The following is a 57,388-nucleotide window of genomic DNA, read 5'->3' on the forward strand; positions in this document are numbered from 1 at the left end:
ATAATATGAGAGAAGCAATACATTTAGGATGTGAGAAGTGTACTCGTCGTAACTATCACACTACTAAAAACAAAAAAACTCATACTGAAAAATTTTCAGTAAAAAAATATTGCAAATTTTGTCGTGAACACACTGTTCATAAAGAGATGAAACTGTAGTATAGTTGCAATTTAAGCTCAAGTCTTTTGACTTAGCTTTGTTGTTAAAATCTAGGCGTGTAGCTCCAATGGTTAGAGCATCGGATTCCAAATCCGAGTGATGGGAGTTCGAGTCTCTCCACGCCTGCCACATTAATTATTGTAAAGCTTTAGAGCTTTATTTATAATTAATGACGATTAGGAAAGTTAAATGAATTTAGGTACACATATTAGAAATGCAAAACTGGAACTAAGTAAAGTTATTTTTCCTACTAAAGGTCAAGTTAAACAAGCTTATATTTCAGTTGTAATCGTTGTAACTGTAATTGCTGCTTTTTTAGCTTTAATTGATTTAGTTATGTCATCAATTATGTCGGCAATTTTAGGATAAGGGGTGGCAATGGAGAACAAGAAAAGTAATCATCAGTGGTACTCTATACAAACATACGGGAATGAAAAAACCGTTCGTTTGGCAATTCTAAATATGATACAAGAGATGGGCTTGCAGGAGGTTATAACAGATGTTATAGTCCCGACGGAAGATGTTATTGAAGTAAAAGAGGGTAAGAAAAAAATATCTGAGAGATCACTTTATTCAGGGTATGTATTTGCAAGAATAGATTTAAACACTGAAGTTCAGCATCTTATCCAGTCAATACCTAAAGTTTCAGGATTTATCGGTGAGGCAAACAAACCTACGCCGTTAAGCGAACACGATATTAACGTAATTTTAGATCGTGTTTCTAATCGTGCAGCACCTAAGCCGAAAGTATTTTTCGATAACGGTGAAACTGTTCGTATAACAGAGGGACCTTTTGCAAACTTTACGGCAACGGTAGATGAGTATGATTTAGAGCATGGAACTCTAAAACTTAATGTTTCAATTTTTGGTAGAGCGACTCCGGTCGATATCTCTTACACACAAGTTGAAAAAATAATTTAAATCAAAAAAAGGAAAAAACATGGCAAAAAAAGTTATGGGTTATATCAAACTACAAATTGAAGCCGGTAAAGCAACACCTGCTCCACCGGTAGGACCAGCTTTAGGACAACGTGGTGTTAACATCATGGAATTTACTAAATCATTCAATGAAAAAACAAAAGATAAAATGGGGTTCAAAGTTCCTGTTGTAATTACTGTATATACTGATAAAAGTTTTACTTTTATTGTTAAGCAGCCACCCGCATCAGCTCTGCTAATGCATGCTGCAGGACTTAAAGGCGGTTCAAGTAATCCACTTAAAAATAAAGTTGCAAAGATTACTCGTGCGCAGTTAATGGAAATTGTAGATAGAAAAATTGAAGACTTAAATACTTCTGATAGAGAAGCTGCAGCAAGTACAATTGCTGGTTCTGCTCGTTCAATCGGTATTGAGATTATAGATTAATATCTCATTCAAATATCATCGACCACAATGATATAAAATTTTGTGGCAGAATTTCATAGGAGAATTTGATTATGAGCAAAAGATATAAACAACTAATAGAAAAAATTGATGTTACAAAAGCGTACAGCGTTGAAGAAGCATCGGTTTTAGTAAAGAATTTAGTAAGTGCAAAATTTGACGAAACAGTTGAAATCGCACTTAACTTAAATGTAGATCCAAGACATGCAGACCAAATGATTCGCGGTGCAATCGTTCTTCCTCACGGTACAGGTAAAACTGTTCGTGTTGCAGTTTTTGCTAAGGGTGTTAAAGCTGATGAAGCTAAAGCGGCAGGTGCAGATATTGTTGGTACTGATGATTTAGTACAACAAATTAAAGACGGTATATTTAATTTTGATATAGTTGTTGCTGCACCGGATTGTATGGGTCTTGTCGGTCAAATAGGTCGTATTTTAGGACCAAAAGGTATGATGCCTAACCCTAAAACAGGAACTGTAACTCCAGATGTTGCAACTGCAGTTAAAAATGTTAAGGGCGGTCAAGTTAATTTCCGTGTTGATAAAAAAGGAAATATTCATGCCGGTATAGGTAAGGCAAGTTTTGATGCAGATAAAATAGCTGAGAACATGATTTCTTTTGTTAAAGCTATCAACAAGCATAAGCCTGCAACAGCTAAAGGTCGTTATATTAAAAATAGCGCACTTAGCTTAACAATGAGCCCTGCTATCAAGCTCGACATTATGCAATTAGCAGAAATGAAATAATTTAGTAATTTTTAGTGCTTTATTCGTAAAGCACTATCAAGTTACTACTTTGGTAACTGCATTTTATGGACTGAAGATAATAGGCGCGAAAGCTTAATCTCCTATTTGAAGTGTTGTCTGGAAAGGAGATATTCTATGACAAAAACACAAAAAGCTGAAATTATTGAAGTACTTTCAAATGAATTTAAAGATGCTCAAACTGTAATTTTCTGTGATTACAAAGGTTTGAGTGTTTCTAATCTTGAGGGTTTAAGAAAAATTGCTCGTGCTAAAGATGCAAAGGTTCAAGTTGTTAAAAATACTTTAGCAACAATAGCATTACGCAATGCCGGACTCGAAGGTGTTAAAGTAAAAGACACTAATATTTTAGTATGGGGAGCTGATTCTGTTGCTACTTCTAAAGTAGTTGCTGATTTTGCTAAAGATAATGAGAAATTTGTAATTAAGTCTGCTTATGTTGATCGTGAGCCTGCTGATGCTGCTAGAGTTGACGCATTTGCTAAGCTTCCTGGTCGTGAAGAGCTTCTTGCTATGCTTGCTGCTACTTGGATGGCACCGGTTACATGTTTCACAATCGGACTTGACGCATTAAGACAAAAAAGAGAAGAAGCTTAATACTCCATTAGGAGAGTTGAGCTTTAGCGTAGATAACGGAATTTTTCAATATCGTTATAAATAAAAAAATAAATAAAATTAAGGAGCTATATCATGGCTATAACTAAAGAAGATGTATTAGAGTTTATTTCAGGACTTTCTGTATTAGAACTTTCTGAATTAGTAAAACAGTTCGAAGAAAAATTTGGTGTTTCTGCACAACCGGTTGCTGTAGCTGGCGGAGCTGTAGCTGCAGTTGCTGTTGAAGAGCAAACAGAATTCAATGTTGTTATTCTTGATGCTGGTGATAAGAAAATCAATGTTATTAAAGTTGTTCGTGCTCTTACAGGTTTAGGTCTAAAAGAAGCTAAAGATGCAACAGAAAATGTACCTTCAACAATTAAAGAGGGTGTAGATAAAGAAACAGCTATGGATGCTAAAAAGCAACTTGAAGAAGCTGGTGCAAAAGTAGAAGTTAAATAATTTCTGCTTTAGAATCGTGATGCAAAAAAATTAATTTTTCGGCATCACGATTCGCATTTTCGGGCGCTTTTAAGAATGGATAGCAATCCTTTCTTGAAAGTGCCCTTATGTCGTTTATAAGCACTGTAAAAAAGCTCTGACTTTTGAGCTACAAATCATCTAGGGACGCCTAGACACGATAAACTTAATCTTAATGATTGGGTATTAATAACAACTCACCGAGGTAGCCTATGTTAAACACTTTATATTCCGGAAATCGTCTTCGTGTAGACTTCTCTAAAACTCCTCAACAGATAGAAGTACCTAACTTACTACAATTACAGCAAAGTTCATATAGCAAATTTTTAATGCTTGATGAAAAAGACAGATCACAAAGTGGCGTAGAAACGGTATTTCAATCAGTTTTTCCTATTCACGATACTCAGAACAGACTTACCGTCGAGTATATCGGTAGTGAAGTCGGCAAACCAAAATATACGGTTCGAGAGTGTATGGAGCGCGGTCTCACTTATGCAGTTAGCTTAAGAATGAAAACTCGTCTTATTCTTTGGGATAGAGATGAAAATACAAAAGAAAAATTAGGCGTTAAAGATATTAAAGAGCAGAGTATATTTGTTCGTGATATTCCACTGATGACTGATAGAACATCATTTATAATTAACGGCGTTGAGAGAGTTGTTGTAAATCAACTTCATCGTTCTCCGGGTGTAATCTTTAAAGAAGAAGAGTCAACAACTTCGGGAAATAAACTTATTTATACCGGTCAAATTATCCCTGATCGCGGTTCTTGGTTATACTTTGAGTATGACCCTAAAGATATTTTATATATGAGAATCAACAAGCGCCGTAAAGTACCGGTTACAATTATGTTCCGCGCTCTTGGCTACTCTAAGCAGGATATTTTAAAACTTTTCTATCCGATTCAAAATATTAACATTATTGATAATAAGTTCTTAATGTCATTTAATCCAAGTGACTATTCTGCAAGATTGACATATGATCTTGTTGATAAAGACGGTAAAGTTCTTCTTGCTTCAGGGAAGAGACTCTCACCTAAAAAAGCACAAAAATTTATCGAAGACGGTCTTAAAGAGGTTGAATATCCTCTCGAAGTTCTTATTGACCGTTATTTAGCTAAGCCGATAGTTGATCCTCAGACAGGTGAGATTCTTTTTGATGCTATGACTCGTATTGATGAGACAAAGCTTAAGAAAATGGCTGAAATAGGTGTTACAACTTTTAATATTGCAAACGATTTGGCTGATGGTGTAGATAGTTCAATTATTAATGCATTTAATGCTGATGTCGATTCGCTTAAATTGTTAAAACAGACTGAAGATATTGAAGATGAAAACGATTTGTCTGCTATTCGTATCTATAAGGTTATGAGACCGGGTGAGCCTGTAACTAAAGAAGCGGCAAAAGTATTTGTTAATCAACTCTTTTTTGATCCTGAAAGATACGACTTGACAAAAGTGGGTCGTATGAAAATGAATCATAAGCTTGGGCTTAATATTCCTGAATATGTAACTGTTCTAACTCATGAAGACATTATAGAATCCGTAAAATATGTAATTAAAGTTAAAAACGGCTTAGGTCATATTGATGATAGAGATCACTTGGGTAATCGCCGTATTCGTTCAATCGGTGAGCTTTTAGGTAATGAATTACATAACGGTCTTATTAAAATGCAAAAAGCGATTCGCGATAAACTCTCAACTATGAGCGGACCGATGAATGAGCTTATGCCTCATGATTTGATCAACTCAAAGATGATTACTTCAACAATTATGGAGTTTTTCTCGGGCGGACAACTTTCACAATTTATGGATCAAACGAATCCACTTTCGGAAGTTACGCATAAACGCCGTTTATCGGCTTTAGGTGAGGGCGGTTTAGTTAAAGAGCGTGCAGGTTTTGAAGTGCGTGACGTTCACCCTACTCATTATGGTAGAATTTGTCCGATTGAGACTCCTGAGGGTCAAAACATCGGTCTTATCAATACCCTTGCAACTTACTCAAAAGTAAATGAGCATGGATTTATTGAAGCTCCTTATAAAGTGATGAAAGACGGAAAAATCCTTAATGAAGTTGTGTATCTGACGGCAACTCAAGAAGAGGGTAAAAAAATTGCGGCTGCGTCAAATAAGCTTGATGAAAACGGTCAATTTGTAGATAAAATGGTTGTAACGAGAATGGACGGTGAAATATTACACCGTCTTGCTACCGAGTGCGAATATGCCGATTTATCTTCTCATATGGTTGTCGGCGTTGCAGCTTCTCTTATTCCGTTTTTGGAACATGATGATGCTAACCGTGCGCTTATGGGTTCAAACATGCAGCGTCAAGCGGTACCTCTCTTAAAACCTGATGCTCCGATGGTCGGAACGGGTGTTGAGAAGCTTGTTGCTCGTGACTCATGGGAATGTGTTAAAGCTAAGAGATCCGGTATTGTAGAAAAAGTAGACGGAAAACATATCTATATTATGGGCGATGATGAGGGAGATATCTATATAGATTACTATCCTCTGCAAAAAAATCTTCGCACGAATCAAAATACCTCTTTCGCGCAAAAACCGATTGTTAAAATCGGTCAAAGAGTTGAAGTAGGTCAAATAATCGCAGACGGTCCGAATATGGATCAGGGTGAGTTGGCACTCGGTGTTAATGCTATGGTTGCTTTCATGCCTTGGAACGGTTACAACTTTGAGGATGCTATTGTAATTTCTGAGAGATTAATTCGTAAAGATGCATTTACGTCTGTTCATATTTATGAAAAAGAGGCTGAAGCAAGAGAGCTGAAGCACGGTGTTGAAGAGATTACTCGTGATATCCCGAATGTAAGAGACGATGAACTTGCTCACTTAGATGAGAGCGGTATCGTAAAAATAGGTACAAATGTAAAAGGCGGGATGATTTTAGTCGGTAAAGTATCTCCAAAAGGTGAAGTTAAGCCTACTCCGGAAGAGAGACTTCTTCGTGCAATTTTTGGAGAAAAAGCGGGACATGTTATCAATAAATCTCTCTACTGTCCTCCAAGCATGGAAGGTGTAGTCGTCGATGTCAAAATTTTTACTAAAAAAGGTTATGACAAAGATGCTCGTGCACTTGAACTTGAAAAAGAGGAGCGCGATTATTTAGAGCGCGAGCACTATGATAGACTTCTTATGATTGACAAAGAGGAGATGCTAAGAGTTACTAAACTTCTTACAAAAGAACCTCTTATTGCTGATATTAAAATCGGTAATACAAACTATAAAGTCGGTGATTTGATTGATGCGAAAGATTTGGTTGAAGTAAATCGCTTTGCAATGAACGCAATCATAAAATCATTTAGTGAAGAGATTCAATCTGAGTACAATAAGACTAAAAACTATTTTCAAAAAGAGAAAAGACTTTTCCGTGATGAGCATGAAGAGAAACTTAATATTTTAGAAAAAGACGATATTTTGCCAAACGGCGTCGTTAAGTATGTAAAAGTTTACATTGCAACAAAACGACAGCTAAAAGTCGGTGATAAAATGGCAGGACGCCATGGAAATAAAGGTATCGTTTCTATAATCGTTCCTGAAGTCGATATGCCGTATATGGAAGACGGAAGAAGCGTAGATGTTTGTTTAAATCCGCTTGGTGTTCCGTCTCGTATGAATATCGGACAAATTTTAGAGATGCATTTAGGTATGGCAGGCCGTGAGCTTGGAAATCAAATCTTAGAAGAGTTTAACTCTAAGCAAAAAGATTTTATTCAAAACATTCGTGCAAAAATGATTGAAATTGCTGATGTTGCAGGTTTGATGAATGCCGCGCAAGTTATAGGCAAAATGGATGATGAGAAACTTTTAGGCTATGCTCGCGATTGGTCAAAAGGTATTAAATTTGCAACGCCGATTTTTGAGGGTGTAAATGCAAAAGAGTTTGAAAAGCTTTTTGAATTAGCTAAAATGGATACAGACGGTAAAACCGTACTTTATAACGGTTTAACTGGTGAGAAAATAAAAGAGCGTGTAAATGTCGGTTATATGTATATTCTTAAACTTCACCATTTAGTTGATGAAAAAATACACGCGCGCTCAACCGGACCATACTCTCTAGTTACTCAACAACCAGTCGGCGGTAAAGCGTTATTCGGTGGTCAGAGATTTGGTGAGATGGAAGTTTGGGCTCTTGAAGCTTATGGAGCGAGTGCTGTTCTTAAAGAGATGTTAACTATCAAATCCGATGATGTTGATGGGCGTGTTCGTGCTTACAAAGCAATTACAAAAGGTGAGTTAGTACCGGAATCTGGTATACCGGAGACGCTGTTTGTATTAACTAAAGAGTTACAATCGTTAGCTCTTGATGTAGAAATTTTTGACGAGGTTGAAGATAATGAGTAAATTAATTCCTATTGAAGTGACTGAAGAAAAAAGACCGACTGACATAAAGCAGCTGCAGTTTCGTTTAGCTTCTCCTGAGAAAGTTTTGTCTTGGAGTCACGGTGAAGTAAAAAAACCTGAGACTATCAATTACCGTACGCTTAAGCCTGAGCGCGACGGTCTTTTTTGTGCAAAGATTTTCGGTCCTGTAAGAGATTATGAGTGTCTTTGCGGCAAATACAAAAAGATGCGTTATAAAGGTGTCGTGTGCGAAAAGTGCGGCGTTGAAGTTACAAGCACTAAAGTTCGCCGTATCCGTATGGGTCACATTGAACTAGTAACGCCTGTTGCGCATATTTGGTATGTTAGTTCATTACCTTCAAGAATAGGTACTCTTTTAGGTATCAAAATGAAAGATCTTGAGCGCGTACTTTATTATGAAGCGTACATTGTTGAGAGCGGCGGTGAGGCATACTATGATGCTGAAGCGAAAACACCTGTTTTAAAGTATGATGTTTTAAATGAAGAGCAGTACCGTACTTTAGCTCAAAGATTCGGTGAGCTTGGCTTTAAAGCTCGTATGGGCGGAGAAGTTGTTCGCGATTTACTTGACTCTATCGATTTAGTTGATCTCTTTACTGCGCTAAAAGATGAGATAGAACTTACAAAAAGCGAAGCAAAAACAAAAACTATCGCAAAAAGACTTAAAGTTATTGAGTCGTTTTTAAATTCAGGAAATAATCCTGCATGGATGATGTTAACGGTTCTGCCTGTACTTCCACCTGATTTGAGACCTTTAGTCTCTTTAGACGGCGGTAAATTTGCAGTTTCTGATGTTAATGACCTTTATCGTCGTGTTATTAACCGTAACCAAAGACTTAAACGACTAGTAGAGCTAGAAGCTCCGGAAATCATTGTTAGAAATGAAAAAAGAATGCTTCAAGAGTCTGTTGATGCCTTATTTGACAACGGTCGTCGTGCTAATGCAGTAAAAGGTGCAAATAAACGTCCGCTTAAATCTTTAAGCGAGATTATCAAGGGTAAACAAGGTCGTTTTAGACAAAATTTACTCGGTAAGCGCGTTGACTTTTCAGGTCGTTCGGTAATCGTCGTAGGTCCGTCTCTATCAATGGATCAGTGTGGATTGCCTAAAAAAATGGCATTAGAGCTATTTAAGCCTCATTTGATTGCAAAACTAGAAGATAAGGGTTATGCAACAACGGTTAAAGCCGCTAAAAAAATGATTGAAGATAAAACAAACGAGGTTTGGGAGTGTCTTGCAGAGATAGTTGACGGTTATCCGGTTTTACTAAACCGTGCGCCGACACTTCACAAACTCTCGATTCAAGCGTTTCATCCAAAATTAATTGACGGTAAAGCGATTCAGCTTCATCCATTAGTTTGTGCTGCATTCAATGCCGACTTTGACGGTGACCAGATGGCTGTGCATATACCTTTAAGTTCAGCTGCTATCGCTGAAGCTAAGGTTCTTATGCTTGCTTCTATGAATATCCTTCTTCCTGCGTCAGGTAAAGCGATAGCTACACCGTCACAGGATATGGTTCTTGGAATTTACTATATAACTTTAGAAAAAAATAGCGTAAAAGGCTCAAATAAACTTTTTGCTAATGTTGATGAAGTGAGAATTGCTATTGAGAATGATGCTTTAGATATACATGCAAAAGTCAGAACTAGAGATGATGGAAGAATTATCCACACTACTGCCGGTCGTATGCTTTTAAAAGCTATTTTACCTGATTTTGTTCCTTCAGAACTTTGGAATAGAGTTATGAAGAAAAAAGCTATCAATGAACTTGTAGATTATGTTCAAAAACATGGCGGTATCGGTATAACTGCAGGATTCTTGGACAGACTTAAAAATCTAGGTTTTAAACATGCAACCGAGTCGGGCGTATCTATCTCAATCGATGATATAAAGATTCCAAGTACAAAAGAGGCTAAAATAGCCGAATCTAAAAACAGAGTTTTTGAGATTCAAAAACAGTATGAAGCGGGTCTTTTAACTGAACAAGAGAGATATAATAAAATTATCGATGTTTGGACAGATACGAACAATACTTTGGCAACTCAGATGATGGATCTGGTTCAAACGGATAAAGCAGGCTTTAACTCTATCCATATGATGGCAGATTCAGGTGCCCGCGGTTCGGCAGCTCAAATTCGTCAGCTTGCAGGTATGAGGGGTCTTATGGCTAAGCCAAGCGGTGAGATTATTGAAACTCCGATTATCTCTAACTTTAAAGAGGGACTTAATGTAATTGAGTACTTTATTTCAACTCACGGTGCTAGAAAAGGTCTTGCCGATACTGCACTTAAAACAGCGAATGCAGGATATTTGACTCGTAAACTAGTAGATGTTGCTCAAAATGTTAAAATCGTCGAGCATGACTGTCATACTCACGAGGGTATAGAGATATCTGACATTAGTGATCAAAATACTCTAATCGAATCTCTCGAAGATAGATTAAACGGTAGAGTTTTAGCAGATGATGTAATTGACCCAATCAGCAATGAGATACTTTTTGCCGAGGGAACTTTAATTGATGAAGTAAGCGCAAAAGTAATTGCAGAAGCCGGAATTAAAACCGCATATATCAGAACGCCGACTACATGTAAGAGTGAAAACGGTATTTGTGCTCTGTGCTACGGTGTTAACTTGGCAACCGGACATATCGTTCGCAGAGGCGAGGCAGTAGGTATTATTGCCGCTCAGTCAATCGGTGAGCCGGGTACACAGCTTACTCTTAGAACATTCCACGTCGGTGGTACTGCATCTTCAACTGCTCAAGAGAGACAAGTTGTAGCGGAAAAAGAGGGCTTTATTCGTTACTATAATCTTAAAACTTATGCTTCAAAAGAGGGTAAAAATATAGTAGCAAACCGTAGAAATGCTGCCGTGCTTTTGGTTGAGCCTAAAATAAAAGCTCCGTTTACAGGTAGATTTGAAGTTCAAACGATTCATGATGAAGTGATTGTAAGCGTCGTGTCAAAAACTGAAACTATTCGCTATTCACTTCGTAAAAATGAGATTGCTAAACCAAACGAATTAGCAGGTGTCGGCGGACAAATTGAGGGTAAATACTACTTCCCGTATGAAAACGGTGCAGAAGTAAAAGAGTTTGAGTCTATCGTTGAAACTATTAAAGACGGTTGGAATGTACCGAGTCGTATCCCTTACGCATCTGAAGTTTTAGTTGCAAACGGTGCGCCGGTAACTCAAAAAATTCTTGCAAAAGAGGACGGTGTAGTTAAATACTTCCTATTAAGAGGCGACTACTTAGAGAGATTTGAAGGGTTGAAAGCCGGATACGAAGTAGTTGAAAAAGGTCTTTTCGCAACCGTAGTCGATACAAATAATCGCGAAGCGGTAAGACACTATATAGCGCGCGGTTCGGTTATCGTTGCAGAAGATGATGCAGTCGTGGAGCCTAAAACAGTTATAGCTAAACCGAAATCGGACGAATCAACCGTAATTGCAGAGTGGGATCCATACTCAAATCCGGTTATCTCTGAAACAAACGGTATAGTTAAGTTTGAAGATATCATTATCGGAACGACGGCTACTGAGCAGTATGATGAGTTAACTGGTAAAACTCGTTTAATGATTAACGATCACATCTCTGCAGAGTATAAACCGACAATCGTACTTGCTAGTGAAGACGGAGAGCTTTTAAGATACCAAGTTCAAGCAAAAACATCTATCTATGTAGAAGACGGTGCAAGAGTGAAAGTTGCGGATATTATTGCAAAAACACCAAAAGCGCTTCAAAAATCAAGCGATATTACAGGGGGTCTTCCTCGTGTAAGCGAACTTTTTGAGGGTCGTCGTCCAAAAGCAACGGCACTAATTTCTGAGATAGACGGAACTGTTAGCTTCGGTAAACTTCTTCGCGGAAAAGTTAGAATATTAGTTACATCTGATAGCGGAATTATTAAAGAGTATTTTGTTGATAAATCTCATACTCCGGTTGTAAATACGGGTGACTTCGTTCATGCCGGCGAGAGATTAACTACGGGTATCATCTCTTCACATGAGTTACTTCGTATTATGGGTGTTAAAGCACTTTATAATTATCTAGTGAGTGAAGTACAGCAAGTTTACCGCTCTCAAGGGGTAAATATCGCAGATAAGCACATTGAGGTAATTTTTACTCAGATGCTTAGACAGATCAAGATTATTAAATCAGGCGATACTAAGTTTATTGAAGGAGATTTAATCTCTAAAACTAAGTTTGCTCAAGAGAATGAAAAAATTATCAAATTAGGCGGTCGCCCGGCAATAGCAGAGCCATTCTTGGTCGGTATTACCCGTGCAGCCGTTTCAGCTGATAGTATTATTTCTGCGGCATCATTCCAAGATACTACCAAAGTATTGACCGAAGCTGCAGTAAGTGCTAAAGTCGATGATTTAAACGATCTAAAAGAGAATGTTATCATCGGTCGTACAATTCCTGTCGGAACAGGTATTTATAAAGACCAAGAGATTGTTTTTGGTAGTGACAAAGATTAATAACTCACTTTAAAGTAAGCAAAACCTCTTAAGTGAGGTTTTGCTATTTGCTGCAATATCTATCCTATTATTTCTCACATAAAATATTAAATATTAATTCATACTTAAAATAAGCTAACTTTAATCACTTTTTATATATTATTACGCGTCTATAACTCCCTAAAAAATAGTGAGTTAAATTCTACTGGAAAAATTAAGTAAAGGAATTGTATGCCTACAATCAATCAATTGATTAGAAAAGAGCGTCAAAAAGTGGTTAAGAAATCAAAATCACCTGCTCTTGTATCATGTCCACAGCGTCGCGGTGTTTGTACTCGTGTTTACACGACAACACCAAAAAAACCTAACTCGGCTTTGAGAAAAGTTGCAAAAGTTCGTTTAACTTCAGGTTTTGAAGTTATTTCATATATTATGGGAGAGGGTCACAACCTTCAAGAGCACTCAATCGTTTTAGTTCGTGGTGGTCGTATTAAAGACTTACCGGGTGTTAAATACCATATCGTTCGTGGTGCATTAGATACTGCGGGTGTTGCAAATCGTAAAGTTTCTCGTTCTAAATACGGAACTAAGAGAGCAAAAGCAAAAAAATAACTTCTAAATAGAAGTATATAAAAATGTATTCAAGCAAACACAGGATAGCTCTTTAGTGAGATATTTTGAGTAAATTTGAAAAAAAATTGAAGTAAGGAAATTACAAATGAGAAGAAGAAAAGCTCCCGTTCGTGAAATTATGCCGGATCCTGTTTATGGAAGCAAAGTTTTAACGAAGTTTATTAACAAAATTATGTTTGACGGTAAAAAAAGTACAGCTGAGAAAATCATCTACAGTGCTTTAGATATCATCAGTTCTCGCGGAGAGAAAGTAGGTATTGATACATTCAATAATGCTATTGAAAATATTAAACCGATTATTGAGGTTAAGAGTCGCCGTGTTGGTGGTGCTACTTATCAAGTTCCAGTAGAAGTGCGCCCGGTGCGTCAATTATCTCTAGCAATTAGATGGTTAGTTGATGCTTCTCGTAAAAGAAACGAGAGAACAATGGCTGAGAGATTAGCAAATGAATTAATGGATGCTTCATCTGATAAAGGTAACGCATTTAAGAAAAAAGAGGATACTTACCGTATGGCTGAAGCAAATAAAGCATTTGCTCACTATCGCTGGTAATAGGAATATATTATGGCAAGATCACATAAATTAGAAGATGTAAGAAACATCGGTATTGCTGCTCACATTGACGCAGGTAAAACTACGACTACGGAAAGAATTCTTTTCTATACGGGGCGTGAGCATAAAATCGGTGAGGTTCATGACGGTGCCGCTACTATGGACTGGATGGAGCAAGAGCAAGAGAGAGGTATTACGATTACTTCAGCTGCAACTACTTGTGAGTGGAGCGGTAAACAGATAAATATTATCGATACTCCGGGTCACGTTGACTTTACAATTGAAGTTGAGAGATCTATGCGTGTTCTTGACGGTGCTGTTTCAGTTTTCTGTGCTGTTGGCGGTGTTCAACCTCAATCTGAGACGGTTTGGAGACAAAGAAATCGTTACGGCGTACCGTCGATTGTTTTTGTTAACAAAATGGATAGAACAGGTGCAAACTTTTACCAAGTTGAAGAGCAAATTCGTACTCGTCTAAAAGGTAATCCGGTTCCGATTCAACTTCCAATCGGTCAAGAAGAGAGTTTTGCAGGTATTGTTGATCTTGTTACGATGAAAGCTATTGTTTGGGATAAAGATGCGGAGATGGGTTCTAACTATCATGTTGAAGAAATTCCTGCTGATTTAGTGGATAAAGCTGCAGAGTATCGTGAAAAAATGATTGAGTCTATCTCGGGTGTTGACGGTAACGAGCATCTTGCAGAGAAGTATCTTGAGGGTGAAGAGTTAAGCGAAGATGAGATTATCGCCGGAATTAAATATGCAACAATCAATATGCATATCGTTCCGATGACTGCAGGAACTGCGTTTAAAAACAAGGGTGTTCAAACTCTTCTTGATGCAGTTGTTGCATATCTTCCATCTCCTTTAGAGTGTGCTCCTATCAAGGGAACTATGATGGATGATGAAGATGTAGAAGTTGTTGTTCCATCAACAGATGACGGCAAATTTGCATCTTTAGCGTTTAAAATTATGACTGACCCATTTGTTGGACAGTTGACTTTTATTCGTGTTTATCGTGGTTCTTTAGAGTCAGGTTCATATGTTCATAACTCTACAAAAGATAAAAAAGAGCGTATCGGCCGTATTATGAAGATGCATGCTATCAAGCGTGAAGAAGTAAAAGAGATTTATGCGGGTGAAATCGGTGCAGTTGTAGGTCTTAAATTTACTACTACCGGAGATACTTTATGTGATCCGACTGATACTGTTGTTTTAGAGCGTATGGTATTCCCTGAGCCTGTTATCTCTGTTGCAGTTGAGCCAAAAACAAAAGCTGATCAAGAGAAAATGGGTATGGCACTAAGCAAACTTGCTGCTGAAGATCCATCTTTTAGAGTTCATACAGACGAAGAGACAGGTCAAACAATTATTTCAGGAATGGGTGAGTTGCACCTTGAAATTATTGTAGACCGTATGAAAAGAGAGTTTAAAGTAGAAGCTGAAGTCGGTGCGCCGCAAGTTTCTTACCGTGAAACTATTAGAAAAGAAGTTGATCAAGAGTATAAATACGCAAAACAATCAGGTGGACGCGGTGCTTTTGGACACGTATACCTTAAAGTTAAACCGGGTGAAGCTGGTGCAGGTTTCGTATTTCACAATGAGATTAAAGGCGGGGTAATTCCAAAAGAGTATATTCCTGCAGTTGAAAAAGGTTGTGCTGAAACAATGAGCAACGGTGTTCTTGCGGGATATCCGATGGAAGATGTTGAAGTTACTCTTTACGACGGTTCATACCATGAAGTAGACTCAAACGAAATGGCATTTAAACTTGCTGCTTCGATGGGATTCAAAGAAGCTTGTAGAAAAGCAAATCCTGCGATTTTAGAGCCGTTAATGAAAGTTGAAGTTGAAGTACCTGAAGATTATATGGGTGATGTTATCGGTGACCTTAACCGTCGTCGTGGACAGATCAGCGCAATGGGCGATAGAAGCGGAAACAAAATTGTTGATGCGTTTGTTCCACTTGCTGAGATGTTCGGTTACTCAACGGACCTTCGTTCTGCAACTCAAGGTAGAGCAACATACTCTATGGAATTTGACCATTATGAGGAAGTTCCAAGAAATGTATCTGAAGAGATCATTAAAAAGAGAAACGGTTAAACAAATTTATAGTACTTTCCTTTTGGGAAGTACTATCTACCTACTACATAAATAAATCAAAGCCCTTAAATTATTTTACTTTGTTTCTGTTTTTTAAATGAAGCAGATATTTAACTATCAATCTTAAGAAACTAATGACAACATATACCACGGAAGTCCATAGTAACGGATGAAGATAATTCCCTTTTTCTGCCATTAAACCAATTCTCTCTAAAGGAGAATTTAGTAAATCCGAGTGTTGCAAAACCGCTAAAACAAGCAGTATAAGTGTGAAGTATGTGAGTTCTGTTTTTATCTTTTTAAGCATAGCGAGATTATATCTATAAAAATTAAAAAATTAAAAAAATATATCTTAAAAAATGCAAAAAAGCAGTAGTGTTATATCTTTTCGCAACACTTCAATTTAACGGTAGTCTAAAACCATATAGGATCTTCATATGTTTCAGGTTTTCCTGCTAAGGTTAGATAGGGTTTATATTCGGATTTGTACGAAAGAGACGGACAATCTTTGACATAATAGCCTAGATATACCCATTTTTTTTGAGATTTTCTTGCAAATAGTATTTGGTTATAAAGAGATAGTTTACCAAGCGAGTATTGCGTATAATCGGGGTCATAGTAGAAGTAGATAGATGAAATGCCCTCTTCTAAGATATCAATTAAATCAACCCCGATAAGCTTATTATCCATAAAATATAAAACTTCATATCCAAAATCGTTAGAGGCATCTACAAAAGAGCTATAATAGTTTTGAGGCGTTGTAGGACTATATTCCCATCCTTTTTTATCTTTCATAAAAAGATGATATTTTTCAAAAAGTAGAAGATGTTCCTTTGTCATAGAAGGTTTTTGAATATAACTTTTTATATTTGCTGCTTTGTTGATAACTCTTCTTCGTGATTTTGTAAACTCAAAATTTTCTACATCAATTTTTATGCTTTTACACTCATCACAAACGGCACATACAGGTCTAAAATACATTTTACCGAATCTTCTATACCCTCTTTCTATCAACTCTTGGCAAAAAGCGGCAGAGCAGTTTTCAATCGCCTTATAGTGTGTTGTTTGATTTTTATCCGATAAATATGAGCATTTGCTATCGACTCTAAACTCTTTAAGTATATTCATACAGGAAGTTTGACATAATTTTCTTTATAAAAAGGTGCTTTATGAGAGAGATATTTATAAAAAATAGAATAATTATTTTTAGAACATTAGGTTTGGTTATGCTGCTTGTCGGCTTTAGTGTACATATTTGGACTTCCCCGAAAGAGGTGTTAATCGAAAATGAGATTGCAGCTGCCAATGTTGCCAGAATGGAAGCAAGTGTGGCTGTCGCTAGAGTAAGTAGAAAAGAGGCTCCAAAATCGGAAGCTTCAAAATTTATTGAAGAGTTGGAAAATGCTCAAAATAAGCAAATACAATATCTAACCATGCTAAGCATGGCTTTAGGAGTCGGGTTGTTAGCTTATAGTTTTATAGGTAAGCCTAAGAACGTCTAAAAGAAGCCGTTATGAACGGTTTTGCGCAATAAGCACATCTTCAATCATTCTATCAATATCACCGTCGAGAATCGCGCTTATGTTTGTATAAGCTTCATTGCTTCTTGTATCTTTTATCTGTTGATACGGCTGCATTACATAAGAGCGAATCTGATGTCCCCAGCCTATTTCGCTTTTAGCAATTCCTGCAGTCTGAGCTTTTTGAGCCTCAAGCTCCAGCTCATATAGCCTTGATTTTAGCATTTTCATAGCCGTTGCTTTATTTTTGTGCTGACTTCTATCATTTTGACATTGTACGACTATGTTTGTCTTGAGGTGAGTTATACGGATTGCCGATTCTGTTTTATTTACATGTTGTCCGCCTGCACCGCTTGAACGGTAGGTGTCAATGCGAATATCTCTATCTTCAATCTCTATATTTATATCGTCGTCAACTTCGGGAGATACCATAACGGAGCTAAATGATGTATGTCTTTTTGCATTGGAGTCAAAAGGCGAGATGCGAACAAGTCTGTGAATCCCGTTTTCTACTTTTAGGTATCCATATGCATTTTCGCCTTTTACAAGAAGAGAAACATCTTTAATGCCTGCTTCATCGCCCGCTTGATAATCCAGCACTTCAACACTCCATCCTCGTCTTTCGGCAAATCTTTTGTACATTCTAAGGAGTATTGACGCCCAATCTTGCGATTCCGTGCCGCCGGCTCCGGGATGAATGGAGAGGATGGCATTATTAGCGTCAGTCTCTTCGCTTAAAAGAACTTCTATCTCCATATTTCGTATAAGATTTTCAAGTTCTTCGGCACTTTTAAAACACTCGTTAATAGAATCTTCGTCGTTTTCCTCTTTTGCCATTTCGTAAAGCTCTTTGGCATCCTCAAGAGCGTTTTTTGCAAGACTGTATTTTTTTAGTTTGCGTTCACATTGAGTCTTCTCTTTTTGGATAACTGCCGCATAAGCCGCATCGTTCCAAAAATCTTGCGAGTTCTCCAATTCCGTGATTTCATCTAGGCGCGCTTCAAGTTTATCAGGTTCGACAACACCCGTAATATTGCTCATTTTTTTTGAAATATTCTTTAAAAGTTCCGTATATTCGTAATTATCCATATAATCAATCCAATAGTGTATAATTGCGATTATATTAAATTGAGGCTTAAAATGAAGATTATTTCTAGTCCATTAGAATTAAAAAATTATTTAAAAAATAAAAATCAAACTATCGGTTTTGTTCCGACTATGGGTGCTTTACATGAGGGTCATATATCGCTTATCAAAAAAGCAAAAGAGCAAAATGCACTTGTTGTAGTCTCTATATTTTTAAACCCGACGCAGTTTTTAAAAGGCGAAGATTTAGATAAATATCCTAAGAAGGATGAGGCAGATAAAAAGATATGCGAATTAAGCGGTGTCGATGTTCTGTTTTTTCCGCAAGTTGAAGATATCTACGGCGTAGACGAAGTTAGTATGCTTGCTCCAAAAGTTAGAGGTTATGTTTTAGAGGGAGCTAGTCGTCCATCACATTTTAACGGCGTTTTAACGGTTGTAATGAAACTTTTAAATATAGTAAATCCGACACGAGCATACCTTGGCAAGAAAGATGCGCAACAGCTAAATCTTATATCTTTGATGGTAAAACAGCTTTTTATGGATGTAGAGATAGTTCCTGTTGATACGGTTAGAGAAAAAGACGGATTGGCTCTTAGCAGTAGAAATATCTACTTAACACCACAAGAGAGAGAAGAGGCACTCAAAATCCCGTCTTCTCTTCGCAGGGCAACTGTTATGGTAACAAGAGGGGTGCTTGATTCTAAAGAGATAACATCCGATATGAGAGAAATTTTAGCACCGTTAGAGATTTTTTATGTAGAGATTTTAGATCGTGAATTTAACCGACTTTTGGATGTAGAGATAGGAAATACGATTATTTTGGTTGAGGTAAAGGTAGGAACTACCAGATTACTTGACAATATTTGGCTTTGAAGAGTTATCATCGGCAATAGCAGGCTTTAAGTAATTCTCTTCAATTAAAATATCAAGTGTTTTTTTAAAGACCGGCACGGCGGTTTGAGCGGCGAATTGGCTTTTTTTGGGTCTAATTACAATTGCGCCGATTGTGTATCTGGTCGTTTTGTCGTTGGCGAAGCCGATAAAAGCAGTGTTGTATTCATTTACATATTGGCTATCTTCAACTAGATGCGCCGTTCCGGTTTTACCGCCTATCTCTAAGCCCGCTGTTTTTGCTTTTGTTCCGGTACCTTCATTTACGGTTTTTATAAGAATATCTTTCATTCTCTGTGCAGTTGAACTTTTTATAACTTGAATCTGCTCTTCATTTGGAATTTTCAACTCTTTTCTATGTCCGTCTATAAAGCAGTCCACTATTTTTGGGGTTACCATTCTTCCGTTGTTGTTAAATGCGCTATACGCTCTGATAAGCTGCATAAGATTTACACGCATACCGTATCCATATGAGCATGTAGCTTTATAAATCTCATTGTTTAACTGCAATGCATCCGGAATAGAACCGACTCTTTCATATATAAGGTCAGGCGTAGATACGGTAGAAAACCCAAAATTTATAAGTCCTTGATTAAAATCAGCTCCGGGGAGTTTTTGCGCCAGCTGGGCTATTCCAACGTTAGATGAGTGAACGATAATATCTTCAGCGCTTAACCAGCTAAATTTATGTTCATCCGTTATAACTTTTTTTCCGATTTGGTAGCGTCCGCCATGTCCGTTTACCATATCATAAGGATTTACAAGTCCTTTATCTAAAAGAATTGAAAAGGTAATAGTTTTAATAACGCTTCCCGGTTCAAAACTATACTCAATCATATTGCTGTTTAGAGACGGAAAATCTTCCGTTTGTATTGATTTTGGTAAAAACCTATTTGAACTTGCCATAGTGATGACTTTGCCGTTTGCGGAGTTCATTACTACAACCATTGCTTCTCTGGCATTTAACTCCGCCCTCATTTTATCAAGCATTTTTTCTATTCGTATTTGAAGCTCAACGGGGATATTGAGTTTTACGTCAAGACCGTTGATTTCGGGCTTTGTAAAGCTGTCTCTATTTAAGATAATATAACCGTTTACATCTCTTGGACCTTGGCTTATCTCGTCTTGTTTTGCCTGAAGTTCATTTTCAAATCTTTTTTCTATACCCTTGACACCTTTTGTATAAGTATATCCATCCTCTTCTACTTTGTGAGGATAGCCTATGATAGGAGTTAAAAGTTTATCATAAGCATACTCTCTGCTCTCTCCGCTCTCAATGATATTTAATCCGTGCAGCGTTGTTTTGCCCGTAATAGAGTTTTTTCTTTCAATGAAAACCTTAAGTCTTCTAAGTTCATAAGAGAGTTGTTTAAGATATTGCGCTTGTTTTTCAGGTATGTTGTAGCTAAGAACTACTACACCGTTTTGTTTTTTTAACTTATCTTCAATCTCTTTGGCATCGATTCCTGAGTAGATACTGAAGAGTTCTACAAATAGTTCTTTTTTTTCCGGATCTATGTAGTAGCTATTTACAACGGCTTTATAAAGTTTTATCGTTGTTGCCAGATGAAAACCGTCCGCGCTGATAATGGATCCTCTAGTGGCTTTTGAGCTCTCTTTTGTGTATAAGGAGGGTAAATCACGGGATTTTAGGGTTGTAAGAAGCATTACGCCTAAAAATATTAAAAAACCAAACACAATTAACGAGTAAAGAAGAAATATTTTTTTGCTTTTGTTTTGGTTATTCATGTTTTTTTAGTATCTTAATTTTTAAAAAGAATTATAACATTTTAACTTTAGTTTATGTTGTCACTCCAGTCATTGCGAACAAAGTGAAGCAATCTAAAAAAATATGGTTTTGTAATTAATGAAATTAAGAATAGATTGCCGCGCTTGAGATTGCCGCGCTGCGCTCGCAATGACTATTATTGCGATTGTCGCGCTTGTCATTGCGATTGCCACTATTGTCATTGCGAGCGAAGCGCGGCAATCTAAAACAAATTAATTACAGCTGCGTTCTACCAAGCTCTTTATAAGCACTTAATGCTTTATTTCTAATCTCTAACATAAGCTTCATGCTTGTTTCGGCTTTTCCGATGGCAAGGGCTGCTTGATGCAGGTCTTTTACCTGCCCCGTCGCCATATCTCCTATCGCCTGTTCGCTTGTATTTTGAAGATCATTGACTTCGTTTATGGCAGATTTTAAGTGCTTAGCAAAATCTTCACCGCCCTCTACACCGTCTATCTTACTTTTTTGTTTTAGTAAATCGGCTGTGGAAGCGCCTGATATACCTTCAATATTAATCATAATATACCTCTATTATTGTAACAGCGAAATTGCGCTGTTTGCTATATTTTTTGAACTCTCAAAAGCGGCCACATTTGCTTGATAAGAGCGAGTTGCTTCTACTAAATCGGCCATTTCGATAACGGGATTAATATTTGGATATGCAACATATCCGTTTGCATCCGCATCCGGATGAGCAGGGTCATATTTCATCTTCGGTTCTCTGTCGTCTCTTGAGATTTTGTCGACTACTACGCTCATTATAGCAGGATTGACTTTTTTACCAAAATTTCCCTCATTTAATGGGTCTTCATACTTCGCACTCTCTGAGATATTCTCCAGTGCTTTATTAAACTGCTCATTGAAATTAATCGCTTTAAATACAACTTCTTTTCTTCTGTAAGGTCCACCCTCATCGGTTCTTGTCGTTTGGGCGTTTGCTATGTTTTGAGAGATTGTGTTTACGCGAACACGTTGAGCAGAGAGTCCGTAACCGCTGATATCAAAACTATTTAAAAAATTTGACATATTTCAATCCTTAACTAACTTTTGAAGATGCATCTATAACGCTTCTATAAATTCCAGTATCTTTTTTGATGGCGTTTACCAAAGCATTAAACATTATAGAGTTTTTACTCATTTCTGTTGTTTCCACATCAATATCAACACTGTTTCCATCGTTTCTAGCCATATGCCCATCTCTAAAAAATGTTTTGGCTTTAAGTGAGCTTTGCTCATCCTTAAATGCTATGTGAGCACTATTTGTTTGAGCCATCTGAAGTTTTGGATTGTTTTTATTTAACACTTTGGCTTTTTCTATTGCCAGTGCATCTTCAAATCGCACATCTCTTGGTTTATAAAAAGGAGTATCGGCATTTGCAATGTTTGAAGATATCATATCCTGACGAGCAGCTCTATAATTAAGTGCTTTTTCAGCTAATGCTTGTGTTGCAGAAATCTCTATGCTCATCTTAACTCCTTTAGATGACAATTATAAGCAAATTTAGTTCCAATATGGATTCTTATTTCAGACTGCCGCGCTTCGCTCGCAGTGACAAGCCCCGTCTTTGCGAGCGAAGCGCGGCAATCTCAGTGTGACAATTATCGTCATATTAAACTTAACATACCGTTATTCCAAACTTAACACTTTGTCATTCCAATTCCACATATTGTCATTCCAAGCTTGACTTGGAATCTCAGACAATGAAATAGTGTTATTCCATTAAGCAATAATTAATCTTATATGCTTCATAATGTTTAACAGGGTTATTAGAGTAACCTAATTTTTTATCTACAAGGAGTTCTTATGAAAAGAGCTGGTTTTACTATGATTGAGTTAATCTTCGTTATCGTTATTTTAGGTATTTTGGCTGCAGTTGCGGTTCCAAAATTAGCAGCAACAAGAGATGATGCAAAGATATCTGCGCAACTTGCTAGCGGTTCACAAGCGTTGAAAAATTTAGGGGCTGAGTATACTTCTCAAGGTGCATTTACAAATTATACGGCTGCTATGGCGAATGCTGGTGCTGGATGTTTTACTTTTGCAACAACTGTTGACGGAAATGTTAGTGTTACGATAATAGGTGCTGCTAATGCAGCGTGTCCTGCTGCAGTTCTTACTGCTGTTACTACGGAGGCGTCACATAACGGTTTATTAAATACTGATGGTTCATCTAAAACATATAACTTTGGTGGTTCAACGGTAGTTCGTTAATTTTTCTTTCCTCAAGCTTATGCTTGAGGGTTTGTATACAAAATGGTAAGTTTTAAAACTAATATCTAGGGTTTTGTATGAGATATTCCCGCGCTTTTACGATGATAGAGCTTGTATTTGTTATCGTTATTTTAGGTATTTTGGCTGCTGTTGTAATGCCGAGACTTGCTGCAACGAGAACTGATGCTGATGCTGCTGCTACTTTGTCAAATTTTAAAAATGTAGTAAAAATGGTAGCGGCAGACGCAATGTCAAAAGGCGTTGTACCGGATGTTTCAACAATTTTTCCGACTAACGGTGGAATTACTACTACGGCAACAACAGTAACGGCAGCAGTGGGTAGTACAACATGTGCTACCGCAACGATAAATGGAAATGATTTAAACATAACTATTCAATCGGCAAGCGGTGATTGTACACCGTTTGCAGGGATTGTAGCCGCCGGTTATCCCTTGCTTGGAGTTGCAATAGTTCGTTGATTTTTCTCATTCCCGAGCTTAGGTTTGGGGATGAATACAACAATAATTATTTTCAAGTTATTTTCGAATAATTTCAAAGTTATTATTTAAGGGTTTTTTATGAGATTCTCGCGCGCTTTTACAATGGTGGAGATGGTTTTTGTTATTGTCGTTCTTGGTATTTTAGCCGCTATTGCAGTTCCTAGAATGGCTGCAACAAGAACGGATGCAGAGCTTACTAAAGGTCGTGCCGATATCGCTTCCGTTCGTTCAGGGATAGTTAGTGAGAGACAGGGCAGGATAATAGTAGGTTGTTCTAGTTATGCACCAAACGGAACGGGAACCTACACTTGTAACGGAAATACATATAAGCAGATGGATAGCGGCGGGCTTTTTGGTGGTGTGCTTATGTACCCTGTGGCAAATGAATCAGGTAAAAACGGAAAGTGGAGTGCAACGGCAGGAAGCGGCACTTATGTTTTTAGAGCAAACAATGTAAATACTACTTTTACTTACACTCCGGCAAACGGAACTTTTACATGTACGGCAGGTTCTGGTAATTGCGATATTTTGACTAATTGATTTTTACAAATTATTAACATATTTTTGATTATACTTTTGTTGATAATAGAAGGAGTTTATAGTGAGAACAATTCAGTTAGAGATTGAAGATAAGTCGTTGGATTTGTTTTTGTCCATCATCAATAACTTGAAAGATGGGATTGTAAAAAATTTTAAAATTGACGACATAGATGTAAAAAGCGATTTTCAGGCTGTTGCACAAGAACTTATGGAGATAAAAAACAAAAAACATAAAGCAACAGATGCTAGAGAGTTTTTAAATGACTTATAAAGTCGGCTTGATTGAAGAGTCAAAAAAAGATATTAAAAATTTAGCTAAAAAATACCCTCTTATAAAAAAAGATATACTAACTCTCATTGATGATTTAGAGGTTGAACCCACGAGTATTGGAGTTCATTTAGGAAAAAATGTCTATAAAGTAAGACTAAAAAATAGCAGTGTTAAAAAAGGAAAAAGTGGCGGTTTCAGAGTTATATACTATGTTGTCACTGAAGAGTTTGAAGTTTTAATCCTAAAAATATACTCAAAAAGTTATATAGAGAATATTTATGATGAAGAGATTCTTAATATATTAGAAAAAGCATTGAAAGAGTGATGCAATACTACAACATCGCACTTTTAAATTCCCCGTTAGAACCGTTTACTTACCAAACCCCAAAAATTATAGATATTGGCACAAAAGTCAAAGTAAAAGTTAGAAATAGAGAAGTTGACGGTGTTGTTGTTCTTAAATGTGATGAGCCGTCGTTTGAGTGTTTAGAAATTTTAGAGGTTTATGACTTCATTTACTCGACCAAACAACTTGAGTTAGCAAAGTTTATCTCTACCTACTACTTTTGTTCACTCGGTGAGGCACTTGGGTTGATGATGGGTTATGAAAAAGGAGACTGCCGCGTCACTTCGTTCCTCGCAGTGACAGAAGAGATTCTGGATGGCAAACACCTCGTCATTGCGAGCGAAGCGCGGCAATCTCAAAAATCCTGCTGCGTCGCTTATGCTCCTTGTAGTGACATAACACTCTCACTCAAACAAAGCGAAGCATTAGACTTTTTAAAAAAACATAAAACCTCACTGCTTTTTGGCGATACGGGAAGCGGAAAAACTGAGATATATATGAAGTACTTTGAGGAGATGATAGAACAAAAAAAACGCTCTATTTTTCTTATGCCGGAGATTTCACTTACTCCGCAGATGAGCAAAAGACTAAAAATACATTTTGGCGATAGCATAGTTATGTGGCACTCAAAACTTACACCTTTACAGAAGAAAAAAGCGCTCGCTTCGATTTATGACGGGAGTGCTAAGATAATCGCCGGTCCCCGTTCCGCTCTTTTTTTGCCTATAAAAGAGTTGGGGCTAATCGTAGTCGACGAAGAGCATGACGATAGTTACAAATCATCTTCAAGACCTCGTTACAATGCAAGAGACATAGCTATATATATGGGAAAGCTCTACGATATTCCCGTTGTTTTGGGAAGCGCTACGCCCTCTTTAACCACTTATGTAAAATTTCCGCATATAAGATTGCGAGGCGGATATTTTAGCTCCCAAAAAGAGTTTGTTTATGAGAGTGGTGTTGAGAGTTTGTCGCCTCTTATCATGGATAATTTAAAGAAGAGTTTAGAAAGAAAAGAGCAAGCGATACTCTTTCTTCCTACTCGCGCAAATTTTAAGTATCTTATTTGCGCGGATTGTGGGCATACGCATAAATGCGCTTTTTGCAGTGTAGGGATGAGCATACATCAAAAAACGCACTCTCTTAGATGTCACTACTGTAATTTTGCTCAGGCTATACCGCAAGAGTGTTTTGAGTGTAAAAGTTCCAATCTTACAAGTTCAAGACTCGGAACAGCCGAAGCAGTTGCAAATATAAGAGAAGAGTTTGACGGAGCAAGAGTCGAGCAGTTTGACAGAGATGCGATAACCACGGCTAATAAGCTTAAAGCGGCACTCAAGAGTTTTAACGACAGAGAGATAGATATACTTGTCGGAACGCAGATGATAAGTAAAGGGCATGATTACCACGGAGTCACTTTAGCGGTGGTTTTGGGCATGGACAATATGTTAAATATGAGTGATTACAGAGCCAGAGAAAAAGCACTCTCAACTCTCATTCAAGTAGCAGGCAGAAGCGGGCGAAAAGAGAGCGCTAAAGTTTTAGTGCAGAGCTTTAACGAAGAGTTTTTTAAAGCGTATGTAGATAAATACGAGGATTTTTTAGAGGATGAAAAAGAGTATCGCAAGGAGCTTTACCCTCCATATAAAAAGTTATGCCGTATTTTGTTCTCGCATAAAAACGGCATAAAAGCTCAGGATGCAATGAATGAAATGCTTGCCTGCTTGCAAAAAAATTCAAATATTGAAGTGGTTGGATTTGGTAAATGTGCTATCGAGAGAGTTTCAGACAAGTATAGGTTTGAGATACTGCTCAGAGCCGATAAAAGTACGGATATCATAAAAGCCGTATCTGCGTGTAGAGTTGATTTGGCAGAGATAGATATGGATCCTGCTGAATTTTCTTAAAATTTCAACATAATTTTATGAGTTGTTAGCGGTGTCCTGAAGTTTATCTTGCACACAACTTCCTCCGTTGTTAAAGTAACAAGCTGTGTCCAAATTTGATTCTTTTTCAAATTTTGTCTCATTTTTAAGATGTAAATTTATACTCTCATTATAATTTGACTTAAGTTTTAAAAATGCAGAATGTTCTCTGCCTTGAAGTTTTTTGGTAGCAAGTTGAACGACTCTTAAGGGATCAATTGCATCATTATCTTTATAGAGTCCAAAATGAAGGTGCGGACCTGTTGAGAGTCCGGAGCTTCCGACATAACCTATAACTTCTCCTTGTCTTATACCGGAGCCGCCTCTTACCCCTTTTTTAAAGGAGTTTAGATGCGCATATAGGGTCAAGTAGTCATCGCTATGCTGTATTTTTATCATGTTTCCGTATCCTCTTGATTCGCCTACAAAAACTACTCTTCCGTCTCCGGCCGCCATAACCGGTGTTCCGCTGCTTGCCGCATAATCAACACCTAAGTGAGCACGATATTTATTTAAGATCGGATGAAATCTTCTTTTTGTAAATTCTGACGATATACGGGCATTTCTAACAGGTGTTGCAAGTAAAAATTCTTCAAGTTGATTTCCGTCTTCATTATAAAATCTATCGTCGTCATTGAGATAGATAAAGTTTTTTTTGCCGTTCATCTCTATCATTGCGACTTTTAATTTCGGCATAGAAAAAGGTTTTCCCAATCGATATTTTTGCTCATATATCATAGCAAGAGTATCTCCCTTTTTAAGATCTCTTTTAAAGTTAAGTGAGCTTTTAAAACTGTTTACAAAAATTGTTGCAAGTTTTTTTGAACCGGTCTCTTTTATGATATCCAAGTACGGAGAGTGGTCTATTTTTAGAACGAAAGCTTCAGTTTTTATTTCACTTACGATAGGAATAGTTTCAAAAAAGTAATTCTTATTATGTTTGTATATGTGGATTTGTAACTCATCATTGAGAGGTATAAATATTTGAGAAAGCTCTCCATTATCATTCTTTGAGAGATGATAATTGACGCCGGATAAAATCTCTTCGGTAAGCTGTTGTTCATCTTCGTCCAAATTGTAGTAAAGCGGCTTTAGAGGAAGTTTGTTTCTTTCTAAAAAAGAGAGGTAAGTTTCACCGTCACTCCAACGAAAGGTTTCAACATGTGAACCAAAAAGAGATGTTGTGAATAAAAAAAGTATAAAAAGTCGTTTCATAACATCTAACCGTAAGCGTAAATTTTAAAATTATTTTTAAAACTCTAACAAAATTTGCCTTAGTATGAGGTTTGTTTGCTATAATCGCATTATATTATTTACAGAGTGGAAAAAAATGAAGCAGATATTTCTATTTTTTGTTATGGCTTTAGAGCTTTTTGGAGTTGTTATAAAGTCTCCCGTTGTGGGAATAAATGAGAAAGCGACCGAGGTTACGATAAAAGTTGAAAATATTGATGTCGGAGTGAGCGGTTTTGTCGCTCATGAAATTGACAAAGAACATAAGATTATTTTGAAAAATGCGGTTGTAACGAGTTATGATAAAAATAGTCAAATAGCTAAGGTTGCAATTAGCGAATTTAATGCGCTTAGCAACAACGCCCTACCTAGCGGCAAGTGGGAGATAAAAGTCGGAGATATGGTTGTTTTAGCCTTTGGGTATACAAGAGGATTGTTGATAGCTCCAACCGAAGAGATATATCATAGAATAACAAAAAACTCTAAACTTCAGTGGGTACATCCTGACCTTTTTGCAACCACTCTTTCGTTTAACGGCCATCCAACTCCGCTTAGAAGCGACTTTGAAGAGATGAGTACAAAGAGTTCCGTTGGTTTGGTTTTTATATATTTAGACGGCAGAGTCTTTACGCTTGATGCAAAAAGTTTTAAAATCTTAACTATTACGGATGCAAAACTTGAGCAAAAAGAGGTTAATTTACCGTTTTATACAAGAGTACCTGAAATAGACTCTTCTTGGTGGAAATGGTTTATGGAGGGAAATAGCAAGCTTAAGGAGTATGAACCGCATTACTATGAGCTTATGATAAAAGCAAATCCGCAGGATAGAGCACTTTACGAAATAGTAAAAAATAGTAATGAGAAGCTGCATAAGCTGCTTGGAAAATTTGATATAAAGGAGTAAAAAATGATTGATTCTAAACATTTAGCACATTTTGGCGACATTGTAGGAAGCGAAAATATTTATAGCGATAAAGCACACCTTATAGCATACTCGTACGATGCTACAAGAGAGCATTTTGAGCCTGATGCCGTTATATTTCCTAGAGATGAAGATGATATAAGCAAGATTTTAAAGTACTGTAATGAGCATAAAATTATTATAGTTCCTCGCGGTGCGGGAAGCGGTTTTACGGGCGGCGCACTTCCAAGCAGCGGCGGGATTGTTCTTGCTATGGAAAAACATATGAATAAAATCTTAGAGATTGATATGAAAAATATGGTTGCAGTAGTTCAACCGGGTGTTATCAATATGGATTTGCAAAAAGCCGTTGAAGAGGTAGGACTTTTTTATCCGCCGGATCCGGCTAGCCAAGAGTACTCAAGTATCGGCGGAAATGTAAGCGAAAATGCCGGCGGAATGAGAGCTGCAAAATACGGGATCACAAAAGATTATGTAATGGCTACTCGTGCTGTTTTACCAAACGGCGACATTATAAGAGCCGGAAAAAGAACCATAAAAGATGTGGCAGGTTATAACATCAGCGGGATTTTGATAGCGTCAGAGGGAACTTTGGCGGTTTTGAGCGAAATTACTCTAAGACTTATCCCAAAACCAAAACATACAAAAACTGCGATGGGAATTTTTAACAGCGTACATGACGCTATGAATGCTGTTTATAAAACTATGGCAAGCGGAGTCACACCTGTTGCAATGGAGTTTTTGGACAATTTAACCATTCGTGCCGTTGAACAGACTTATAAAAAAGGGTTGCCTATCGATGCGGGTGCGCTTTTGGTAACCGATGTTGACGGTAACTTGGAAGAGGATTTAAACTATCAACTTGCCCAAATAGAAAAAGTTTTTTTTGAAAACGGATGCAGTGAGTTTAAAATTGCAAAAGACGACAAAGAGGCAAAAGATATCTGGTTTGCAAGACGCAACGCTTCTCCAGCACTAAGTGTTTACGGAAGCAAGAAGTTAAATGAAGATGTAACTGTTCCTCGCGCCGCATTGCCTGAACTCTTGGAGAGATTTTATGCCATAGCGGATAAATACAATATTAAAATCCCATGTTTCGGTCACACGGGAGACGGTAATGTTCATACAAATGTTATGGTTGACGGCAAAGACCCCGAGCAGGTAAAAATTGCTTACCAAGCCATAGAAGAGGTGTTTCAAGCGACTATTGATTTGGGCGGAACTTTAAGCGGCGAACACGGCATCGGTCTTGCAAAAGCACCTTATATGAGAATGGCGTTTAGCGATGAAGAGATGAACCTCTTTAAATCAATAAAAAAAGCGTTTGACCCGAACAACATCTTAAATCCGGCGAAAATGGGGCTTAATTAGGCTATATCACTACAGTATAGCAATTTCTTAATGCTATGCTACTAGTAATATGTTATTGCTTTTTATAAAAGTCTTTTTTCTTTATTGATTGGATTTTGTCTGCAATCTAAAACAGCATAAATTAAAATTGTTTTTTCTTCTATTTTGTAGTAGATTGAGTAAGGGAAGCGTTTCGCAAGAAGTCTAAAATAGCCGTCAATAACTATATGAATACCGGCATAAATGTACAAAGATTCTATATCTGATAAGATAGAATCTAAAAAATATTTACCTAGATTCTCTTTTTGAAGCTCATAAAACTCTATACCGTCTATAATATCATTCTAAAATTTTAATTTTCATGAAACTATTTTGTGTAATCTTGCTTTAGAATCTTCAAAATCATTAAACTTAGATTTTTTATTTTCTATGTTTAACTCTCTCCTTGAGAGTTCGTCTAAGTGCCATTTTGGAGAAAAATCTTTTTGTAAAACATCCTGACTCATATTTTCCCATAATTTTTCAAGAAGTAAAAATTTATCGGATATATTCATATAGTCTAAATTTAAGGCTGGCGACATTATATCTCCTTTGGTTCTTTTGCAAATTATATCATAATGTTTCTATACCGTTTTAGCTTTTTTGTAGTTTTTAAATAGTAATATCTTTAAAGAAATTGTAAAAATGAGAGGATATATTGTGACAAAAGATATAAAAAACAGCATAAATAAACTCTATCAGCAACTAAAGTTTTTTATAGCTATATTTGTGGATGAGGATCTTGCTTTTTATGCCGCTAGTCTTAGTTTTTACACCATTTTTACGCTTATTCCGCTTCTTTTGATTATTCTTACTATTTTTACTTCGATGCATAGTTTTTCAGACTATTATATAAAGATTCAGGAGTTTATATTTTCAAATCTTATGCCTGTAAATTCTGAAGCTTTGATGGGGCATATAAACGGTTTTTTACAAAATTCCGTTGAGATGAGTATGATTAGTTTTGTTGTAGTTATTATCTCTTCGCTTCTCTTTTTTCAAAATTTTGAGTACATTGCAAATAAAATATTTCATGCAAAAAAAAGAGGTCTTTGGGATTCTGTGACGACATTTTGGACACTTTTAACTCTCACGCCGATAGGGCTTGGGGTCTCTTTTTATATAACCGGATATGTTGCAAACTTGATGGCAAGCAGTCAGCTTACGGCAAACATTAACATACTTAAGTATACTCCGTATCTTATTATTTGGGCGCTCTTTTTTCTTATATTTCAAATCTCTGCAAATACTAAAATCCATGCAAAAGCCTCACTTATTAGCTCATTTATAACATCCATAGTATTTAGTATTGCTAAAAACGGTTTTATCTATTATGTGTTTTATAACAAATCATACGAAACGATTTACGGCTCATTTTCGATTTTGATGTTTCTGTTCTTATGGATTTATGCTTCATGGATTATATTTATTTACGGGCTTAAATTATGCTACTTGATAAATGGCATATACCAAAATAAAACTCGAGAAGGCGATTAAAACCCACATTGCGATTCTGCTCCATATTGCTGCAAAAGATATAAGAACATGAAGTAAAAAGAGATAAAGATTTAGTTCTACTTTTGCACCGTCTCTGCCAAGCACTAAAAGCCACTCCAAGAAAGAGTCAAAAAAATCTCCAAAACCTATAAAATGCAGAAGTATGCTTATAGGGTAAAACGGAGTAAATAGTAAAGAGAGGATAATAGAGAGTGGATGGTAGATGCTGAAATTTTGAAAAATAAATAGCGAAACAGCCAACATAAATATATATACAAGTACTGAAATACCCATAAGCTGCCAAAATGCGCTCCAGCTTTTAAAGTGGATAAGAAATAAAAATATGTAAAAAACTCCGCCTGCGGAGAGCCAGAAACCAAGCGAAAAAGAGAGGCGCGGAAAAAATGCAAGAAGCAGTAAAATAGTTACAAGAAGCGTTTGCATAGAAAAAACTTCAACGCCTCTGTCATAAAGCACAAACCCGACTACAAACATTCCAAAAGAGCGAACAAGCGACGGAGGCGAATCTAAAAATAGCATATATGCAAAAAGTACGCTCACAACGATTATAAAAAGATCTATTTTTGAGTTTCTATACGGAAAAAATCTATTTTGAAAAAATCTATAAATCGGACGAAGCAAAAAGTAGAGCAGAGCGCTTAAAATACTTAGATGAAATCCGCTAATGGCTACTATGTGCGACACTCCGAGATTTGAAAATGAATTTTGCGTATCTTTATCTACGGATTCGTTGGTATAGAGTGCCTGATAGACATTTGCAATATTTTTGTTTTCATGCGCATTTGCGATAAAATCGTTTACTTTTTGCTTAGGAGCACTGTTTTCTTTGATTTGTAAGAGTTTGCTGTTTACATAAAATTGCGTTAGATATTCATAAAACCCTATTTTATCTATAAATATCTCAAGTTGAAGCTTTTTGCCTTTTACATCTTGAAGCGATTTTTTTGAAGTGGTGTGAAATGTCAGTCCGTCGTCACTTTTTAGCTTTAAAACCTGATATGTTTTACTCTCTTTTGTTTTTGTGTACTGCATCAAAACGGTTGCCTCAACAAGTGCCGAGTCAAAGCGAATGAACTCTTTATAATTTCTGTACTCTATAAGGAGTGAAAAAATGAGAATGAATGTAGAAGTTAAGAGAAAAAGAAAAAAGTCTCGTTTTTTTGTAAATAACGAAACTCTATCTATCATCTATTTAAAGCGGGGGCATCGATATCGTATCATTTGAGATATCGATTTTTGCCGAACGGGTGTCTACATTTTCATAAACTGTTTCTATCCCTTTTGCATAAGGAGTAGCATCGACAAATTTAGTCAATTTTTTCTGAAAAACAAGTTTTACATGCCCTGTCGGACCGTTTCTCTGTTTACCGATGATAATCTCAGCATCCTCTTCCTCTTTTTCTATATAAGTAGGAGTAAACTCTTTGCCCTCTGCTTTAGCCGCTTTTTCGCGCTCTTTTTCCTCTTTGTAAAGGTAAACATCATCACGGTAAACAAAAAGGATGATGTCCGCATCCTGTTCAATCGAACCGGATTCTCTTATATCGCTAAGCATCGGTCTTTTGTCGTTTCTTGATTCAAGTCCACGGTTAAGCTGAGAGAGTGCAACGATAGGCATATTTAGCTCACGGGCCAGCATCTTAAGTCCCCTAGACATCTCTGAGACTTGTAGGTGTCTATCTTGATTTCCGACACCGCTCATGATTTGCAGGTAGTCGATTACCGCTATTTCTATATCAGGGTGCTGATTTTTGAGTTTTCGCAGTTTTGAACGAAGTTGATTGATATTTATGCTTCCGTGATCGTCAACATAAAGTTTGGCACTGTTCATTTTGTCAATCGCACTATTTAGCGAGTTCCACTGATCATCATTCATATCTCCCACACGGAGCTTTTGAAGAGGGATGGAAGTTTGGATGGATAGAAGACGAAGCATTAGCTGTTCTGCCGGCATCTCAAGCGAGAAAAATGCTACACCTTTGCCTTTTGTGATGAGGTTGTTAACCGTGTTTAGTATAAAACTAGTTTTACCCATCGCCGGTCTTGCCGCAACGATAACAAGATCCCCTTTTCCAAAACCGGTCGTCATTTTGTTTAGTTCATGAAATCCTGTATCGACTCCGACTAAAACACTGTTTCCGCGAGCTTTCATCTCTTTGATGTACTCCATAGTGTCATATGTCATCTTCGGGGAGTCTTTAAAGTCGCTTGATTGGTTGTTTTGAGTTATTTCGTAAAGTTTTTTCTCAACGATATCTATAACATCCGCACCCGGCAGTTCTTCTTCAACCGTTACTCTTTTTATCTCGGTTGTAAGAGTTAAAAGATGGCGTTTTAGGGATTTGTCTCTTATCTCATCGACATATGCTTTTGTGTTTGAGATGGGATTTGCGGAGAGGATTTCAAGCATAACGCTCTCATCAAATTTTTTCATTTTGATAAGCTCTTTTTTTATAAACTCCTCATCAATCGGTTGGTCTTTTTGCAAAAGCAGAGTCATAACGCTAAAGATATCTTGATGGGCAGGAAGATAGAAATCATCTTTTCTTAGCTGCGAGCCAAGCTCATCAAATTGGCTTGGTTCAAAAACTATTGAGCTAAGTATTGAACGCTCAAAGGCTAAGTTATATAAATTTTCCTGCATTAGTCTATCTCTCTTGCCATCTTCTCTACTTCTTCTACAAATCTATCTACAAGCTCATCCTCATCAAGGTTTGCCACAACTTCGCCCTTTACCATAACAAGACCTTTACCTTTGCCGTACGCAATCGCCACATCGGCATGGGCAGCTTCTCCTATGGCATTTACGACACATCCCATAACCGAGACATTCAGAGGAGCTTTTATATGCGCGGTTCTCTCTTCTATTTCGCCGACTGCCTTAACCAAATCCGCTTCTATGCGTCCGCATGTAGGGCAGGAGATGATGTTTAGTCCGTCTTTTGCCACGCCGCTGTCTTTTAAAATCGCGCGTGCTACTTTTATCTCCTCTTCAAGCTCTCCGGTGATACTTACTCTCATAGTATCGCCGATACCGTCAAGCAAAAGCGCACCGAGTCCGATAGAGCTTTTAACCGTTGCGTGAAAAAGCGTTCCGGCTTCGGTGACTCCAAGATGAAAAGGGTAACTGTTTTTAGGACGAAGCATCCTGTATGCATTAACGGTTCTTTGAACATCACTGGCTTTTAGGGAGATTTTAATATCATCAAATCCCAAATCTTCAAGATACTTGATGTTGTATTCAGCTGAAGCCACCATCCCCTCTGAAGTTTGACCGTACTTGTTTAAAAACTCTTTTTCCAAACTCCCTGCATTTACGCCGATTCGAATAGGAATGCCTCTTGCGCTACAAGCTTTTACAACCTCTTTTACTCGCTCTTTTGAACCGATATTTCCCGGATTTATGCGTATGCAGTCCACAACTTCGGCTGCAATAAGTGCTAGACGATGGTTGAAGTGAATATCTGCAACTAGCGGAAGCGAAATCTGCTCTTTGATCGACTTTAACGCGAGTGCATCTTCCATCTGAGGAACTGCTACGCGAACGATGTCACACCCTGCAAAATGGAGTCTTTTTATCTGTTCAACGGTAGCTGCAACATCGGAAGTTTTTGAAAATGTCATAGACTGCACAGAAATAGGCGCATCACCGCCGACTGCTACATTACCGACAAATATTTGTTTAGTTGGGTATCTTTTTATCATAAGAGGATTTTAGCTTTTTTGGAATAAAAAGGCGCTTTAGCGATTCCGCATACCAAGAAGTAGTATACGGAAGTTAAGAAGGTATTAGAATTTAAAAGTAAGATTTGTATATACATATCTTCCCGGTTCGTTAAGGAGCATTGTGTTGGCTCCTGCGCTTAGAAGGATTAGATCTGCGTAAGTGTTTGATGCTGCATAAGTTTTATCAAATAGGTTGTTTATGCCTAGTGCAAAGTCAAAGTTTTTACTTACTTCATGTTTTACTTTCATGTTTAAAATTGCCCATGAGTCTAGTTTTTGCTCTCCGCTGTTTGAGTCATAGTCACTCCATTTGCCTGAAGCCTGCGCTTCTACGGTAGCGACCGAGTTGTGCATATACTCATAGTTAAGAGCCAGAGTTCCTCTTAGAGGTGCCATATCTGCCAAATCTTTATCGGCTCCTGCTGCAATATTATCTTTTTTACCTACTTTGTATGATGCTCCCATATCAACCGTAACTTTGTCAGTTGCATAAACGGATGCGCTTAACTCTGCTCCATAAATCGTTGCGTCGATGTTGTTAAATGTATTGGCAGTTTTATTGTAGTATATATAATTATCTAACATTGAGTAAAAAGTTTTTACTTTAAACTTCATAAGATTATTGTTTAGCTCATACCCTAAATCTACTTCTTTGTTTGTAGTTTGGTCTAAGTTTTGATTTCCTGCTTGAGGATTGATAATGTATAACTCTCTTGCATCCGGCACACGGCTGGCTTTACCGAAACCTAGAAAAATTTTGTTCTCTTTGTCTAAGTTGTATGTAGTTAAAATATTTGCATTTAATGCGTCATAATCTCTTGATCTTTTTGTTACATCATCAGGTGTAATCTCCGTGCTATCAAATCTTGAGCCGACTTCAACATTAAAATTGCCGAATGATTTTTCTAGCTTGGCAAAAACTGCTCTATTTTGGGTTTCCGTATGAGTAAGACTGACGGTAGAGGGAGCTTGAACAAATGTTGTTGCATTTGTCATATATCTCTCACCTCCCCATGTTCTTTTGCTTCCGTCAAGACCTACTAAGAGTTTATACCCCACAATATCAAAACTGTTTTTAAGTTTTGCACCCTGCATAGTTGTTTCTAGATGATTTGTTGAAAAATTCGCTGCACCGTTGTTTCTATATCTCGTATCCATCGGGTGGTCAACATCCGAGTAGTAGTACTGCATATTGATATTTTTGTATATATCGCTTATATCTTTTATATCATACTCAATGCTGTAGATATTTGAGTTGTCATACGCAGCATCCATTTGAGAGCTTGCATAGAGTACATCGTCACTTTTGTTTTTTGTTACACTTAGGCGAAGTTCTTGATTGTCCGCAGTAGTGACGAATGCTTTAGCCATAATACTTTTTTTCTCATAAGCGTTCATATTTTCATATTGGGTTTGATATCGGTTAGCAAGAGGAGCTTTTAGTTTTGTCTGCTCTGCCAATGTATGTCCGTCTCCGTCTCTGTACTGATCACTTGTTTCGCTAGAGCCGCTTACCAATACTCTAACAGTATCGTTTCCGCCGCTTAGTGTTGCACCGATTTTTGTGTAGTTCCAACTGCCAACGCCGAAAGTCATTTCACCGCTTAAATCTTTTGTAGGTTTTTTTGTAGTGATTTTAAGTCCGCCGCTCATAGTTCCGAAAGTCTCAACATCGTAAGGTCCTTCGATTACTTTTACTTCATCAATTTGACTTGCCAAAATGTGAGAAACCGGAGGATCCATTCTATTTACACATGCACCGCAAACTTTTGTCCCGTCAACTTCAACGGAGATATTGTCTCTTTTTTGACCTCTTATGTAGATATCGTTTGCAATTCCGCTACGGCGGTTCATATCAATACTTGGAACGCTTGAGCTAAGTGCTTGAGCCAAATCGGCAGATACTTGAGCATTTTTGCTTACTTCCGTGATTAGAGTCGATTCAACGCTTACTTCAGGTAATTTAACCTCGCTTGCACTTAAAACCGCAACCGTAACTAGCGATAACGGAATAATTTTCTTATATATCATATAATAATCCTTAATTTTTAAAATTAGTTGATTATATGAAAGAAATGTTACATATGTGTTAAGTCTATTTTTGAATGGGAGAAATAATATGATAAAATTCCGCCATGAGTAAAATAGAAAAGATAAAAAGAGTAATTTTAATAGTTTTAGGTTTAAGCCTTTCGGCTTATTTGATGTATAGCGGTTTCGCCCTCTTAAACCAAGAGAACTCCGCTGGCAAAGTTCATAGTGACGCAGTGAAGTGAGCCGTGTTGCTTTATAAGCGAGAAACAATCAATCCCTATAATATCTCGTAAAGGGAAAGTTTCTCTAAAAATACCAAGTGCCTCTTCGTCTTGTTTTACCCCGTAAGTAGGAACTAAAACAGCACCGTTTATAAATAAAAAATTTGCATAAGTAGCAGGCAGTCTTTCTTCCTCAAAGTAGCAAGCATCGCTCATCGGAAGTGCTATAAGTCTAAAGCCGTACTCTTTTGCAAAAGCTTTTAACTCATCTTCCATAAGTTTTAACTCTTTGTAATGCTCATCATTTTCATCTTCACATTTGACATACATTATGCTTTTTTCATCGATAAATCTAGCCAGAGTATCTACATGTGAGTCCGTATCGTCCCCTGCGAGATAACCGTGATTTAGATATAAGATTTTACTCATTCCAAACTCATCTTGAAGTTTTTTCGTCATCTCTTCTTTTGGCAGTGCCGCATTTCTGTTTTTGTTTAACATACACTCAGAAGTTGTAAGGATGGTGTCAATTCCGTTGCTCTCAACCGCACCGCCCTCTAAAATAAGATCAACTTTTACGACCTCTTTATCATAGCAACTCTTTATCGCACCGCTCATTGCATTGTCTTTTAAAGCCTCAAACTTGCCGCCCCAGCCCGTGAATGTAAAGTCAAGTAGTTTGATATTTTTATCATCTTCAACACATAAAACAGAGCAATCCCTTGCCCAAGTATCGTTTGTCTCATACTCAACAAAGTAGAGATTCTCGTTTTTTTCAAATCTTTTCTTTACACTCTCTACATCATCGCAAACAACCAAACACTTTTGGTATTTGATAATTGCATTAATGATATTTACAAATGTCTCTTGCGCCTCTTGCAGATAATTTACCCAGTCGCTTTTTTTATGTGGAAATATAATTTGCGTAAAACTCTGCTCCTCAAACTCTGCAATCAATCTTTTCATTTGGTATAATTCCTTATGGCTTATATAATTTTAAATAAAAACAATTTTTTTAGTAATCTCGACATTATTGCAAATCGTACCAAAAGCGTAGATAAAATCGCACTTGTTTTAAAAGATAATGCATACGGACACGGACTTTTAGAGATGGCATCTATGGCAAGCGAATATGGCGTAAAGAGAGCGGTCGTGCAAACTTCAAAAGAGGCAGACGCGATTGAGAGTTTTTTTGACTATATTCTAGTTTTAGCAGATATACCGCAAAAAGCAAATAGTAAAACAAGATATACGATAAACGACTTAACAAGTATAGATAAATTTCCCTCCGGCACAAAAGTAGAGCTAAAAGTCGATACTGGAATGCACCGCAACGGCATAGATATGAGTGAGCTTGAAGAGGCATTTTTACAAATCAAAAGAGCAGGGCTTGTTTTAGAAGCCGTTTTTACACATCACAGAAGCGCGGATGAGCTTACAAGCGAATGGTTTTGGCAAAAAGAGAATTTTAAAAAAGTAAAAGAGAGAGCAAAAGTGTTGGCAAATGAGTTTGATTTTGGCAAACTTAGATTTCACTCTTGTAACTCGGCTTCACTCTTTAGAGAGGGTGATTTTGATGAGGATATGGCAAGAGTTGGTATCGCGGCATACGGCTGCTTGGAACTTCCAAAATCATTTGATATGCAAAGCTTTAAACCTGTTTTATCGTTATTTGCAAAAAAAATATCTCAAAGAGAGCTAAAAAACGGTGCTAGAGTAGGATATGGCGGTGAGGGAGAAATTTTAAAAGATTGTGTTGTCAGCAATTATGATTTTGGCTACGGCGACGGTTTTTTAAGAGTTTACGCACAAGGCGGCTACAAAACGCCGCAAGGCATAGAGCTTGTTGGCAGAATCTCTATGGATAACAGTTCTTTTCTCAGCGAGGATGATGAAATTTTAGTTTTTGATGATGCCAGAGTTGCGGCGAAGTATGCCAAAACTATAAGTTATGAAGTTTTAACATCTCTAAAATCGGAGATAAAAAGAGAGATAGTTTAAAAAAACTATCTCCTATTTCTCATCGGATCTAGCTCTTCAACAATTCTATCAAGAACGGCAAAAAGTTTTGAACTCTCCTCTTCCATGGTCTCAAAATTGCCGATAATAGTTTTTTCGTTTTTAGGATTCATTGCAACCCCGTCTTCGACATACTTTATATTTTTTAGAGCGTTTTCATGTACTTTAGCGTGCGGCTCGTCTATAAATTTATAATTTTGCGTATGCCCGTAAGTCTCTTTTCCTGCACTAAGATACCACTTTCCAAGACGGCAGTTTCTATGGTCTGAAAAATTTGCATCTATTTTTTCTCCGACAACCGAAGCATAAGCGTTCGATTTAAAGAGAATATGGTCGATTTTAACAAGCACCATAAATAGCGAATCTCTTATATATTTTGAATAATCGGAAGAGTGTTTAGCGTTTGTATGAAAATCTTCGAGAGTATTTGCAAAGTCGTTAACGGCCTGTGTCGCTCCTTGAGCGATGTTTGACATTTCTCCTGAGTTGGTTTCTATCTCTCGCGTCTCTTGTTGAAGAGCAGATATAGTGATTGAAATCTCCTGTGTTGCTTTTTGCGTTCTCTCTGCTAATTTTCTTACTTCATCTGCAACAACGGCAAATCCTCTTCCATGTTCACCCGCTCTTGCTGCTTCGATGGCAGCATTAAGTGCAAGAAGATTTGTTTGTTCCGCAATATCTTTTATCAAGTCGGCAATGGTTGAAATTTCATTAGAGCGTTCAGTCAATCCGCCGATATTTTGATGAGTTGTGTCGATTTTTTCTATCAGTTGATGAAACTGACCCTTAACTTCATCCATAGAATCAATACTTTTACTTGCTTCATCTGCAGTATTTTGTGACATCATGGATATTTTGCTTATCTCTTCTGATTTACTGAGCAGATTATCTTGAATGACTTTTAGGCTATGAGCTATTCCGCCGCCCAAATCATGTAGTTTTTGAGTAAAATCCCCTCTTATTTGAAGCTTATGCCCTTTTTCGATATCTTTAACGGAATTATTGATAGTCTCGGCAGCCGAGGCTAGTGTAGGGTTTAAGCCTTCAGTTTTAGCATAGTAAGATGTGTTGAGGTCTGCTGCAGTATCGATGGCTTTCATCGTCTCTTGCATATAGTATCTTGCTTGAAAAAGCAGAGAGTTAAACTCTTCGCCCAGTTTTTTAATCTCGCCGTGTCCTATAACTGGAGCAAGAGAATCAAGATTTCCCGCCGATGCTTTTGTCATTGTAACGGTTACCTCTTCGATGGATTGTTTCACCACAAGAAGTTGAGAGCGCAAATATAGCGCCAACGCAATATGAACTACTATCATTGCAATAACGATAGCCGAAGAACCGAATAGAAAAATTTCTACAAAAAAACCTATAACAAAAAGTATAAGCTGCAGTAAGTTAGAAAGTGCGACATTTTGCAAAGTAGAAGAGTTCATAAACACCCCAAGTATTAAAATTTGTAATGTGATAATACTCTAAGGATAAAAGAAAGTCAATGATAATTTTTTAAAATTCTTCTATAAGCTCTTTACTAGGTTTTCCGATATAGTAACCTTGAACAAAATCGACCCCCATTTTCTCTAGTAATTCCAAAGAGTCTTTATCTTCTACATACTCGGCAATCGTTTTGAGCCCAAGGTTTGAAGCAAAGTTGATGATGGTTTTTACGATTACTCTTGAGTTTTCATCGGTTGTTATAAATTTAACAAGCGATGAATCAATCTTGATATAGTCGACATTTAGCTCAAATATATGTGAAAAGTTGGAGTAACCGCTTCCAAAGTCATCGATTGCAACTTTACAGCCATACTTTTTAACCTCTTTTATAAAGTTTTTTATCTCTTGGTAGTTTTCTATCTTGTCACTTTCTAAAATCTCGAAAACAACTCTTGTAGATTCTTTAAAGTTTTCCAATTTATTTAGTATAAACTTCATCGTCTCCGAATTTTGTATATCCAAGATGGAGAGATTGAGCGAAAATTCAAAATTTTTATCCTCAAAAAATGCAAACGACTTATTAACCATCGCCATCGTAATCTCAGGATACAGTTTGGATTTGATAGCGGTATCCAAAAATGCATAAGGTGCGATAACGGTACCGTCTTGCGTAACTATTCTGGCAAGAGACTCATACTTCTCTATCTTTTTAGATCTGATGTTGTATATAGGTTGAAAAAACGGCGCTATTTGGTTGAGCTTAATTGCATTTTTTAGAGTCAAAAGAGCATCTGCATTTTTGGCAATCTGCTCTTTTGCATTGAAAGAGTTTTCATAAACGACAATACTTTTTGCATGTTTTTTAGCAGTCTGAAGCGCGGTGTTTGCCTTAACAAGTATAGAAGCACTACCTGAGGCTATTCCGCAACTAAATGTAACAAGGATGGATTGTCCATCTATGCCGAATTTTATCTCGTTTATATTTTGTACAAGATTTTGTATGGTTTCTAAGAATTTTTCTTGAGTCATATCGGTGGTCGTAAAGATTGCAAACTCATCATTTGGCAGTTTGTAGACAAAATTGGTCTCTTTGCAAAATTTTTGCATCTCTTTTGATACTTGAATCAGGAGTTCATCTCCTATATCATAGCCGTAGAGATCGTTTACATCTTTAAATGAGTCTATATTTATAAGTGCCAAATGAGAAGAGTATATATTTTTGCTTTGTTCAATGTCGTCCATAAGTTTTAGTCTGTTTGGCAGATTTGTAAGAGTGTCGTTGAGCAGTGAGTTTTTTAACTCATCAGTTTTTTCTTTTACTTTTTCTTCAAGAGCAATATTTATTTTTTTAGACTCTCTGATAATGAAAGAGACGCCGAGAAAGAGAAGAATAAAAAGGATAAAATCATAAAAAACAGATCTTATGAAATTTCTGAAAAAATAGCTATCTAAATTTTCTGAAGGAATCTGTATGCTTATGATGCCTCTTATCTCTCCGAGTTTGTAGTCATACGCATTTTCATAACTGTTTTGTATATAAAGCGGAGCATCCTCTTTTTTGCCGTGACATTTTAAACACTTCTCTTCAACTCTTAAGACGCTTGCGTATTGATAAAGTTCGCTGTTTTCATTATTAAAATAGCTACTTTTATCTAAATTTTTTTTGAAAAACTGTATCGCTTTTAGCTCATTTTTATCTGCTTGATTTTTGCTGTTTCTTGCACGGTCAGATACGGTTTTTACGGTTATGTTTAGAGGATTGTTTTTTGAAAAATTCTCTGCTATGATGTGTGAGCTAAAAGCAGGAAGACCTTTGAGCGTCTTTTCATTTAGTTCTATCGTGCCGTCAAAGAAAAGTTTTTGGTAGTAGAGTCTATTTTCAATAGCGTAGCTATTTAGAACTTCCGCCTCTTTTTTGGCAAAATCGGCTTCTCTCTCTTTTACTTCAAAGTAGGTATATGTAATTTTAATAATACCGACAAATAAAAATACAAAAGGAATGATTCTTAAAATGTTGTTGTTAAAATTGTACATACATTAAACCGTCTTTTAAAATTTGCTACTTCTATATTGTATCTAAAAATACCCCCCCCCCGGTTGCAAAAAATGGTCTAAGAGTTTATTTTTATGATTGCATTTGGAAAAATAGTGCCATCAACTCCCAAAAGTGCCAACTCTTCTATATCATTCTCTTCTTCGATAAGGGCTAAAATTTTTGCGTCAAAAAGATAGTTTTCCGCTACATTTTGAGCAGTTTTGGCAAGCTCTTTTTCGACTACTATATATTTTGCACCAAAAGCCGAGGCGTATAACAGTTGAGTGATATTTTCAACATAGAGAGCAATCGGCATTGAGTTGAGAACAGTGTGACTTATGATATCTAAATTTTCTTCGCTAAATTCGATATAGAGAGTTGAAGATGGCGGAGTGTTTAGTATCGCCTCGATGCAGCAAATATGGTAAAAATTTTCATTCTCTATAAATCTATGTCCAAAAAATATCATTTTATCTTCTCCAAACACTCTTTAGAGCAGTAGTACTTCCCGTTGCTCAAAAGCACATCATCAAGTTCGCAGTAAATTTTACATGTAGAACACTCAACCATTTCGTTTGCTCTCTCTTTCTCTTTTTGTTTGTTGTCTTTACCCTCTTTTTGGGAGTTTAGTGCAGCTGCTCTACCTTTCATATAGATAAAATAGAGTAGTGCTATAACACCTACTACCAGTAAAATTTTTAGTATCATATATTTTCCCCGATAAGTAAATAGTGTCTATTTTGCGTTTTTATTATTTTGTATTTTAAATTATTTGGAACTTCATCATAAACTCTCTCTCCTTTGTAAAAAAGAAGTTTTGAGTTTTTATCGCGAAAGTTTTCGCTTAGTTTTAAAAGCATATCCGTCTCCGTAACGGCTCTTGAAGTTACAAGTTCGAAAATCTCATGCGGCATCTCTTCGACTTTTTTTTGTACCACTTTTACATTTGTTAGTTCCAAATCGGCTTTTATAAACTGTAAAAAACTGGCTCTTTTTGCCAAAGGCTCTACAAGAGTTACCTGTGTGTCAGGAAGTCCCATGGCTAAAATCAAACCGGGAAAACCTGCACCCGTACCGATGTCTAATAGGTTTTTACACTTTGGTAAAAAGGTGATGGGATATATGGAGTCGTAAATAAACTCATCAATAGTTTTCTCATCTTTCGCACCCGTTAAATTGTGAACTCTGTTCCAAGCAAAGAGATGTTCTTTGTACTTTTGGATGTTATAAAAAAAGTTCTCAGGTAACTCGGTGCCTAGTTCAAGCAGTGCGGTTTTTAAATTCAAAAATTTATCCTTTTATCTTATGTTACGCAATTTCTTAAAGCAGATGCCCCATGCTCTCTTTTTTTACATTGAGATAGGCTTGGTTATGCGGATTTGATTTCATAATAATGGGTACTCTTTGCACAATCTCAATATCGCTTAGCGAATCTATCTTTTTTGGGTTGTTTGTGAGAAGTTTGATTTTTTTGATACCGAAATGTTCAAGTATAAAAGGAACAATCTCGTAAGTTCTCTCATCGGCGTCAAACCCCAGCTGATGATTTGCTTCAATGGTATTTAGACCCTTGTCTTGCAGGGCGTAAGCGTTTATCTTGTTTAAAAGACCTATGTTTCTGCCCTCTTGTCTTAGATAAATTACCATACCGTTTCTTTTTGATGCAAGCTTTAGAGCATGTTCTAGCTGATCACCGCAATCACACTTTAAACTCCCCATGGCATCACCGGTTAAACACTCTGAGTGAACCCTTACGACGGGGATTTCATCTAAGGGTACTTTATATATAACAAGATGCTCTCTGCAACCCTCTTTAAAGACTTTGACCTTAAAATCACCAAATTTTGATGGTAAATTTGCTACTTCAGAAATCTCTATTTTCAATAAATTTGTCCTAACTTTAACTTTAAAAAGGTAAAATATTTTTTTAAAAATTATAGCTAAAAAGGTTTAATAATGTTTCAAAGATTTCGTAGAACTCGCTTAAATAGTCATCTTCGCGCATTAGTTCGTGAAACAAGCGTAAGTGTCAATGATTTTATCTATCCGCTTTTTGTCCGCTCCGGTGAGAAAATCAAAACAGAGATTGCATCTATGCCGGGCGTATTTCAGATGAGCATTGACGAAGTTTTAAAAGAGTGCGAAGAGCTAAAAAAACTTGGACTTTACGCGATTATACTCTTTGGAATTCCTGATGTAAAAGACTCTGTCGGCTCAGACTCATTATGCGAGCACGGCATCATCGCAAAAGCAATTAGAGCTATAAAAGAGGCTCATCCCGATATGTTTGTCGTAACGGATTTATGTTTTTGCGAATACACAGACCATGGACATTGCGGAATTATAGATACAAAAACTCAAAGCGTAAACAATGATGCAACACTTAAAATATCTGCTCAGCAGGCTATCGTTCATGCAAAAGCCGGAGCGGATATGATAGCACCTTCTGGCATGATGGACGGAATAATCCAAGCTTTAAGAGAAGCTCTTGATAGTGCAGGGTATGAGAATCTGCCGATAATGAGCTACTCGACAAAATTTGCTTCAGGATATTATGGACCGTTTCGCGATGTAGCGGAGTCTGCTCCATCTTTTGGAGACCGCGCATCGTATCAGATGGATCCGGCAAATAGAAGAGAAGCAATAGCTGAGAGTATTTCGGATGAACATCAAGGTGCTGATATATTAATGGTAAAACCGGCTCTTGCGTACTTAGATATAGTTCGTGAGATAAAAGATGCAACTTCTTTACCGATGGCTGTTTATAATGTGAGCGGCGAATATGCAATGATAAAATTTGCAGGAATGAACGGACTTATAGATTATGATAGAGTCGTGATGGAGACGATGATTAGCTTTAAGAGAGCGGGTGCGGATATTATCATCTCTTATCATGCAAAAGAAGTTGCAAAGATGTTACAAAAGTAATCTTTTATGATTATTGCAACCAAAGCGTAACCTTTTTAATAGTAAGATTAAAGAAAATTACTATAAACTTAATGCTTATTTGAAATTTTGGGGAAACTATTGAGACATTTTTTAACGCTAAAAGATTTTACAAAAGAAGAAATTTTAGAGATAATCGATATCGGGCTTGAGATTAAAAAAAATCTAAAGGCAGGCGTGTATAACTACGAGCTTAAAAATAAAACGCTTGCGATGATTTTTGAAAAAAGCTCAACTAGAACGCGTGTAAGTTTTGAAACCGGTATGTTTCAACTTGGCGGTCATGCACTCTTTTTATCTAATCGTGATATTCATTTGGGTCGCGGAGAGCCTGTAAAAGATACGGCTCGAGTAATCTCTAGTATGTGTGACATGGTAATGATAAGAACTTTTGAGCACTCTATGATAGAAGAGTTTGCCGCTTACTCAAAAGTTCCGGTTATAAACGGCTTAACAGACTCTTACCATCCTGTTCAACTCTTGGCTGATTATATGACTTTGGTTGAGTATGGAGTAGAGAAAAATATGGTTGCCGCGTATGTAGGTGACGGAAACAATATGACTCACTCGTGGATAATGCTTGCCGCAAAACTCGGCTTTGAACTTAGAGTTGCTACTCCAAAGGGTTATGAAGTAGATGCTAAGATACTCAAAGAAGCACTGGAAATTGCCAAAGAGAGCGGAGCGGTTATAAAAACTATGAATGACCCAAAAGAGGCTATAAAAGGTGCAACTGTCGTAACAACCGATACTTGGACTTCAATGGGGCAAGAAGATGAGAAAGAAGAGCGCATAAAAATCTTTAAAGGCTTTATGGTTGACGATGATATGATGTCATTAGCTCAAAACGGGGCTAGATTTTTACACTGTCTCCCTGCATACAGAGGTTTAGAAGTAAGCGAAGAGGTCTTTGAAAAACACTCCGAAATAGTTTTTGATGAAGCCGAAAACAGACTTCATGCTCAAAAAGGTTTGATGGTTTGGTTGGATAAGCGTAGAGGTTTATAATTAAATAAAGATTAGATTGCCGCGCTTCGCTCGAAATGACAAGGGCGGGCAATAGCAATGACCGTCATTGCGAGGAGAAAAGCGACTAAGCAATCTACAATTTAGTAACTTATCCCCGTAACGCTTCTGATTTTCTCAATAGTCGGCAGTGCGGCTTCTTTTGCTTTTTTAGCACCCGCTTGTAAAATTTCTCTTACTTCGTCTTGGTGTTTTTCGTAGTACTCTCTGTGCAGTCTAAAATCTCGAAAATATTCCCACATAACTTCTGCCAGATATACTTTAAAGTGACCGTGACCCTCGCCGCCCTTTTTGTATCGCTCTTGAAGTGCTATGAGATTTTCGCCTTCTAAAAAGAGTTTTGCCATGTTGTAAACATTGCAGGTTTCATACTCTTTTGGCTCTTCCATCGCTACATTTTCGGTTACGATTTTTTTGATAGTTTTTAACTGCGATTTCTCTTCTCCAAAGATATTTACTATATTTCCGTAGCTTTTTGACATTTTTTGCCCGTCAATTCCCGGAACAGTTGCGACTTCATCTTGAACTCTAAACTGCGGAATAGTTAAAATATCTCCATATTGGTTGTTGAACTTTATAGCGATATCTCTTGCAATCTCAACATGCTGAATCTGATCTTTTCCCACAGGAACGACCTCTGAGCCAAAAAGCAGAATATCTGCCGCCATCAAAACGGGATATGAGAAGAGCGAATGGTTTGTTGCAAACCCTTTGGCAGTTTTATCTTTGTAGCTGTGCGCGCGTTCTAGCAGTCCCATAGGCGTAAAAGATGACAAAACCCAATATAGCTCAAGTACCTCTTTTACATCCGACTGAACCCAAAACACCGATTTCTGCGGGTCAATACCGAGTGCTAAAAAGTCGGTTGCGCATTGCATTGTAAGTGTGCTAAGTCTTTTACCGTCACTTAGAGTTGTTTGTGCGTGGTAATTTGCTATAAAAGCAAAGGTTTGATTTTGTGCTTGAGCTTCTACCATCTGTTTTATCGAACCGAAATAGTTTCCGATATGTAAATCTCCCGATGGTTGAATACCGGTTAAAACTCTCATTATATAACTCCAAAAATTTGTAAATTTTAATTACGGCATTATACTTATTTTAACTTTATTTCGCTATGATTTATCGGTATATAGATGGCGGAATCGAGGTTATGTTTCCGACATCGTTATAAATGAAAATATAATTAAAGGATTTATTATGAATGTACAAGTTCATGCAAAAGATATAACACTTCACGCAAATACAAGAGCTCATATTGAAGCAGCAATTGAGAGTTTTAAAAAATATTCTTTAGATATTACGTCGGTGAATGTAAATTTAAAAACAGAAAAAAAAGGCGTATCGGTCGAGTTTGATATTCATGTAGCTCACGCACAGCCTGTTGTTATTAACCAAGTTGACGATAATTTGGACAGCGCTATTGATTTAGCTATTGATAGAGCTACAAAAGCTCTTCGTCGCCTGCACGATAAAGTTATTTCTCATCACGGTGCTTCTATAAAAGATATGGAAACAGTAGAAAACTAGTATGTACGGTTGGATTATATGGTTTCACATAATCTCTCTGGTTTCATGGTTCGCGGCACTCTTTTATATGCCGCGGCTTTTTGTTTATCATGCGGAAAATGCCGATAATGAAGGGTTTGTAAAAGTTGTAAAAATTATGGAAATGAAGATTTATAAGTATATAGGTCTTCCTGCTATGTGGGCAACTATTATCAGCGGTGTGGCTATGATATTTTTGTCCACTGAGCGTTATGGCGTAAATATTTTATCGACCGGCGGCTGGCTGCATGCAAAAATCTTTTTTGTGCTTCTTTTGATGGCTTACTTTTTTTCACTCGGGCATTTTAGAGAAAAACTTTTAAGGGATGAGTGTAAAAAGAGCGGTAAGTTTTTTAGAGCTTACAATGAAGTCCCGACAATTTTGCTTCTTATAATAGTCGCAATGGTTATTATAAAACCGTTTTGATTGAGGACATTTCTAATTAATTGAAGTCTCTGAGAGATTGCCGCGCTTGTCATTGCGAGCGAAGCGCGGCAATCTATATTTACGAAAAGAGTTTAAGTTACTTCTCTCCGCGTTTTTTAGCTTTAAATAAAACAGGTGTCCCCGTAAAATTAAAAGCTTCTCTTAATTTGTTAGTCAAGTATCTTCTGTATGTAAAGTGAAGACCTCTTGGTTTGTTCATAACAATAGCGATTTTCGGCGGTCTTGTTTCGTACTGCGTCGCATAGTATATTCTTATAACTTGTCCACGCATACTTGGCAACTGATGACGTCTAAGCGCTTTTTCCAAAACTTCATTTAGCTCGGAAGTTTTTATGCGTTGAGAGTAGTTTTCGTTTATCTCTAAAATCATGTCGTATAGTTTATCGACTCTTTTATGAGATTTTGCAGACAATGTGATGATAGGTGCATATGCTAAAAACTTAAATCTGTCTCGAACTTCTTCTATAATTTTGTCGTAATCTTCTCTATTTGCGATATCCCATTTGTTTAAAACGATGATACAAGCAAGTCTGTTGCTGTCAACCAAACCTGCAATTTTCTCGTCAAGATCCAAAAGAGGCTCACTTGCATCTAGTACGACTAATGCCATATTTGAGTTTTCAAGCATCTCTTTTGTTCGCATTAAAGCAAACTTCTCGATTCCTACAATCTTACCGCGTCGTCTAAGTCCTGCCGTATCGACAAAAGTAAGCTGCTTTCCTTTGTAATCAATGCTTTCGTCAATCGGGTCAATCGTAGTTCCAGCAACACTGCTTACCACTGAGCGTTCTTCGCCTAAAAGAGCGTTTAAGAGTGAACTTTTTCCGACATTTGTACGACCGATGATTGAGATTTTTATATGATTTATATCATTTTCGTCAAATTCTTTTATCTTGTCGTTTTGAGCAAAGATGGAATCATCTTCAAAATCTTCTTCTTCATCTTCATCAGGGTAGAAGAACCCGTCATCCTCTTCCTCTTCGTCATACTCGGCATCATCAAACTCAAACTCTTCTTCATCTTCTTGAATGACATTTACATCATCCTCTTCTTCGTTTTCATCTTTTATAATGTCGCAATCGGGAATTTTTTCATACATCCAGTCAAGCAGAGGGACTACGCTTCTGTTGTGAGCTACGGATATGCCGAAAATGGCATCCGTACCAAACTCGTAGAAATCCCAAAGATTGTCTTTCATCTTATCATTATCGATTTTATTGACAACAAGGGCTACATCTTTTCCCAAATTTTGGAGTTCGTAAAAAAGTTTTTTGTCCTCTTCTTCGGGAATGCTTTTGCCGTCTACCATATATAAAATGATGTCTGCTTTACGTGCGGCTTCAAGAGATTTTTCTTTTATTTTGTCAAAAAGTTCACAACCTTTATCAAGTCCGCCTGTATCTAAAAGAAGAGCTTGTTTGTTGATGATAGTGACATGTCGTCTTTTTACATCTCTTGTCGTTCCTGCTATATCAGATGTAATAGCATCTCTTTTTTTAACAAGTCTGTTAAAAAGTGAGCTTTTGCCCACATTTGGACGACCGATTATAGCGATTTTTTTCATATTTGTTACCTTAATTTTGTTAAACGGAATTATATCTAAATAATAGAGGGTATCTCTAAACGCTAATTTTTACTTAGCGTTATATACTCGTTTGGAGAGGGTGCCGCATAAGCGCTAAAGAAATAAGAGCTTAAACATTCGCTCTTTTGCTTAGTTTTATCACATCTTTTTATATAGCTGTTTACATTTTTTCCCGATACGACTTGAGAGTCTGCAAAGTTCATATTTATTTGGTCTATTCTATTTTTACCTTGAATATTGTGGATAAAATGAACGGTTCCGTCACTATCAATTTGTGTAACAATTCCGACATGCGTAATGTTAAGAGAACCGACTTTTCGCTTTGTCTTTTGAAGCGTGTCTTCAAAGAAGATTAAATCCCCTATTTTTGGAGTTGTCGATACAAGTTTATTATCCGTTTTCATGATATTAAAAATGGCTTTTGAGCGGTTTGTGTTATCAAAATATTTATATAGCTTCTCAGATTTATAGTAAATTTGACTATTCTCATGATTAACCAAATCCACAAGTCCGGAACAGTCATTACCATCTTTTTTATTTAGATATTTTAAAGCACTGGCAACGACTGTTTTGCGCGCGGCAGTATCCTCATCGATTTTAGGTTCTGTCTCTTCTTTCTTCTCTTCTACTTTCGGTTCATCGATAAGAATGACCTGTTTTTGCGCACATCCCGTAAAAATAGCGAGCACCAATGCGAAGCTAAATATAATCTTTTTCATCTATTCCTTTGTTGTTGCAGAGATGCTCTGTAACTACTCTCTATTGTGTCGGAAAATCTTTTTCAAGCTCTTCTAGTGCATTTTTTGCTTTAAACTGCTGCCATAGGGCTTCGTCATTTTTAAAACTTGTTCTGATGTTGCTTTTTATCTGTTCGTTTGCAGATTTTTGAGAGACGCTTACAAGCATATAAATTGCACCTGATGGGGCAGTCCACAAATCAACGGATTTAGAGCCGACTAAATCAACCTTTGCCACCTGTTTTGTTATGGTTTCTATGCTTTTATCGACTGTCTCACTCTTCGCAACTCCTGTTGTTCCCGTATATATAGTGATTTTATCTTTAACTTTTGATTGTATCTGCTGAGCTAAGTCCGACCTACCGTTTGCAAGAGCAACTCTTCGCATATGATCCATACCTGCCGCACTTTTTTCTGCAATGCCGAGTCCTGCATATGTGTCTCCGTACTCGGGAACACATGTCCATTTCGGAGCGGCAACATTCTCTTGTTTACAAGAAAAATTAATAGCTCTCTCTTCTTCTAACTTTGCATCTTTGCTGCATCCCGTGAGAAAAGCGAAAATTATCCCGACAGATAACACCGATGAAACTGTTTTAATCATTTTGATATTCCTATGGCAACTTAAATCTTAATGGTAATTATACAATTTTCTATAATTCTTGTGTATATAAATTTTATCAAAAAAAAAGTTATTTTTGAATTATTTATATTACTATTCCACTGTTTAAAAAGCCTGAATACAATTTAGAGTCTTGAACTCGTGACAGAAACAAGGCTAGTGGAATAACCTTTGACGGAATTTAGAGCTTTAAGCTCGTATAGAAAATAAAGGCTACACTATGAACAATTTACTTGGGATTGATATATCTAAGGATACTTTCGACTGTTGTACACTCATACAGAATGAGCCTTATTATCACAAATTTAACAACGATTTAGAGGGATTTAATAACCTTTTACAGCTTTACTATAGTTTTAAAATCAGTTCTCTTGGGTTTGAGAGTACGGGAAACTATCATAAAAAGTTAGAGAAATTTCTTTACGATAACGGTGTTAAACCTTACATATTAAAGCCTGCTTCAATATCTAATTTCCGAAAGTCATTGAATATTCACGGTAAAACAGATAAATCTGATAGCTATTCTATTGCTCGTTATTTAAAAGATGGCGATTTAACCGAATATTTATCTTATCCTACGCGCGAATTGTTTAAACCGATTTTATCGTCTTTGGTTCTCATTGATAAACAAATTAGACAAACTAAGAACTCTATTCACGCTATAGAGCTTTATCCTGAAACATCTGAAATATTAATAGATTTAAAAGACATTGTAAAATATTTAACCATCACAAAAGAGCGCATTGAGAAAAATGCTATATCTCTTTTATATTCAACTTGTCCCGAAGCAAAGAAGATAAAAAAAGATATTGCAGGTGTTGGAGATAAGTTGTTGATATATCTTATACCTCATATTTATGACCACTTCGACAAATTCACTCTCAATCAAATTAATGCATTTTTTGGATTAAATCCTATCTCATATCAGAGCGGTACTTCTGTTCTTAAAAAAGATAGAATTTCTAAACACGGCGATACTCAAATTCTAAAGCTTCTTTATATGTCTGCTGTTCCCGCTGTAAGAAGCAACGAAATATTAAAGAAAAAATACCTAAAACTTAAAGCAAACGGCAAACCGTCAAAAGTCGCTTTAGTTGCCGTTATGTCTCATCTTCTTAGAGCAATAGTTATAAAGCTTTCACATTACACAAAAAGAGGATTAAAAAATGAAAAAAACAGATTTAAAGCTATATAAAGCATTTTTATATCTTATGCGTAATGGGGAGAAAATAAATGTTTCTAGCCTCGCCCGTGTTGCGTGCGTTGATAGGGCTACTGTTTATTACAGATTAAAAGATTAACTATGTTGATATCTCTATAAATAAATATAGAGATATGAGCATAGCTCAAATAAAAAAAAATGGAGTTACAAAATGGGTAAAGTAGAAAACGATGTGGACTTCGACGCAAAGCCGTTGACAATTGCAGATGTGCAAGAACAAACGCGCATTTATATGGAGCGTATGACTACGAACAAGGTTCTTCTGGCGGGTTCAGTTAGAGGCAAGAGAGCAACCGAACCGAAACTAAAATACAAACGCGGTGCCGATGGTAAATATACCGATGAAGTTGTCGTCGATGAGAACGGCGTGCCTCAATATTGGGGTTCAAAATATTATGTAGTTTTGGCATTTGAGGGTGGCGAAATTGATTTGCTTGTAGATGAAAAGTGGTATGACGCATTAAATATAGGTAATCGTGTATTGTTCGAGGGTGCAAAAGGCACTAAGTTCGGTAATGTGCAAGATATATATCATTCTTACATTATTCTTTAGTAGTGCCGTATGCGTTTTAGTAATGATTTAAAGTCGTTTATTGACGGTGATTGTTTAGTACCGTTTTATGTTCGCGATTGTCATTACTATATAAAGCACAAAATTCAAGATGATTATTTTGAACACGAATTCAAAATATACTATAAAAATTGCAATCGTTACTTTATCGGTATTAAGTCTAGTAATTTGGTTCGACAAATTACAGCTCAGGATTATAACATTGTTTTAGAAGATAAAAGAAGAGCCGAAGAGAGAACAAATGCGTTTTTGAATTCGGCTCAAAAGGTTAAAGAGCGTTTACAGTTAACGCTCTTTTAAATTGTTCCCCCACTGGTTTAACAAGGGGGGTTAAAAAGCCAAAATTTGCCAAAGGGTTTATTAAATGGTCGAAACGATATCTCAACATGTTGACACTTTAAAGTTTCATTACTACACTTCACACGATTTAAGTGATGATGGATTTCATAATTACATAAAGTTTGTTGACAAAATGCTCTCTTTAAAAAAAGAGGCTCAAACTGCTAGAAATGATTATGAGGATACAAAAGGTATTAATGCCGACATAGGTATTCATAAATTTAATGTTATGAGTTCATCTATAAGCGGATTTAGTGTTGTTATTTTAAATAATGATGTATCTATCGCATTTAAAAAGCCCAAAAGCATAATTTCGGCTAGTCCTATTATTAAAGTTGAGTTTAGAGCGGAATTTCTAGCACGAAAAGGCTATAAGAAAGCTATTGAGATAATAAACAGTTTTATAGGTTCTCATATTTTAGAGTCTTATAAAATAAAAATATCTGAAATACATTTAGCAAGTGATATACAAGGCTATAACTTTTCACATTTAGATTTTTTTAGGATAAAAAGTCGTGCAAGAATAGCTCAAACACACGAAGAGGATGTTGACTTTTCTAAGGCTTGTGCATATGGTTCTTTAACAAGTTTTACGGGTTTTACATTCGGAGGCGGTAACTATCACTTGCGAGTTTACAATAAAACTGTAGAAATTAAAAAGAAAAAAGAAAAGGGTTTTGCAAAAGTCTTGTTATGGGATGGCAAATCAAACTATGACGAAAATAAGACTGTTTGGCGTATTGAAATACAGATAAGAAGAGAGAAACTAAAAAGTATGATAGATAGTAATCTTCATAGCTTGGATGATTATCAAACTATTCTAAACAACATACCGTCATTATGGGCAAAAGCTTTAACAGATTTTCGTTTTATGGACTTAGACGATATGGCGGTTTTTGATGTCTTAAGAGGCAAACGAACTCTAAAAAATGGCACTGATAAGTTTTTAACTAAAAATGCTGTAAACAAGATATTTCAAAGAGCAGAGATTTTTAAATTCTGGCTTGATTTAAAAGTATGGAACTCGCATATGTATAAAGATATTTATACAGCTTTTCAAATGCCAAAAGGCGGCTCTATTGATTATGTGTCAAATAGCATTAAGAGTTTATTTAGCACTATGGCAAAGCATTACGGCTCTATCTCAAAAGATACATTTATAAAAGCGTTTGAAGATAGTAACCGTAAAAATGTAGACGATAAAGGTTTTTCCATCATAGAGGGTTCAATCGTTAAATGCTTAGATTGGTTTGAAAAAATAGAGTATTGTGAAAGCCACGGCATTTGTAATGTTCCTGATTATAAAGTGCTTGAACACGATATCTATAATACGCTTTTAGATGTTTCCGATAGCTTCTACCGAATAGAACTAAGCAAAGATTTAGAAGATAAATTACTAGAAAGGGTTTCGTAATGTGTATTTACACTGTTGATTTAGATAAATGTTTGATTTTAGAACATAGTTTTGATGTTGTAGAAAATGAGGGCTTATTTTTAGCTCAGTTAGATGATATGTTTAAAGATGGTTATTTTTTAACTCCTCAAGAGGCTTTAGCTTCTCTTTTGGAATACATATCCACTCTTTTTGATTGAGAGTATCTTAAAAATGAAAGGTGTTATTAATTGGGATGAGGTTAAAAACTTTACTCTTGATGAGTTTGAATGTCGTTGCGGTTGTGGTTTTAACAATATTGACCGTGATTTAGTTTATAAGCTTGACGAAGCTCGTAATATTGCGGGTATTCCTTTTTTTATAAATTCTGCTTGTAGATGTTTGAAGCGTAATATTTCTGAGGGTGGCGAGGAGTTATCAAGTCATTTGCAGGGTTTAGCCGTAGATATAAAAGTTCTCGGTTCTGCTCATAGATTTTTGATTTTAAAATCATTGTTTGCTTTAGGGTTTGTTCGTATAGGTGTGTATAAAAATTTTATACATTGTGATTTAGATAAAACTAAACCTCAAAATGTGGTTTGGTACAAATAAAAGAAAGGTTTAAAAATGAATGATTTACTAAAAATGTTAAAAGATGGCACGCTTTCAAATGTGCTCAGTAGTGTTGGTAAGGTTGCAAGTGTATTTAATCCTGCAATCGGTGGCGGTTTGATGTTGGCAAGTAATATTACCGACAATATTGCAGATATAGACGATGATTTTTTAGAAAATAAAGTTATTGGTTTGCAGGGTACCGCACTTCGTATAGACAAAATGGTAGAGAGTAAACAAGTTGATTACGACACATTAAAAATGTTGTCTGATAATTTAAAATCTATGTCTGTTTTTGCACAAAAAACAGCTAAATTAATAGCATAAGGATAAAGAAATGCCAATCGTTACACGCACAGAAAAAGGTACACCGTTAACACATGTTGAATTAGATAATAATTTTAATGAGTTAGATAATAATCTAGCTTCTCTTTCTAGTCTTACTAAAAAGCTCGTTGGTTCTTTTACAGTTCCCGCTTCTGGTACTACTCCTATTTTTAAAATACCTTTTACTAAAGTACCTGATGGTAAGGGTATTGATTTTAAGTTTCATTTTTCTTACTTTTTTGATGGTGTTTATTATGAGTATGATAATGTTATTTTGCTTAATGATTTTTATCGTATTTCTTACGGTGGTAGTGGAACTCCAACTATGACAACTACTGCTTCTAGTAGTGTTTTATCCGTTTCTAAAGTTGCTGATGGTTTTGAGATTAGAACAAATAGGACAAATGATATCCCTGTTACTGCACATTTTCAAGTTGAATATATTGCACCTTATGCTATTTTTGAACTTGCGTAATTTGATATAATTGTGTATTATTCTAAAATATTAAATAAGGTTGTATAAATGGCTGAATATGTAGAAAATGGTTATTCCGAAAGTGGTTATGTTGAGGGCGATGAAGTTTCGTCCTCTACTCCTGTAGATTGTAATGTTGATTTAACTGCGGTTATGTCTAATATAGCTTTGCTTAAATCTCAAAATGCAGATATATTATCAAAACTTGAGACTCTTTTAAACGGTGTTGCAACTAATAAAAGTTTATCTTTAGAGATAAATAATAAAGTTGTTTCATTGGCTTCTAATGTTGCAAATATTAATATTCCTGATGTCGATTTGTCAAATATTGTCACAAAAGATTTCTTTATGGCTAAAATACCTTTTGCGAATGATAAGCATTTGGATGTTTATCCAAATGGTACTGTAGTAAAGGTTAGATATTTGCCTG

The 57,388-nt window shown here is 36.6% G+C and carries 62 protein-coding genes and 1 tRNA gene (1 of these 63 cut by a window edge); 38 read left to right on the forward strand and 25 right to left on the reverse strand.

From position 1 onward, the window contains the following. The first annotated feature begins 5 nt into the window (after positions 1-5). From rpmG to fusA, 13 genes are all read left to right on the forward strand, one after another. Positions 6-158 carry a 50S ribosomal protein L33 gene (gene rpmG / locus PHQ93_RS05860; RefSeq protein ID WP_137011688.1) on the forward strand — a complete coding sequence of 51 codons (153 nt, stop codon included), beginning with the start codon at positions 6-8 and terminating at the stop codon, positions 156-158. A 53-nt stretch (positions 159-211) separates the two neighbouring features. Continuing rightward, positions 212-288: transfer RNA gene (locus PHQ93_RS05865), tRNA-Trp, on the forward strand. A 60-nt stretch (positions 289-348) separates the two neighbouring features. After that, positions 349-528, forward strand: coding sequence for a preprotein translocase subunit SecE (secE, locus tag PHQ93_RS05870; protein ID WP_299916428.1), 180 nt, complete (start codon positions 349-351; stop codon positions 526-528). A gap of 9 nt (positions 529-537) precedes the next feature. Continuing rightward, on the forward strand, positions 538-1,080 hold the full coding sequence (nusG, locus tag PHQ93_RS05875; RefSeq protein ID WP_299942079.1) for a transcription termination/antitermination protein NusG: 543 nt from the start codon (positions 538-540) through the stop codon (positions 1,078-1,080). 19 nt (positions 1,081-1,099) lie between these two features. Continuing rightward, the gene (gene rplK, locus PHQ93_RS05880) at positions 1,100-1,525 is read left to right on the forward strand and encodes a 50S ribosomal protein L11 (RefSeq protein WP_299942081.1); all 426 of its coding nucleotides are present in this window, start codon (positions 1,100-1,102) and stop codon (positions 1,523-1,525) included. A 71-nt stretch (positions 1,526-1,596) separates the two neighbouring features. Next, complete coding sequence (gene rplA, locus PHQ93_RS05885; protein WP_299942083.1) at positions 1,597-2,289, forward strand: 50S ribosomal protein L1; 693 nt, start codon at positions 1,597-1,599, stop codon at positions 2,287-2,289. 135 nt (positions 2,290-2,424) lie between these two features. Beyond that, entirely contained in the window at positions 2,425-2,904 is a 480-nt protein-coding gene (gene rplJ / locus PHQ93_RS05890) for a 50S ribosomal protein L10 (protein ID WP_299942085.1), read from the forward strand. A 93-nt stretch (positions 2,905-2,997) separates the two neighbouring features. Then, complete coding sequence (rplL, locus tag PHQ93_RS05895) at positions 2,998-3,366, forward strand: 50S ribosomal protein L7/L12 (RefSeq protein ID WP_299942087.1); 369 nt, start codon at positions 2,998-3,000, stop codon at positions 3,364-3,366. Positions 3,367-3,596: 230 nt separating this feature from the next. Next, the gene (rpoB, locus tag PHQ93_RS05900; protein ID WP_299942090.1) at positions 3,597-7,742 is read left to right on the forward strand and encodes a DNA-directed RNA polymerase subunit beta; all 4,146 of its coding nucleotides are present in this window, start codon (positions 3,597-3,599) and stop codon (positions 7,740-7,742) included. After that, complete coding sequence (gene rpoC / locus PHQ93_RS05905; protein WP_299942092.1) at positions 7,735-12,252, forward strand: DNA-directed RNA polymerase subunit beta'; 4,518 nt, start codon at positions 7,735-7,737, stop codon at positions 12,250-12,252. The genes rpoB and rpoC overlap by 8 nt, the downstream gene beginning before the upstream one ends. 210 nt (positions 12,253-12,462) lie before the next feature. After that, positions 12,463-12,843, forward strand: a complete 381-nt coding sequence (gene rpsL / locus PHQ93_RS05910) for a 30S ribosomal protein S12 (RefSeq protein ID WP_299916414.1) — start codon at positions 12,463-12,465, stop codon at positions 12,841-12,843. Positions 12,844-12,949: 106 nt separating this feature from the next. Next, positions 12,950-13,417: a 30S ribosomal protein S7 gene (gene rpsG / locus PHQ93_RS05915; RefSeq protein ID WP_299916412.1), complete on the forward strand. Its 468-nt coding sequence runs from the start codon at positions 12,950-12,952 to the stop codon at positions 13,415-13,417. Between the two features lie 12 nt (positions 13,418-13,429). Continuing rightward, positions 13,430-15,520: an elongation factor G gene (gene fusA, locus PHQ93_RS05920; RefSeq protein WP_299942094.1), complete on the forward strand. Its 2,091-nt coding sequence runs from the start codon at positions 13,430-13,432 to the stop codon at positions 15,518-15,520. 70 nt (positions 15,521-15,590) lie between these two features. Here the strand turns inward: fusA and PHQ93_RS05925 are convergent, their stop codons facing one another. Both PHQ93_RS05925 and PHQ93_RS05930 read right to left on the reverse strand, forming a co-directional pair. Beyond that, positions 15,591-15,827 carry a hypothetical protein gene (locus PHQ93_RS05925; RefSeq protein ID WP_299942096.1) on the reverse strand — a complete coding sequence of 79 codons (237 nt, stop codon included), beginning with the start codon at positions 15,825-15,827 and terminating at the stop codon, positions 15,591-15,593. A gap of 107 nt (positions 15,828-15,934) precedes the next feature. Beyond that, positions 15,935-16,648 carry an arginyltransferase gene (locus PHQ93_RS05930; RefSeq protein WP_299942098.1) on the reverse strand — a complete coding sequence of 238 codons (714 nt, stop codon included), beginning with the start codon at positions 16,646-16,648 and terminating at the stop codon, positions 15,935-15,937. 41 nt (positions 16,649-16,689) lie between these two features. On the opposite strand from PHQ93_RS05930, the gene PHQ93_RS05935 reads away from it, so the two are divergent. Next, positions 16,690-17,022: a hypothetical protein gene (locus PHQ93_RS05935; protein ID WP_299942100.1), complete on the forward strand. Its 333-nt coding sequence runs from the start codon at positions 16,690-16,692 to the stop codon at positions 17,020-17,022. Between the two features lie 9 nt (positions 17,023-17,031). Here PHQ93_RS05935 and prfB read toward each other — a convergent pair whose 3' ends face one another. Further along, positions 17,032-18,129 carry a peptide chain release factor 2 gene (prfB, locus tag PHQ93_RS05940; protein WP_299942102.1) on the reverse strand — a complete coding sequence of 366 codons (1,098 nt, stop codon included), beginning with the start codon at positions 18,127-18,129 and terminating at the stop codon, positions 17,032-17,034. Between the two features lie 51 nt (positions 18,130-18,180). Between prfB and panC the strand changes: the two genes are divergently transcribed. Further along, on the forward strand, positions 18,181-19,002 hold the full coding sequence (panC, locus tag PHQ93_RS05945; protein ID WP_299942104.1) for a pantoate--beta-alanine ligase: 822 nt from the start codon (positions 18,181-18,183) through the stop codon (positions 19,000-19,002). Here the strand turns inward: panC and PHQ93_RS05950 are convergent. The 4 genes from PHQ93_RS05950 to flgB all read right to left on the reverse strand — a co-directional run bounded on the left by PHQ93_RS05950 (position 18,979) and on the right by flgB (position 22,277). Then, the gene (locus PHQ93_RS05950; RefSeq protein ID WP_299942106.1) at positions 18,979-20,769 is read right to left on the reverse strand and encodes a penicillin-binding protein 2; all 1,791 of its coding nucleotides are present in this window, start codon (positions 20,767-20,769) and stop codon (positions 18,979-18,981) included. The genes panC and PHQ93_RS05950 overlap by 24 nt on opposite strands. Before the next feature lie 256 nt (positions 20,770-21,025). Next, positions 21,026-21,328, reverse strand: coding sequence for a flagellar hook-basal body complex protein FliE (gene fliE, locus PHQ93_RS05955; protein WP_299942108.1), 303 nt, complete (start codon positions 21,326-21,328; stop codon positions 21,026-21,028). A 12-nt stretch (positions 21,329-21,340) separates the two neighbouring features. Next, positions 21,341-21,835: a flagellar basal body rod protein FlgC gene (flgC, locus tag PHQ93_RS05960; RefSeq protein WP_299942110.1), complete on the reverse strand. Its 495-nt coding sequence runs from the start codon at positions 21,833-21,835 to the stop codon at positions 21,341-21,343. A gap of 10 nt (positions 21,836-21,845) precedes the next feature. Beyond that, entirely contained in the window at positions 21,846-22,277 is a 432-nt protein-coding gene (gene flgB / locus PHQ93_RS05965) for a flagellar basal body rod protein FlgB (protein WP_299942112.1), read from the reverse strand. A 336-nt stretch (positions 22,278-22,613) separates the two neighbouring features. Between flgB and PHQ93_RS05970 the strand changes: the two genes are divergently transcribed. From PHQ93_RS05970 to PHQ93_RS05995, 6 genes are all read left to right on the forward strand, one after another. Further along, positions 22,614-23,021 carry a type II secretion system protein gene (locus tag PHQ93_RS05970; protein ID WP_299942114.1) on the forward strand — a complete coding sequence of 136 codons (408 nt, stop codon included), beginning with the start codon at positions 22,614-22,616 and terminating at the stop codon, positions 23,019-23,021. 77 nt (positions 23,022-23,098) lie between these two features. Next, a complete protein-coding gene (locus PHQ93_RS05975; protein WP_299942116.1) occupies positions 23,099-23,500 on the forward strand; it encodes a type II secretion system protein in 402 nt (133 codons plus the stop codon). A gap of 99 nt (positions 23,501-23,599) precedes the next feature. Next, positions 23,600-24,061, forward strand: coding sequence for a type II secretion system protein (locus PHQ93_RS05980; protein WP_299942118.1), 462 nt, complete (start codon positions 23,600-23,602; stop codon positions 24,059-24,061). Between the two features lie 61 nt (positions 24,062-24,122). After that, positions 24,123-24,332, forward strand: coding sequence for a hypothetical protein (locus PHQ93_RS05985; RefSeq protein WP_299942120.1), 210 nt, complete (start codon positions 24,123-24,125; stop codon positions 24,330-24,332). Continuing rightward, positions 24,322-24,657: a type II toxin-antitoxin system RelE/ParE family toxin gene (locus PHQ93_RS05990; protein WP_299942122.1), complete on the forward strand. Its 336-nt coding sequence runs from the start codon at positions 24,322-24,324 to the stop codon at positions 24,655-24,657. Before PHQ93_RS05985 ends, PHQ93_RS05990 begins: the two co-directional genes overlap by 11 nt. Next, complete coding sequence (locus tag PHQ93_RS05995) at positions 24,657-26,585, forward strand: primosomal protein N' (protein ID WP_299942124.1); 1,929 nt, start codon at positions 24,657-24,659, stop codon at positions 26,583-26,585. Before PHQ93_RS05990 ends, PHQ93_RS05995 begins: the two co-directional genes overlap by 1 nt. Positions 26,586-26,600: 15 nt before the next feature. On the opposite strand, the gene PHQ93_RS06000 is transcribed toward PHQ93_RS05995, so the two are convergent. Beyond that, entirely contained in the window at positions 26,601-27,818 is a 1,218-nt protein-coding gene (locus PHQ93_RS06000) for a peptidoglycan DD-metalloendopeptidase family protein (protein WP_299942126.1), read from the reverse strand. Positions 27,819-27,933: 115 nt separating this feature from the next. On the opposite strand from PHQ93_RS06000, the gene PHQ93_RS06005 reads away from it, so the two are divergent. Together PHQ93_RS06005 and PHQ93_RS06010 are read left to right on the forward strand one after the other, a co-directional pair. After that, on the forward strand, positions 27,934-28,740 hold the full coding sequence (locus PHQ93_RS06005) for a plasminogen-binding N-terminal domain-containing protein (protein WP_299942128.1): 807 nt from the start codon (positions 27,934-27,936) through the stop codon (positions 28,738-28,740). Positions 28,741-28,743: 3 nt separating this feature from the next. Then, positions 28,744-30,129, forward strand: coding sequence for an FAD-linked oxidase C-terminal domain-containing protein (locus PHQ93_RS06010; protein ID WP_299942130.1), 1,386 nt, complete (start codon positions 28,744-28,746; stop codon positions 30,127-30,129). 62 nt (positions 30,130-30,191) lie between these two features. On the opposite strand, the gene PHQ93_RS06015 is transcribed toward PHQ93_RS06010, so the two are convergent. Both PHQ93_RS06015 and PHQ93_RS06020 read right to left on the reverse strand, forming a co-directional pair. Beyond that, positions 30,192-30,359, reverse strand: coding sequence for a hypothetical protein (locus PHQ93_RS06015; protein ID WP_299942133.1), 168 nt, complete (start codon positions 30,357-30,359; stop codon positions 30,192-30,194). 108 nt (positions 30,360-30,467) lie between these two features. Then, a complete protein-coding gene (locus PHQ93_RS06020) occupies positions 30,468-30,689 on the reverse strand; it encodes an addiction module protein (protein ID WP_299942135.1) in 222 nt (73 codons plus the stop codon). 118 nt (positions 30,690-30,807) lie between these two features. Here PHQ93_RS06020 and PHQ93_RS06025 point away from each other — a divergent pair, with 118 nt between their 5' ends. Beyond that, the gene (locus PHQ93_RS06025; RefSeq protein ID WP_299942137.1) at positions 30,808-31,644 is read left to right on the forward strand and encodes a YihY family inner membrane protein; all 837 of its coding nucleotides are present in this window, start codon (positions 30,808-30,810) and stop codon (positions 31,642-31,644) included. Here the strand turns inward: PHQ93_RS06025 and PHQ93_RS06030 are convergent. The 5 genes from PHQ93_RS06030 to PHQ93_RS06050 form a co-directional block, all read right to left on the reverse strand. Then, a complete protein-coding gene (locus PHQ93_RS06030; protein WP_299942139.1) occupies positions 31,591-32,853 on the reverse strand; it encodes a ComEC/Rec2 family competence protein in 1,263 nt (420 codons plus the stop codon). The genes PHQ93_RS06025 and PHQ93_RS06030 overlap by 54 nt on opposite strands. 4 nt (positions 32,854-32,857) lie before the next feature. Further along, positions 32,858-34,309 carry a replicative DNA helicase gene (locus PHQ93_RS06035; protein ID WP_299942141.1) on the reverse strand — a complete coding sequence of 484 codons (1,452 nt, stop codon included), beginning with the start codon at positions 34,307-34,309 and terminating at the stop codon, positions 32,858-32,860. Then, positions 34,309-35,370: a flavodoxin-dependent (E)-4-hydroxy-3-methylbut-2-enyl-diphosphate synthase gene (ispG, locus tag PHQ93_RS06040; RefSeq protein ID WP_299942143.1), complete on the reverse strand. Its 1,062-nt coding sequence runs from the start codon at positions 35,368-35,370 to the stop codon at positions 34,309-34,311. Before ispG ends, PHQ93_RS06035 begins: the two co-directional genes overlap by 1 nt. Before the next feature lie 84 nt (positions 35,371-35,454). Then, entirely contained in the window at positions 35,455-37,422 is a 1,968-nt protein-coding gene (locus PHQ93_RS06045; protein WP_299942144.1) for a TonB-dependent receptor, read from the reverse strand. Positions 37,423-37,616: 194 nt separating this feature from the next. Then, positions 37,617-38,612, reverse strand: coding sequence for an agmatine deiminase family protein (locus PHQ93_RS06050; RefSeq protein ID WP_299942146.1), 996 nt, complete (start codon positions 38,610-38,612; stop codon positions 37,617-37,619). Between the two features lie 15 nt (positions 38,613-38,627). On the opposite strand from PHQ93_RS06050, the gene PHQ93_RS06055 reads away from it, so the two are divergent. Next, the gene (locus PHQ93_RS06055) at positions 38,628-39,647 is read left to right on the forward strand and encodes an alanine racemase (protein ID WP_299942148.1); all 1,020 of its coding nucleotides are present in this window, start codon (positions 38,628-38,630) and stop codon (positions 39,645-39,647) included. Positions 39,648-39,652: 5 nt separating this feature from the next. Here PHQ93_RS06055 and PHQ93_RS06060 read toward each other — a convergent pair whose 3' ends face one another. The 6 genes from PHQ93_RS06060 to ribA form a co-directional block, all read right to left on the reverse strand. Then, positions 39,653-41,095 carry a methyl-accepting chemotaxis protein gene (locus PHQ93_RS06060; protein ID WP_299942150.1) on the reverse strand — a complete coding sequence of 481 codons (1,443 nt, stop codon included), beginning with the start codon at positions 41,093-41,095 and terminating at the stop codon, positions 39,653-39,655. Positions 41,096-41,165: 70 nt separating this feature from the next. Next, positions 41,166-43,130, reverse strand: a complete 1,965-nt coding sequence (locus tag PHQ93_RS06065) for an EAL domain-containing protein (RefSeq protein ID WP_299942152.1) — start codon at positions 43,128-43,130, stop codon at positions 41,166-41,168. Positions 43,131-43,207: 77 nt separating this feature from the next. Then, on the reverse strand, positions 43,208-43,600 hold the full coding sequence (locus PHQ93_RS06070) for a hypothetical protein (RefSeq protein WP_299942154.1): 393 nt from the start codon (positions 43,598-43,600) through the stop codon (positions 43,208-43,210). Next, the gene (locus PHQ93_RS06075) at positions 43,597-43,839 is read right to left on the reverse strand and encodes a PP0621 family protein (protein ID WP_299942156.1); all 243 of its coding nucleotides are present in this window, start codon (positions 43,837-43,839) and stop codon (positions 43,597-43,599) included. The genes PHQ93_RS06070 and PHQ93_RS06075 overlap by 4 nt, the downstream gene beginning before the upstream one ends. Continuing rightward, complete coding sequence (gene rsmG, locus PHQ93_RS06080) at positions 43,836-44,417, reverse strand: 16S rRNA (guanine(527)-N(7))-methyltransferase RsmG (RefSeq protein ID WP_299942158.1); 582 nt, start codon at positions 44,415-44,417, stop codon at positions 43,836-43,838. The genes PHQ93_RS06075 and rsmG overlap by 4 nt, the downstream gene beginning before the upstream one ends. Before the next feature lie 34 nt (positions 44,418-44,451). Beyond that, on the reverse strand, positions 44,452-45,015 hold the full coding sequence (ribA, locus tag PHQ93_RS06085; RefSeq protein ID WP_299942159.1) for a GTP cyclohydrolase II: 564 nt from the start codon (positions 45,013-45,015) through the stop codon (positions 44,452-44,454). Positions 45,016-45,087: 72 nt separating this feature from the next. Between ribA and hemB the strand changes: the two genes are divergently transcribed. Then, entirely contained in the window at positions 45,088-46,059 is a 972-nt protein-coding gene (gene hemB / locus PHQ93_RS06090) for a porphobilinogen synthase (RefSeq protein ID WP_299942162.1), read from the forward strand. Positions 46,060-46,158: 99 nt separating this feature from the next. Continuing rightward, positions 46,159-47,085 carry an ornithine carbamoyltransferase gene (gene argF, locus PHQ93_RS06095; RefSeq protein ID WP_299942164.1) on the forward strand — a complete coding sequence of 309 codons (927 nt, stop codon included), beginning with the start codon at positions 46,159-46,161 and terminating at the stop codon, positions 47,083-47,085. Between the two features lie 101 nt (positions 47,086-47,186). Here the strand turns inward: argF and trpS are convergent, their stop codons facing one another. Beyond that, positions 47,187-48,152 carry a tryptophan--tRNA ligase gene (trpS, locus tag PHQ93_RS06100; protein WP_299942166.1) on the reverse strand — a complete coding sequence of 322 codons (966 nt, stop codon included), beginning with the start codon at positions 48,150-48,152 and terminating at the stop codon, positions 47,187-47,189. Between the two features lie 148 nt (positions 48,153-48,300). Here trpS and raiA point away from each other — a divergent pair, with 148 nt between their 5' ends. After that, positions 48,301-48,630, forward strand: a complete 330-nt coding sequence (gene raiA, locus PHQ93_RS06105; protein WP_299942168.1) for a ribosome-associated translation inhibitor RaiA — start codon at positions 48,301-48,303, stop codon at positions 48,628-48,630. Position 48,631: 1 nt separating this feature from the next. Next, positions 48,632-49,075: a protoporphyrinogen oxidase HemJ gene (gene hemJ / locus PHQ93_RS06110; protein ID WP_299942170.1), complete on the forward strand. Its 444-nt coding sequence runs from the start codon at positions 48,632-48,634 to the stop codon at positions 49,073-49,075. Between the two features lie 97 nt (positions 49,076-49,172). On the opposite strand, the gene der is transcribed toward hemJ, so the two are convergent. The 3 genes from der to PHQ93_RS06125 form a co-directional block, all read right to left on the reverse strand. Beyond that, on the reverse strand, positions 49,173-50,660 hold the full coding sequence (gene der, locus PHQ93_RS06115; RefSeq protein ID WP_299942172.1) for a ribosome biogenesis GTPase Der: 1,488 nt from the start codon (positions 50,658-50,660) through the stop codon (positions 49,173-49,175). A 62-nt stretch (positions 50,661-50,722) separates the two neighbouring features. After that, on the reverse strand, positions 50,723-51,400 hold the full coding sequence (locus tag PHQ93_RS06120; protein ID WP_299942174.1) for a CHAP domain-containing protein: 678 nt from the start codon (positions 51,398-51,400) through the stop codon (positions 50,723-50,725). 40 nt (positions 51,401-51,440) lie between these two features. After that, the gene (locus PHQ93_RS06125; RefSeq protein ID WP_299942176.1) at positions 51,441-52,022 is read right to left on the reverse strand and encodes an LPP20 family lipoprotein; all 582 of its coding nucleotides are present in this window, start codon (positions 52,020-52,022) and stop codon (positions 51,441-51,443) included. A 238-nt stretch (positions 52,023-52,260) separates the two neighbouring features. Between PHQ93_RS06125 and PHQ93_RS06130 the strand changes: the two genes are divergently transcribed. The 9 genes from PHQ93_RS06130 to PHQ93_RS06170 form a co-directional block, all read left to right on the forward strand. Continuing rightward, entirely contained in the window at positions 52,261-53,235 is a 975-nt protein-coding gene (locus PHQ93_RS06130; RefSeq protein WP_299942178.1) for a transposase, read from the forward strand. Between the two features lie 178 nt (positions 53,236-53,413). Beyond that, positions 53,414-53,815, forward strand: coding sequence for a hypothetical protein (locus PHQ93_RS06135; RefSeq protein ID WP_299942180.1), 402 nt, complete (start codon positions 53,414-53,416; stop codon positions 53,813-53,815). Positions 53,816-53,824: 9 nt separating this feature from the next. Further along, positions 53,825-54,133: a hypothetical protein gene (locus PHQ93_RS06140; RefSeq protein ID WP_299942182.1), complete on the forward strand. Its 309-nt coding sequence runs from the start codon at positions 53,825-53,827 to the stop codon at positions 54,131-54,133. Between the two features lie 64 nt (positions 54,134-54,197). Next, a complete protein-coding gene (locus PHQ93_RS06145; protein ID WP_299942184.1) occupies positions 54,198-55,586 on the forward strand; it encodes a hypothetical protein in 1,389 nt (462 codons plus the stop codon). Beyond that, positions 55,586-55,765: a hypothetical protein gene (locus PHQ93_RS06150; protein ID WP_299942186.1), complete on the forward strand. Its 180-nt coding sequence runs from the start codon at positions 55,586-55,588 to the stop codon at positions 55,763-55,765. Before PHQ93_RS06145 ends, PHQ93_RS06150 begins: the two co-directional genes overlap by 1 nt. A gap of 13 nt (positions 55,766-55,778) precedes the next feature. Continuing rightward, positions 55,779-56,156 (forward strand): D-Ala-D-Ala carboxypeptidase family metallohydrolase, encoded by a 378-nt coding sequence (locus tag PHQ93_RS06155; protein WP_299942188.1) that lies wholly within the window; start codon positions 55,779-55,781, stop codon positions 56,154-56,156. Positions 56,157-56,171: 15 nt separating this feature from the next. Then, positions 56,172-56,483, forward strand: coding sequence for a hypothetical protein (locus PHQ93_RS06160; protein ID WP_299942190.1), 312 nt, complete (start codon positions 56,172-56,174; stop codon positions 56,481-56,483). 10 nt (positions 56,484-56,493) lie between these two features. Continuing rightward, positions 56,494-56,958 (forward strand): hypothetical protein, encoded by a 465-nt coding sequence (locus PHQ93_RS06165; RefSeq protein ID WP_299942192.1) that lies wholly within the window; start codon positions 56,494-56,496, stop codon positions 56,956-56,958. A gap of 48 nt (positions 56,959-57,006) precedes the next feature. Next, positions 57,007-57,388: the 5' portion of a hypothetical protein gene (locus PHQ93_RS06170; protein ID WP_299942194.1), read on the forward strand. It continues 188 nt past the right edge of the window; 382 of the gene's 570 nt are visible here — the first part of the coding sequence; its start codon is at positions 57,007-57,009; the stop codon falls past the right edge of the window.

It is taken from the genome of Sulfurimonas sp. (assembly GCF_028714975.1).
GTDB lineage: Bacteria > Campylobacterota > Campylobacteria > Campylobacterales > Sulfurimonadaceae > Sulfurimonas.

Coding starts and splice junctions, on each gene's coding strand:
- panC (WP_299942104.1), top strand. CDS start 18,181: ATGAAGATTATTTCTAGTCCATTAGAATTAAAAAATTATTTAAAAAAT.
- hemB (WP_299942162.1), top strand. CDS start 45,088: ATGTTTCAAAGATTTCGTAGAACTCGCTTAAATAGTCATCTTCGCGCA.
- nusG (WP_299942079.1), top strand. CDS start 538: ATGGAGAACAAGAAAAGTAATCATCAGTGGTACTCTATACAAACATAC.
- PHQ93_RS06140 (WP_299942182.1), top strand. CDS start 53,825: ATGCGTTTTAGTAATGATTTAAAGTCGTTTATTGACGGTGATTGTTTA.
- PHQ93_RS06150 (WP_299942186.1), top strand. CDS start 55,586: ATGTGTATTTACACTGTTGATTTAGATAAATGTTTGATTTTAGAACAT.
- PHQ93_RS06035 (WP_299942141.1), bottom strand. CDS start 34,309: ATGCAGGAAAATTTATATAACTTAGCCTTTGAGCGTTCAATACTTAGC.
- PHQ93_RS06070 (WP_299942154.1), bottom strand. CDS start 43,600: ATGATATTTTTTGGACATAGATTTATAGAGAATGAAAATTTTTACCAT.
- prfB (WP_299942102.1), bottom strand. CDS start 18,129: ATGGATAATTACGAATATACGGAACTTTTAAAGAATATTTCAAAAAAA.
- PHQ93_RS06075 (WP_299942156.1), bottom strand. CDS start 43,839: ATGATACTAAAAATTTTACTGGTAGTAGGTGTTATAGCACTACTCTAT.
- PHQ93_RS06155 (WP_299942188.1), top strand. CDS start 55,779: ATGAAAGGTGTTATTAATTGGGATGAGGTTAAAAACTTTACTCTTGAT.
- rpsL (WP_299916414.1), top strand. CDS start 12,463: ATGCCTACAATCAATCAATTGATTAGAAAAGAGCGTCAAAAAGTGGTT.
- PHQ93_RS06125 (WP_299942176.1), bottom strand. CDS start 52,022: ATGATTAAAACAGTTTCATCGGTGTTATCTGTCGGGATAATTTTCGCT.
- hemJ (WP_299942170.1), top strand. CDS start 48,632: ATGTACGGTTGGATTATATGGTTTCACATAATCTCTCTGGTTTCATGG.
- ispG (WP_299942143.1), bottom strand. CDS start 35,370: ATGATAAAAAGATACCCAACTAAACAAATATTTGTCGGTAATGTAGCA.
- PHQ93_RS05935 (WP_299942100.1), top strand. CDS start 16,690: ATGAGAGAGATATTTATAAAAAATAGAATAATTATTTTTAGAACATTA.
- PHQ93_RS06045 (WP_299942144.1), bottom strand. CDS start 37,422: ATGATATATAAGAAAATTATTCCGTTATCGCTAGTTACGGTTGCGGTT.
- trpS (WP_299942166.1), bottom strand. CDS start 48,152: ATGAGAGTTTTAACCGGTATTCAACCATCGGGAGATTTACATATCGGA.
- PHQ93_RS05970 (WP_299942114.1), top strand. CDS start 22,614: ATGAAAAGAGCTGGTTTTACTATGATTGAGTTAATCTTCGTTATCGTT.
- rplK (WP_299942081.1), top strand. CDS start 1,100: ATGGCAAAAAAAGTTATGGGTTATATCAAACTACAAATTGAAGCCGGT.
- PHQ93_RS05990 (WP_299942122.1), top strand. CDS start 24,322: ATGACTTATAAAGTCGGCTTGATTGAAGAGTCAAAAAAAGATATTAAA.
- raiA (WP_299942168.1), top strand. CDS start 48,301: ATGAATGTACAAGTTCATGCAAAAGATATAACACTTCACGCAAATACA.
- PHQ93_RS06005 (WP_299942128.1), top strand. CDS start 27,934: ATGAAGCAGATATTTCTATTTTTTGTTATGGCTTTAGAGCTTTTTGGA.
- fusA (WP_299942094.1), top strand. CDS start 13,430: ATGGCAAGATCACATAAATTAGAAGATGTAAGAAACATCGGTATTGCT.
- PHQ93_RS05950 (WP_299942106.1), bottom strand. CDS start 20,769: ATGAATAACCAAAACAAAAGCAAAAAAATATTTCTTCTTTACTCGTTA.
- flgC (WP_299942110.1), bottom strand. CDS start 21,835: ATGTCAAATTTTTTAAATAGTTTTGATATCAGCGGTTACGGACTCTCT.
- rplA (WP_299942083.1), top strand. CDS start 1,597: ATGAGCAAAAGATATAAACAACTAATAGAAAAAATTGATGTTACAAAA.
- PHQ93_RS05925 (WP_299942096.1), bottom strand. CDS start 15,827: ATGCTTAAAAAGATAAAAACAGAACTCACATACTTCACACTTATACTG.
- PHQ93_RS06065 (WP_299942152.1), bottom strand. CDS start 43,130: ATGTACAATTTTAACAACAACATTTTAAGAATCATTCCTTTTGTATTT.
- flgB (WP_299942112.1), bottom strand. CDS start 22,277: ATGAGCATAGAGATTTCTGCAACACAAGCATTAGCTGAAAAAGCACTT.
- rplL (WP_299942087.1), top strand. CDS start 2,998: ATGGCTATAACTAAAGAAGATGTATTAGAGTTTATTTCAGGACTTTCT.
- fliE (WP_299942108.1), bottom strand. CDS start 21,328: ATGATTAATATTGAAGGTATATCAGGCGCTTCCACAGCCGATTTACTA.
- PHQ93_RS06010 (WP_299942130.1), top strand. CDS start 28,744: ATGATTGATTCTAAACATTTAGCACATTTTGGCGACATTGTAGGAAGC.
- PHQ93_RS05975 (WP_299942116.1), top strand. CDS start 23,099: ATGAGATATTCCCGCGCTTTTACGATGATAGAGCTTGTATTTGTTATC.
- PHQ93_RS06165 (WP_299942192.1), top strand. CDS start 56,494: ATGCCAATCGTTACACGCACAGAAAAAGGTACACCGTTAACACATGTT.
- der (WP_299942172.1), bottom strand. CDS start 50,660: ATGAAAAAAATCGCTATAATCGGTCGTCCAAATGTGGGCAAAAGCTCA.
- secE (WP_299916428.1), top strand. CDS start 349: ATGAATTTAGGTACACATATTAGAAATGCAAAACTGGAACTAAGTAAA.
- PHQ93_RS06130 (WP_299942178.1), top strand. CDS start 52,261: ATGAACAATTTACTTGGGATTGATATATCTAAGGATACTTTCGACTGT.
- PHQ93_RS06020 (WP_299942135.1), bottom strand. CDS start 30,689: ATGTCGCCAGCCTTAAATTTAGACTATATGAATATATCCGATAAATTT.
- PHQ93_RS06160 (WP_299942190.1), top strand. CDS start 56,172: ATGAATGATTTACTAAAAATGTTAAAAGATGGCACGCTTTCAAATGTG.
- rpoC (WP_299942092.1), top strand. CDS start 7,735: ATGAGTAAATTAATTCCTATTGAAGTGACTGAAGAAAAAAGACCGACT.
- PHQ93_RS06135 (WP_299942180.1), top strand. CDS start 53,414: ATGGGTAAAGTAGAAAACGATGTGGACTTCGACGCAAAGCCGTTGACA.
- PHQ93_RS05980 (WP_299942118.1), top strand. CDS start 23,600: ATGAGATTCTCGCGCGCTTTTACAATGGTGGAGATGGTTTTTGTTATT.
- PHQ93_RS06000 (WP_299942126.1), bottom strand. CDS start 27,818: ATGAAACGACTTTTTATACTTTTTTTATTCACAACATCTCTTTTTGGT.
- PHQ93_RS06030 (WP_299942139.1), bottom strand. CDS start 32,853: ATGATAGATAGAGTTTCGTTATTTACAAAAAAACGAGACTTTTTTCTT.
- PHQ93_RS06055 (WP_299942148.1), top strand. CDS start 38,628: ATGGCTTATATAATTTTAAATAAAAACAATTTTTTTAGTAATCTCGAC.
- PHQ93_RS06050 (WP_299942146.1), bottom strand. CDS start 38,612: ATGAAAAGATTGATTGCAGAGTTTGAGGAGCAGAGTTTTACGCAAATT.
- rplJ (WP_299942085.1), top strand. CDS start 2,425: ATGACAAAAACACAAAAAGCTGAAATTATTGAAGTACTTTCAAATGAA.
- PHQ93_RS06120 (WP_299942174.1), bottom strand. CDS start 51,400: ATGAAAAAGATTATATTTAGCTTCGCATTGGTGCTCGCTATTTTTACG.
- rpsG (WP_299916412.1), top strand. CDS start 12,950: ATGAGAAGAAGAAAAGCTCCCGTTCGTGAAATTATGCCGGATCCTGTT.
- rpoB (WP_299942090.1), top strand. CDS start 3,597: ATGTTAAACACTTTATATTCCGGAAATCGTCTTCGTGTAGACTTCTCT.
- PHQ93_RS06060 (WP_299942150.1), bottom strand. CDS start 41,095: ATGAACTCTTCTACTTTGCAAAATGTCGCACTTTCTAACTTACTGCAG.
- PHQ93_RS05930 (WP_299942098.1), bottom strand. CDS start 16,648: ATGAATATACTTAAAGAGTTTAGAGTCGATAGCAAATGCTCATATTTA.
- PHQ93_RS05995 (WP_299942124.1), top strand. CDS start 24,657: ATGCAATACTACAACATCGCACTTTTAAATTCCCCGTTAGAACCGTTT.
- rpmG (WP_137011688.1), top strand. CDS start 6: ATGAGAGAAGCAATACATTTAGGATGTGAGAAGTGTACTCGTCGTAAC.
- PHQ93_RS06145 (WP_299942184.1), top strand. CDS start 54,198: ATGGTCGAAACGATATCTCAACATGTTGACACTTTAAAGTTTCATTAC.